Consider the following 55278-nt stretch of genomic DNA (forward strand, 5'->3'; position numbering starts at 1 on the left):
CTACGAGACCATTTCCGCGCCTTGCGATCGCACGCACCAGGCGCCGCCGGGCCCGCCCTTCGGGCGGACGACGCTACTTTCGAAACACGCCCTAGCCCCGTCGCCCGGAGGAGGGCGGCAGGACAACGGGCATCTCCTCGACCTGCCTGCGCCGCGCGAGCCGCTGCTCCTCCGCGGCCTCCTCGGGGTGCCGGGCCCGCCAGTACGGGTTGTCGTGCGAGAGCCCGCCGCTGACCCGCCCGTACATCCCGAACATCATCAGCAGCAGGCCGGTGACAAAGCTGAACAGGACGTTCTGGATCTGGAAGGCGAGGAAGTTCATCCCGGTGTCGAGCAGCGCGAGATTCACGAACCCGCTGAGGATGAACACGATGCCGATGACCATGTTGAGGGTCGACGCGAAGTTGCCGCCGATCACCATCCCGACAAACAGCAGCAGCCCGACACAGATCGACAGCACGCTGAGCGCGCCGTTGGTGCTCAGGCCGGCGACGGTGTCACCACCGGTGTCGAAGAAACCGATCTTGTCGATCAGCCCCAGGATGCCGAAGGCGAGCAGCACCAGACCCATCAGCCCCGCCCCCACCTGGTAGACGCGGCTGAGGCGGTGATCGACCGGGAGGTGGTCATCGAATCGAGTGGCCCTGCGGAGAAGGGCGGACCGTCGGGCAGGACGCAGTGCGTGGGGCGCGTGGGTCGCCATGGAGAAGCCTCCTTCGGCCACTACCAGGATCGCTCGGCGACGGGCGCGCCGCACCCCGGAACCCGTCGATCAGCACACGGGCACACGGGCACAGGGCTCAGGTGCCGGCCCCGCGCTCCTCGCGGATCTCGGAGACGACGTGCGCGGCGGTCCGGCGTACGCCCTCCGTGACGGTCAGGAAGTGCCAGTAGTCGGGATGACGTCCCTCAAGACCGCTGACGGCCTGATCGAGCCGGGCCACGGCGTCGTCCAGCGGACGGGCATGACGCGGCTCGGGGGTGTTGCGCCCGGCCATGGCCAGCCGCTGGGCGTCGCGGATCGCGAACCGGGTCCGCTGGATCTCCTGCTGCGGGTCCTTGGCCACCTCGTTCAGCCGGTGCAGCCGGTCACCGGCCGCCGACACCGCCTCGTCGGTGGCGTTGAGCAGGGCCCGTACCGTACTCAGCCGGGACGTGGCATCGGCCCAGCGCTGCTCGCCGCGCGCTTTCGCGGCCTCCTTGAGCTTCTCCTCGGCCTGGCGGACGTTGACCGCGGCCTGCTCCGGAACCGGCTGGAGGTCCTGCCAGCAGGCGGCGGAGAACCGGCGCCGCAACTCACTGAGCACGGGCTCGACGGAAGAGGCCCGGGTCGTCAGGGCCTCGGCACGCGTACGCAGCGTCACCAGCCGGCGATCGATCTCGGCGGCCCGCTCGGGCAGCTGAGCCGCCTCGGCCCGTACCGCCTCGGCATCGCGCAGGACCTGATCGGCCCGCTGGAGGGTGTCGGCCACACCGTGCCGGCCGGCGCCCTGGTTGAGCTTGGTCAGCTCGGGGGCGAGGGCGGCGAGCCGTGCGGCCAGCTCGTCCGCCCGCAGCCCGGACTCCCGCACCGCGTCGAGAGCATTGCTCGCGGACAGGAGCGCTTGCCGGGCCCGCTCCACGGCCGGCGCGAGCCGCGCGAGCTGGGTCTCGGCGCTGCCGAGCAACGGCCCGAGACCGGCCGCGAACCGGTCGAGGTCGCCCTTGACCCGTACGAGGTCGTTCTTGGCGGAGGACAGCTGGGCCTTGGCCTGTGTGGCGACCGACGGTTCGAGATCATCGCGGTCGAGGTCGTGCGCGTCGACGGCGGTGATGTAGGCGCTGCTGGCCGCGTCGATGCTCCGCCCGAGCGCCGCGAAGTCGTCCACGGCCTTGCGCGCGGCCGGGGAGCTGTCCACCGCGGTGATCGTCTCGATCGAGATCTGCAGATCGCGCTGGGCGGTGTCCAGCTCGACGAAGGCCTCGGCGGCGGCATCCTTCGCGGCCTGCGCCTCGGCCCGCTGCCCCTCCCCGCGGCCGCCGAACCAGCGCCGCGTGCCGCCACCGGCGAAGGCGCCCGACAGGGCGCCCGCGACCAGGGGCACCGGCAGCAGCATCAGTACGAGGACATCGCGGACCCCACTCGTCCGACGGACATCTCCGACGGCGGAACTCGCACCCGCTCTCGCCCGCGGCTTCGCGTGTGTCGCCGTCACATCCCTCTCCCGTGCCGATTCGCCCTGCCCGGTACATTCTCCCACCAGGTAAGGACGAACACACGGGCCGGTTAGTTCGCGGTTCGCACCGTGACTTCGCCGTTGTTGCTCCGGGCCTTCACCACATGGGAGCTGCTGCCACTGCGCGGCACCTCCACCGAAGTGTTCCCGTTGGGCGCGCTGGCGCTCACCGCGTACGAGGTACTGCCGCCCGGCAGCTCGATGACGACCCTGCCGTTGTCACTGCTGGTGTCCACCAACGCCGGCACAGCGGAGAACCCGAGCCGCACCGCACCATTGTCCGAGTCCGCCTTGACCGACGAGCCGGAGATCCCCTCGGCGACGATGCCGCCGTTGTCACTGTTCAGCTTCAGCGGCCCGCTGGCGTCGCGCACGGTCACCTCGCCGTTGTCGGAGCGCAGGTCGAGCGCGGTGTCGAAGCCCGACGCCGTCACCTTCCCGTTGTCCCCGCGCACGGTGACCGCCACCCCGCGCGGCACCTTCACCTGCTGCTTGGCCGCACAGTTGCTGATCAAGGCATCGCACTTCACCTTCAGCGTCAACGTGCCGCCACGCATCTCCCAGCGCGCGTCGGGCCCGGTCCCGAGCACCACCCACCCGTCGACCTGCCGGGTCACCTCGACCTTCTTCACGTCCGCCGGTACGAGCTCCAGCGTGGTGTTGGCCGTGTCGATGGTCAGCGTCTTCCCGCTGAACGCGAACGACTTGTGCTCGACCGGCGCGTCATCGGTGTCCGCGCTGCCGCATCCGGAGAGCACGAGCGCGGCGAGCACCGCAGCGCCGGACGCGATGAGTGTGCGGGTGTGGTGTGCCACGGTGTTCGTCCCCCAGGTCGTGCGCCGGCCGATTCGCCTTACCGCGTTCCGCCTCACGGTATGTGTGCACCGGCAGCCCGGGGAATCAGGACGGCCACCGTATGGGGGGTGGGGCTATCCCCCCTCTCCCTCTCTCGCCCCCTCGACGGCCCTGCACGACTGCCTCGGCCGCCGGGCTCCTGCCGCCGGCAACCGTTTGTGACCAGGGGCCGTAGTCCATGTACGCTGTTCCCTCATCCACGGGTGCGTAGCTCAGGGGTAGAGCGCTGCTCTTACAAAGCAGATGTCGGCAGTTCGAAACTGCCCGCGCCCACCAGCAGGACACATGGAAAAGGCCCAGGTCACCGGCAGTACGCCGGGAGCCTGGGCCTTGTTCGTTCCTCCGTGATTCCGGAGGGGAGCGGTGTCCCACCAGTCGCGTGCGGATGTGCCGATCGGGGGGTGCCGGTCCCGGCGTCGAGGGCGGACCGGGGACGGGGAGGGGAGCTGGGGTGAGTGGTGGGTTGGCGAATTAGTCGCGTGCTGCCGCGTTGAGTCGTGCACCATACGGCTATGCGGCTTGGCTCCAAGATAATTCCGGACTTTCCCGCAGGGGGATGGGGATGAAGGACTTTACGGATTTGATACGGGCGCTCACCGGGCTGACCTGGCCCATAATCGCCGGGCTCCTGGTCTGGAGGCTCTTTCCGACGCTCAAGGACATCATCCGCTCGCGCGGCTTCACGGTGAAGGTCGGACAGACTGAGCTGACCGTCCAGGAGATGTCGGAACAGGTCCTCAGAACCACAGCAGAAATCCAGAGCAGCCTGGCCGACGTCGCAGCCGGGCGGGCGCCGGAAGCAACACCCGAGCCCCGGACCCTCCGGGCGATCCTCTGGGTGGACGATCATCCGGAGAACAACACGTACGAAGCCGAGCAGCTGCGCAGCCTCGGCGTCACTGTGAAGACAGCGAAATCCACCGCAGAGGCAGAACACGCCATTAATGCGACTTTCGACCCATTTGATGCCGTCATCTCTGATATGGGGAGGGATGAGAGTGGATCGAATAATGCAAATGCCGGCCTTGATTTGATTCGCAAAATCCGAAATCAAGGGCATGGTGTGCCCATATTCATCTACGCCTCCACTCGGCAGGCGGATCGAGTCTCAGAGATTACTGCCGCCGGTGGCAATGGTGCCACCAATTCGGTTTCGCAACTGTTCAGGCTCCTGCGAGGGGTGGGCGAGTTCCCGCGTGACGCTGCCTGATTCGCCGTGCGAGTAGGGGACGGTGGGCCGAACCCGGCGGCTGACGAAAGCCGAGGGCAGAGGCGAGGCGGTGGCCGCGGCTGGCGTCGGTGCACGTCTCCGGACCGAACCCTCCCGCCTCGCGTCAGTCCGACCCCCGTCCCGCGTCGCGCAGGCGGTGCCAGGTGCGTATGACGGAGGTCAGTCCGGGGCGCTTGGTGGCGGGGGTGTTGGCGTCCCAGTCGCGGGCCGTGGCGGTGAACGTCTCCGCGCGGGATACCTCGGCGGGGTGGGGTGTCTGCGCCGCCCGTGCGGTGCGGCGCAGGTCGTCCGGGGTGATCGTGGCGAGCTTCGCGCGGGCGTGGTTGAGCAGGGTGGCGCAGGCGTCCTGGATCGCGGCTTCTCCCAGTGGGCGGGCGGGGACGTCCAGGTCCTCGGTCAGGTGGTGCTGGAGGGCTGCCGCCAGGTCCGGCAGGGAGATGTCGCGGATCGTCAGCGACAGGTGGGCCGAGAGTCCGGCTTCGCCCACCGCGCGGTGGGCGAAGCCGCGGGGGATGTAGAGCACGTTGCCGGGTTCGAGGACTCCGCGCAGGAGTTGGGGCGAGGTCTCGTCGTCCGGGAGTTCGCCCAGCGACCAGTCCGCCGTCTTCGGCGCGCCGTGGACGTACCAGGTCTTGCGCCCGGCCACCTGGAGGGCGAACACGTCGGCGTCGTCGCGGTGGATCGCGAGGCCCTGGCCGTCGGCGGGGGTGACGAAGAAGAACGCCTCTACGCGCCGGTCCAGTTCGCCGGACAGCCGGGCCACCAGGTCCGCTGTGGGGCGGTGCCACTGGTCGACGTGGCGCAGGAGCAGGGTTGCCCCGGAGCGCAGGAGGCCGGCGACCTTGGCGCGGTCGGCGAAGCCGTGGTGCGTCGTACCGTTGACCACGCGCGACGTGGTGTACGCGTCGGCCGGGACGGTGACCTTGTTGGAGCGGACCATCTCCAGGTAGGGGGTCCGCAGCAGCCCCGAGTCGAAGGCTGCGTCCAACTCTGTCAGATCGAAAGGCGAGTTCAGATTCTCAGGGGTGAAGAACTCGGGCTTTCGCTGCCACTGGTGGCTGCTGAAACCCTCGATGTCACCGACCCAGTTGGCCAGCGTGGGCGATTCCATGGCGTTCCCGTGGTGTCAGGGCGGTCGGGGGAGGCGGAATGCGGTGACGTCATGCTCCGGATTCCGCGTTGAACCGCACCGAGAGCAGGGAGCGCAGGGGGACGTTGGTCTCCTGCTTCGGGGTGCGAATGGCGAGCCGGTTTTCGAGAGCGACGGTCAGCAGGCGTCCGGCCAGGGGTACGACGAGGTGCTTGGCCCAGCAGCGCGCACCGTCGAACCCGAACGGCATGTACGCGGGCGTCTTCTCGGGATCCGGCACCCCGGCCCACCGCTCGGGCCGGAACCTCATCGGCTCCGGCCAGTAGTCAGGGTGACGGTGCATCAGAAGTGGGAACAGTGCGACGTTGTCCTCGCGGCGGATCTCGGGGTGCAGGCCGGTGTACGCGTCCCCGCCCGTCCGGTACAGCATCCACGCGGGCGGCAGCAGCCGCAGCGTCTCCCACAGAACCGCGTTGAGGTCCGGCCGGGCAGTGCCCTGTTGCCGCCCGGCCGGACCCATGAGCCACAGCGCGTTGCCGGTCAGCGCGGCCACCCCGTCGCAGAGGGTGGCGGTCGCGCGACGGTACATGGCGATGGCCTGCCCGCGCTCCTGGGCGTCGGAGGCGTCGCGGATCTGCTCGGCCAGCGCGGTACGCCCGCGTCCGGCACCGCCGGCGTCCGGCCATACGGTGACGGCGCGGTCGGCGATCCGGGAGAGCGCGGGGGAGCGCGTGATGCCGCGCTTCGACAGCAGGGAGACCGGCAGCGGGTCGGACGCGAAGAGCCACTGGCGCAGGTAGGAGGTGGCGGCGTAGGGCCAGGGGCCGTTCAGCCCGCGTGCCGGAGGAGGTGGGGTGCGGATACCGGCCGTGACGTCCTGCCCCAGAGCGCGGATCGTCCGCGTCGCACTGTCGTGGGGGATCTCGCCTCCGGCCGCCGGCTTGTAGACCGAGCGCTCCGTCGGCAGGACGGGGCGCGCCGCGACGACATCGCTGATCAGTTCGCGGTGGGAGACGCCGACCGTGGTCGCGTCGATCCGGAAGACCTTCTCTTCCCTCGCCAGCAGGTCCTGAATTCGTGGGGCGTACACGATGGAATGGCCGCGATCCGCTGCCGCTGCCGTTTCCTCCACGAGAATCACACCTCCATGAAGATGGCAATCAAATGGATTCGCCGTAGTCGGCGGGGGATGTGATGTGGCCGCTTCCCCCGCCGACAAAGGTGTACTGAAGGTGTACTGGGCGTACTAGATGACGTGCAGGACCCACGCGTGGTTGGCGAGGTCCTCGTCCTTCTTGAACTTCCGTACAAGCGCCTTGATCTTCTTCATGACTACTCCATTTCCTGGATTGCGGACGCTCTCGAAAGCGCGCCCGTGCCATAATCGAAAGGGGCTGCCTTCCCCCCAACGGGGGAGTGTCACCGTTTCAGTTGGCGCTCACGTTCTCCTAACGTTTCACTAACTTCGAAGGTCAGTGGTGGCCCGCCGACGGAGCCCGAGCCCGGCGATCGGCCGCCCCGAGGTGTTGGCGGCGAAGCAGGTCAGCCACCGTCCCCGCTGAGCGAGCCCAGGCGACGAAGTCGTGGGTGCTGCCCGGGGAGGCGCAAGAACCCAGGTGCCACACGGCTGAGCGGCATGGTGCGCGCTCCGCCGCTCCGGGTCTCCACCTCGCAGGCACATCTTCCTCACTGACATGACCATGCATTTTTCGCTAACCGGGCAACGGCGCGGCGGACTTGACAGAGTCTCATGATCTTCCGGTGATAGGCTCGCGTGCACATGCCACGTGAGCTTTCGCCTTGGCATGGCTACAGCCAGGGGGGCTCTCCGGGCGGTGACGTCTGCCCACAGCCGAGGGTCCGCTTGGACAGATTTCGAGAGCTGGACTCCAGCCGCTCAATAGAGAGTCACATGACGAATTTTTGGCAGGATCCGACAGTCTGGGCGCTTGCCGTCGGCGTCGCTGTCGCCGCCACGGTAATCACTCGCCAGCGAAAAAAGATCAAGGCGCTACGTCGTCAGAAGCAGGGCGTTCAAGGTGAACTGACCGCATCGCAGGGCAGGGCGGTCGACCTTGAGTCCACCGTCATCGAGCTGCGCAGCGGCTACGACGAGGTGGTCCGCCAGGCCAAGGAGGAGGCGGAAGACGCCACAAACACCGTACTGAAGTCGGCCATGCGGACCCTTCAAGGGCTCGCCGCGGAGCAGCAGCGGGCCATCTCAGGGCTGCAGAAGAAGTACGGCGACTCGGCCGTGCTGCGGGACATGCTGGAAATCGACCACATGAACTCGCAATTCAACCGGCGCGCGCAGTCCATCGCTGTGCTGTGCGGTGGATGGCTCGGCCGGCAGCGGGTGGCCGCATCGGTCTATGACGTGATCCGCGGAGCGCAGGGCCGTATCCGGCACTACCAGCGCATCGAAATCGCCTCACGGGTCGATTTCGCGGTGACCAGCCGTGCCGTCGAACCGATCGCGCTGACGGTGGCCGAGCTGCTCGACAACGCGACCAGCTATTCCGAGCCGTCCACCATGGTCGAGGTCGAGGTGCGGACGGTGCCCCGGGGCATCTGCATCGTGATCGACGACGCCGGTGTCGGCATGAGCGAGGAAGAACGGACGAACGCCACCGCTCTGCTTTCCAGCGGGACCGCGGTGAGCGTTTCGGAGCTCGGCAACCCTCCCGCGTTCGGTTTCGCGGTGATCGGTGCCCTGTGTGCGCGGTTCGGATTCACGGTCGCCATCGACAGCACCTCTCCCTACGGCGGTGTCCGCGCGGTGGTGATGGTGCCGAAGGAGTTGTTGACCGAGATGCCCGAGCCCCAGACGCCCAGTTCCACCCAAGAAGTCAATGTCGCTGCCGCGAGCCGCGGTTCGGCTCCTGCGGGGGCAGAGGGCGGGCTGCCCCGTCGACGGAACAAGCGCGGCATGGCGCTCGTGCCGGACGGCGGCCGCAGGTCTGATGAAGCGCCGCCGGCCCGGTCAGCAGAGGCACGGGTGGCGGCCATGGGCGCGTTTCAGCGTGGCACTCTCAGCGGCCGAGGTGCGGGGGTACCGGCCGCCGAAGGTGATACGTCTGCCGATTCACACGAAGGATTCGATGCCCCGTGAGCGATGACCTGTCCTGGATGCTTGAGGACGCGCTGCAGATTCCGCATGCTCTCCACGCGGTTCTGATATCTGCCGACGGCCTCCAGATGTCCCGTACCGCGGAGATTGACAGGGGTGATGCCGACAAGGTGGCCGCCGCCGTCTCCGGCCTGCAGTCGCTCAGCCGGGCCGTCAGCTTCTTCTGCGGAGAGCGCGGAGCGAACTGGCGCCAGACCCTCATCGAGTTCGACGGGGGCTGGGTGTTCCTGAACGCTGCGGGCGGCGGCAGCTACCTTGCCGTGGCGGCGTCGGCCGAGGTCGACATGCAGGACATCACGTACCGGATGCAGCAGCTGGTCAGCCGACTGGGCAAGGCGATGTCGACCGGCCTCCGCGGCGACACGGTCACCTCATGACAGAACCCGGCCTTCCCGAGCCCGAGTTCGTGTCCGAGGCCGGAGAACTGGTCCGGCCCTACGTCATCACCCGTGGCCGTGAACTGCCCGATGAGGACGAGTTCGCCCTCATCACTCTCGTCACGACGGCCACCGATGAGGAGCAGCGCCCTCAGCGGCTCTCGCCCGAGGAGCAGCAGATCCTGGAGATGTGCTCCAGTGGCTACCTCTCGGTCGCTGAGATCGCCGCGCACTCCCAGCTGCCGCTCGGGGTGGTCAAGGTGCTGCTCAGTTCCCTCGCCGAGGGGGGCTATCTCGTGACCCGGGCGCCGGTGCCCTCGGCCCGTCCCACCAACAAGGCCTTGCTTAAGGAGGTGCTCGATGGCCTCAAGGCTCTCACTGTCTGAGGATGCCTACGTGTCCAGCGGCGCACAGCAGACTGCGGTGAAAATCCTGGTCGTCGGGCATTTCGCCGTCGGCAAGACCACCCTGATCGGATCGCTTTCCGAGATCACGCCGTTGTCCACAGAGGAGCGGATGACGACGCTCTCGGAGCGCGTCGACGACCTCAAGGGGGTCCAGGGGAAGACCACCACCACCGTCGCCCTGGACTTCGGCCGGCTGACGCTGAGCGAGCGCATCGTTCTGTATCTGTTCGGCTCCCCCGGACAGCAGCGCTTCGTGAGTCTGTGGGACGACACGGCCCGCGGAGCGCTGGGCGCCCTGGTCCTGGTGGACCCCGAGCGCCTGGCCGACTCCTTCGACGTCATGGACCTGGTCGAGAGCTACGGCCTCGATTTCGCCGTGGCCATCAATCACTTCGAGGGCAGCACGGTCCACACCCCGGAGGCAGTCCGGGAGGCACTCGACCTGCTGCCCGACACCCCCGTCGTCACCATCGACGCACGCGACGAGAAGTCGTCCGTCGACGCCCTGATCACCTTGGTCCGCTATCTGCACGAGCGCGCCGACCTGGAGCACGCATGACAACCCCCTCTGTACCTCCGCCCGGCTGCCCCGCACACGGCAGCGGGCAGCGAATACCCCTGGACAGCCCGGAGTTCGCTGCCAATCCGCACGCGTACTACCGCTACATGCGCGAGCTCGGCCCCACCGCTCCGGTCACCATCGCCCCCGGCGTGGAGGCGACGCTGGTGACCGATTACAACGCGGCTCTGGAACTGCTGCAGGATTCGACGACCTTTCGCAAGGACTCACGCCGCTGGCGTGCACTGGCTGAGGGTTTCATCCGCCCCGACAGCCCGGTCCTGCCGCTGCTGGCCTACCGGCCGAACGCGATGTTCACCGACGGCGCCGAGCACGTGCGGCTGCGGCAGGCCATCACCGACTCCTTCGCCCGCGTCAGCAACAAGCGGCTGAACCGGATCGTCAGCCAGGCGGCCCAGTTCCTGATCAACCAGTTCAGCGCCCGCGGCAGCGCCGACCTGCTCCGCGACTACGCCCAGCAGCTCCCGCTGTACGTGTTCAACGACCTGTTCGGCTGCCCGGCAGAGATCGGTGACCGGGTGCTGTTCGGCATCGCCGGCATGTTCGACGGAGTCAACGCCGAGGCGGCCAGCCAGGTCCTGCTCGGAGCGGTCAGCGAGCTGGTGACGCTCAAGCGCGCCCAGCCCGGGGAGGACATCACCTCCTACCTGATGCAGCATCCGGCGCAGCTGAACGACGAGGAGCTGGCGCACACGCTGGTGTTGCTCCTGGGTGCGGGCGGCGAGCCGGAGGGCAACCTGATCGGCAACGCCTTCTACACGATGCTGACCAACGAGGAGTTCGCGCGCCTGGGGCAGTTCGACAAGGCTGTGGACGACACCCTGTGGCGCAATGCGCCGATGTCCAACTACGCGCCCCATTACCCGGTGGTCGACACGGACGTGGCCGGCGACAAGGTACGCGCCGGTGACCTGGTGCTGGTGTCCTTCGGCGCCGCCAACACGGCGCTCGCGGACCGCGGGGCCGACACCCGCGGTCACCTCGCCTGGAGCGCGGGCCCGCACGCCTGCCCGTCGAAGGAGCCGGCCAGGCTGATCGCCCTGACGGGCCTGGAGACGCTGTTCAACGCCCTGCCCGACGTTGAACTCGCCGTCCCCGCGGACAGCCTCGCCTGGCGGCCCGGCCCCTTCAACCGGGCCCTGGCCTCCCTGCCCGTCCGGTTCAGCGCGGTCACCCCGCGCGCCGCGGCCGCACCGGAGCCGACGGACGGGCCCCGCTACCCGGCACCCCCCGCCGCGGCAGCACCCGGGCCGGCGGCGCCGCAGCCCGCCGGCAAGGCGGGGCGCTGGAGCAGCTTCAAGAAGTGGCTGACGGGCCAGTAGCCCACACCCCCTGTGATGCATGTGACACAGGCAGTTGATGTGGTCTGCATGAATGATCAACTTCCTGGGTAGGACGGCGCGGAGTGTCTGGAGTGACACAAGATGAAGGAGAGGCAATGGATCGCGCAAGCATCTCCGCGCCCCCATCCGCAAGCGCCCGACCGGGCCCACAGCGCACCACCCCCAGCAGACGGAGCCCGTACGGGGGCGGCGACCCCGACCAGCCGCAGGACCGAATACCCGCCGTTCCCGGCAGCGGATCGGTCCTCGTCTCCTGCCTTGCCGGCGGAGCGCGTCCCCGTACTCCCGCACCGTCCAGGCGCGGTACGCGCCACGACGTGCGAGGCGCACGATGACCTCCCGCCCGGACCCCGGCATACCGGCAACCGGCCCCGGTGAGACGACGCTCGGCGACCACGTACTCGGTCAACTGCGTCGCCTGGGCGCCGGGGTGGGCCTGAGCGAGGCGGACACCGAGCTGTACGGACAGGTCCTGATCGAGTCCCTCGCGGACACCGCCCACCGGCCGCTGTCCCTGCCGCCGGCCTCGCAGACCTTCCTCTCCGACGACCACAGCCCCGTCGAGTTCTCCCTCGCCAGCGCCCCGGACGCCACCCCGGCCCTGCGCGTGCTCGTGGACCCCGGGTGGGCCCACAGCGACATGGCCGACAGCGGCCGTGCCGGGCTTGCGGTCATCCGCGCGATGGGCGCCCGCTGGGGCTTCGCCACCGACCGACTCGACGCCCTCGCCGACCTGTTCTTCCCCGCCGCGGCCCAGGGCCCCCTGGCCCTGTGGTACGCGCTCGACCTGCGCGCCGGAGGGGTCCCAGGGGTCAAGGTCTACCTGAACCCCTCGGCGTCCGGCCCGGAGAACGCGGCCCGCACTGTGCGAGAGGCACTGCGGCGGCTCGGCTACGGACAGGCCTTCGAGCAGCTGCCCCCGGCGGCCGGCTATCCGTTCCTCGCTCTGGACCTGGGTGCCTGGACGTCCCCCCGCGTCAAGGTCTACGTGAGAGACGCGGGCATGTCGGCCGATGACGCCTGTGCGCTCAGCCGTACCTCCGGAGCCGCAGCGGCCGACATCCGCTACTTCTTCCATGCGGCCGCGGGCTCCCTCGCGCCGTCCGAGCGCGGCGGAAGCGACAGCCTGCGACTGGTGCGGCGGCCGGCGATCACCTGCCACTCCTTCACCGAAGGCGACAGCAAGCGGAGTGGCTTCACGCTCCACATTCCCGTTCGTGACTACGTGCGCGATGACGAAGAGGCCCTCGACCGCGCCACAGCCCTGCTGACCCGGGCCGGCATGGACCCCACCGTTCTGAACCGGAGTTTGGCAGCGCTCACGCAGCGAAGCCTCGCCGACGGCGTGGGGCTGATCGCCTACCTGGCGCTGGTGTACGAGCGCGACCGGCCGCCCCGGCTCACCGTCTACCTGAGTTCCGAGGCCTACCGCGTCCGGCCGCCGCAGGAGCAGTACCCGCGGGGCAGCTGGATGCCCGCGCAGCACACCCGGAGCGTCCTGGACCTCGGGCCCCAGGCCATCGGCCACGTCAGCCCGCACACCGCACAGAAGGAAGTCACATGGAGCCCTACCGCATCAAGGTCGTAGAACCTCTTGCTTTCACCACCCGGGAGCAGCGCGAGGCCGCGCTGAAGCGGGTCGCCTACAACCCCTTCGATCTGCGGGCCGACGAAGTCACCATCGACCTGTTGAGCGACTCCGGGACCGGTGCCATCTCCGCGGACCAGCTCGCCGCAGGAATGCAGGGCGACGAGTCCTACGCCGGCAGCCGCTCCTTCTACCGGTGGCACGAGGTCGTCTCCGAACTCACCGGCTACCCCCACATCCTGCCGGCACACCAGGGCCGCGCGGCCGAGCGCGTCCTCTTCTCCTCGCTGCTGCGGCCCGGCACGAGTGTGCTGTCCAACACGCACTTCGACACCACCCGCGCCAACGTCGAACTGACTGGCTGCACGGCGTACGACCTGCCCTGCGCCGAGGCGAAGGACCTCGACAGCGACTTTCCGTTCAAGGGCAACATCGACCTGATCGCCCTCGAACAGGCCCTGGAGAACGCGGACCGGACGCCCGTCGGGGCCGTGCTGATGACCATCACCAACAACGGTGGCGGTGGCCAGCCGGTCAGCATGGAAAATCTGCACCGCACCGCCGAACTGTGCCGCCGCCACAACGTGCCGATGATCCTCGACGCGGCCCGGTTCGCGGAGAACGCCTGGCTGGTGACCCAGCGCGAACCCGGCTACGCCGACCGCACCCCGCGCCAGGTCGCCGAGGAAGCCTTCCGCCTGGCCGACGGCTGCGTCATGAGCGCGAAGAAGGACGGGATCGTCCACATCGGCGGCTTCATCGGCCTGAAGGACGCCGAACTCGCCGAGCGGTGCGGGGGCCTGCTCATCGCCACCGAAGGGTTCACCACCTACGGCGGTCTGTCCGGACGTGACCTCGACATGATGGCCCGCGGCCTCCTCGAAGTGACCGAGCCGGCCTACCTCGCTGAGCGTGCCGACATAGCCGCCCATCTCGCCGCACGCATCCGTGAAGCCGGCGTCGACATCGTGGAACCCGCCGGTCTGCACGCCCTCTACGTCAACGCCGGGCGCCTGCTGCCTCACATCCCGCCGCACCAGTACCCCGGCACGGCCCTCGTCTGCGAGCTCTACCTGCGCGGCGGCATCCGCTCGGCGGAGCTGGGGTCGCTGTACCTCGGTGAGGAGGACGAGCACGGCAACCCTGTCAAGACGGCGCCCTACGAACTCGTACGGCTGGCTCTCCCCCGACGGGTCTACACCCGCAGCCACTACGACCACGTCGCCGCCACCCTGGCGGACATCGCGAAGAATCCTGAATCGGTCCGCGGCTACCGGGTTACGGGCCAGTCCCCGATCCTCCGACACTTCAGCATCAAGCTGGAGCCCGTGAAGTCCGGCGACTGATCAGCACGCTCCGGTCGTCACGACGCGAGCCCAGGAAAGGCCCCGCCCCGGTGAGGGGAGGGGCCTTCTTCCACAGCTCCCCCCGGTACGCGGCAGCCGGGGACAGATCGCGCAACGGGCGGCTGTTAGCGTCGGGATCATGAACGACAGCGTGTACGTGGGCAACGCGGGCGAGGACGCGGCACTGGACCGGGGGTGGCTGCTCGGCCACTTCAAGGACGCCGGGGATCCTCGTCACAGCGAGGCCCTGGAGATCAAATGGGGTGTCCACCCGCGTGGTGACGAGCGGGCGCAGTGGGTGCGGGGTGAGGAGCGGACCGCTCTGCTGGTGCTCATCAGCGGTCGCTTCCATGTCCGCCTTCCTGGACGCGACGTGGTCCTGGAGCAGCAGGGTGACTACGTCGTCTGGGGCCGGGGCGTGGACCACTCCTGGTTCGCGGAGGAGGAGTCGGTGGTGCTGACGGTGCGGTGGCCGTCCGTCCCCGGCTATGCCGTGACCCCGGATTAGAGCAGAGCGGGCCCGGGTAGCCTGGCCGCCTGTTCGCGGTGCCGAAGGGCTGGACCAGGCGTTGGGCGAGGGACTGGAAGTGGACGGCGAAGGGCGGCCTGCCGCGTGCCTCGCCGCCGCCGGTCAGGAGTACCGGCCGGACGCCGCCTCGCCCCTGCGGATACCGGCCTTCCGCCGCTTCCTGCTGGCCCACCTCGTCTCCGCGACGGGGTCGGCCATGGCGCCCGTGGCGCTCGCGTTCGCCGTGATCGGTCATGGTGGCGGCGCACAGTCGCTCGGGATCGTGCTCACCGCGAACACCGTACCGACCCTGGTCCTGCTCCTCCTGGGCGGCGTGCTCGCGGACCGGATGTCCCGCAGCCGCATCCTCTTCCTCGGGAACCTCGGGGCCGGGCTGGCGCAGGCGGCGGTCTGCGTGCTGGTGGCGACCGGTACGGCGACGACGCTCGCGATCAGTGTCTGCGCCTGCCTCTCCGGGGCGTCGGCCGCGTTCATCGCGCCCGCCGCCCAGGGAATCGCGACCCGGCTCGTGGCGAAGGAGCAGCTCCAGCAGGCCAACGCGCTGGTCCGGGTGCCCGGGAACGCGGTCAGGATCGTCGGTCCGGTCGTCGGTGGATTCGTCGTGGCGCTGGCGGGCCCCGCCTGGGCGCTCGGGTGGGACGCGAGCACGTTCGCCGTCGCGGCCCTTCTCCTGCTCGGGCTCCGGCTCAAGGGGGCGGTCCCTTCCGGGGGCGGTGTGGTGAGCGATCTGCGGGCCGGCTGGGCCGGGTTCCGCTCGCGGAGCTGGCTGTGGAGCTACACCGTGGCCGGAACAGCGGTCGTGGCGGCCTGGCTGGCCGGATTCCAGCTCCTCGGGCCACTGGTGGCGGCCGACAGCTACGCGGGCGCCCGTTCATGGGGGCTGGTGCAGGGCGCCTTCGCCGCCGGGCTCCTCGCGGGCACGTTCCTCTGCCTGGCCTGGAAGCCGCGACGGCTGATGCTGGTCTGTGTGCTGACGAGCGCGGGCATCATGCTGCCCCTGGCCGCTCTGGGGCTGGAACTGCCCCTCTTCTGCGTGCTCTTGGCCGCCGTCGTCGCCGGAATCGGGCTGGACGTCGCGATCGTCTCCTGGTCCACGGTCATGCAACAGCAGGTGAGCGAACATGAGTTGGGGCGACTCGGCGCGTTCAACGCGGTGGGTGAACGCGCCGCCATCCCGATCGCGTACCTGCTGGTGGCAGTTGCCTCGAAGCACTGGACCGATCAGCACATCCTGCTGGTGTGCGCGGGAGTCGTCCTCGCCGCGACCCTGGCCAACGCGTGTGTGCGCGATGTGTACCGGATCAACCGCGTGTGAACCCGGGCGTCCGGCGGGAACGGGTTACGGCGGAGAGCCGGACGAGTGCGCCCGCCCGGCTCGCCGCCACCGTGGTCAGCGCCGCCAGAACAGCAGGTGGGTGACTCCGCTGGGGCTCGGCACCGTATCGAGGTGGTACCGGTCGAGCAGCTCGGTGTGGCTCTCCCAGAGCCGTTCGCCACGTCCCAGTTCGATGGGCGCCACGGCGATGTGCATCGTGTCGACGAGGTCGGCATCGAGGAATTCGCGGATGGTGGCGACCCCGCCGCCGAGGCGTACGTCCTGGCCGTCGGCGGCCTCCTTCGCGCGGGCCAGCGCCTCCTCCGGTGTCGCGTCGAGGAAGTGGAAGGTGGTGTCGGCCAGGGTGAAGGAGGGGCGCTCGTAATGGGTGAGCACGAAGACCGGTGTGTGGAAGGGCGGGGTGTCGCCCCACCAGCCCTTCCACTCGTGGTCCTCCCACGGGCCGCGCTGCGGGCCGAACTTATTGCGCCCCATGATCTCCGCGCCCACGTTGCGGGTCTGCTCGCGGGTGAAGTAGTCGTCCAGGCCGCGTGTGCCGCCGGGCTCCGTGCGGTTCACCCAGCTGGCGGTGGGGCCCACCCAGGACATCAGGGTGGCGGGGTCCGCGTGGCCGAAGGGCCGTTCCAGGCTCTGGCCCTCGCCGGCACCGTATCCGTCCCGCGACACGGTGATGCAGTGCATCCTCAACAGCTGTTGTGACATGAGTTCTCCTCCGGGCGTCGGCGAGCCGGGCATCGAGAGCCGGGCGCCGACAAGCAACAGACGGTGCGTCGCCGACTGGCGGCAAACTGCAACCGGATGTGATGAGCAACCGGTTGCACAGTACTACGCTGTCAGCATGCCGCAACCAGTTGAGACGGGCCTGCTGCCCGTGCCGCCGGGGAAATCGGGCTGCCCGATCAACCTGACCGTCGAGCTGCTGGGCGACCGGTGGAGCCTGGTCGTGCTGCGGGATGTCATGTTCGGCGGCCACCGGCACTTCCGGGAGCTCCTCGCCCACTCGGTCGAGGGCATCGCGTCGAACATCCTCTCCGCCCGGCTGTCGAAGCTGGTGGGTGCCGGCCTGCTCACCCGGCACGACGATCCGAGCCACCGGCAGAAGATCGAGTACCGGCTCACCGAGGCGTCGATCCAGCTCGTTCCGCTCATCACACAACTGGGCGACTGGGGCTCCCGCTGGCTGCCGACCGTGCCCGAGCTGTCGATCCGTGCCCAGCTCCTCGCTCGCGGCGGCCCCGAAATGGGCGAGAGGTTCATGGACGAGCTCCGCGCCACCCACCTCGAAGGCCGTCCGCGGCGCACCGACGGCGTACTGGCCGAGCTCACCCTGGCCTACGAACGCGCCGTCGCCGAGCGTGCTGCCCCTGGCGGTGCCGTCTCCGAAGGCTGAGAGAGCCGGGGAGAGAGCCCGGGGGCGCAGGTGTCAGCGGCCGTCGGCGGGGCGGTCCAGCGCGTAGACCGTGACGGGGTTGCCGTTCAGCTCCTCCTGCCTGCGCGGCGTGAAGCCGAGGCGCTCTGCCACCTTTACCGATGGCGCGTTGCCCGGCCGGATGAGGGCGGTGAAGTAGTCGGCGTCCAGCGTGGCGAAACCCCAGTCCAGGCACGCCCGAGCCGCCTCGGTCGCGTATCCGCGCCCCCAGTGCTCCGCCCGGAAGGTCCAGCCCAGCTCGACCTCGTCGAACTGCTGCCAGTACTGCAGACCGCTCCGGCCGATGAACTCGCCGCTGGACCGCAGCTGCACCGCGCACAGGCCGTGCCCCCGCTCGGCCCACTGCCGTTCGATCCCGGCGAGCCGTTCCAGCGCCTGCCGGTGGGAGTAGGCCCCGACGAACCGGTTGACCTCGGGATCGGCGTGGAGCTCGACGAAGGCGTCGGCGTCCGACGTCGTCAGGGGGCGCAGGGTGAGTCGCTCCGTCTCGATCATGCCCGCGAGCGTAGTTCCCTCACCCGTTCGGGTGCGCCCGGGTGGCCGCCCCCTCAGGTGCCGACCAGGGTCGGTCTGACGTGTAGTTCCACCGGCCAAGGAGTTCCCATGGCACAGTCAGCGCCCACACCGGGTACGTCCCGTTCGCATGCCACAGAGCCGGGGGGCGGCAGCCCCTGGGCGGCCGGCGGGACCATGTTCGCCGGTGTTCTGCTCATCGTCGACGGTGTGCTGGAGGCGATCAAGGGCATCGCCGGAATCGCGACCGACGACGTCTACACGCGGGTCAACAACTACGTCTTCAAGTTCAACGTGACGAGCTGGGGATGGATCCACCTGGCTCTCGGCATCCTCCTCTTCCTGGTCGGCTGGGGCATCCTCCGGGGCTTCGGCTGGGCGCGCGGCATCGGTGTGGGGCTCGCGGCGCTCAACATGATCGCCAACTTCATGTGGCTGCCCTATCAGCCGATCTGGGCAGTGGTCTCCCTCGCCATCGACACCTTCGTGATCTGGGCCCTGTGCACGGACCGCTCGAAGCCGGTCATCTGACAGTCGCCGGGCGCGGTTGGTAGCCTCCACCGATGACATTGATCTTGGAAGAAGCCGTCCGCGCCCGGCTGCGAGCCGCCAACATCTGGTACGTCGGCACCGTCTTCGCCGACGGAGCGCCGCAGGTCAGCCCGATGTGGGTGGACCTGGAGGGGGACGGGGAGCTGGCGTTCAACACCTCGGCGGGCCGGGTGAAGGAGGAGAACCTGCGCCGCGACCCCCGCGTCTACCTCTCCCACGCGGATCACGACGACCCCTTCGACCGGGTGCAGATCAGCGGTGAGGTGGTCCGCTTCGTGGAGGGCCAGGAGGCGCACGACCGGATGGACCGGCTCGCCCGCAAGTACCTGGGCAGCGAGCGCTTCGAGTGGACCATGCCGGGGGAGCGGCGGATCGCGGTGATCGTCCGCCCGGTCAAGGTGCGGCACATCGTGGGGGTGGAGCGGTTCAGGCCGGGCGGCCCGGTACCCGCTCCCTGACCGGGCCCGGGGGCCGGCACGTGGCTCTGTGGGCACGTGGGGCCGTGGATCCGTGTGCACCTGGATCCATGGGTCCGTGGATCCGTGTGCACGTGGATCCGTGGATCCGTAGGCGTTGTCAGTGGGGCGGTCCACACTTGATGTATGTGCCGCAGTATCAAGACCCTTCGCCCGCCGTCCCTCCCCGAAGAGGCCACGGAGGAGGACATCCGCGCCGCCGCCCTGCAGTTCGTGCGCAAGGTCTCCGGCTTCCGTGCCCCGGCCGCGCACAACAGGGAAGTCTTCGACCGTGCCGTCGACGAGATCGCCGCGTCGACCGCCAGACTGCTGGACGGTCTGGAAGTGCGGGGAGGTGTCAGGACGCCGTAGGGACCGAGGCCGGGGCGGCAGCAGCGGCCGCGGCGGCCGCCGCCGCGGGGCGCCGCATCAGCAGCGCGGCGAACGCGCCCGCGACGAAGAGCGCGAGGACCGAGATCGCCGTGCCCAGCCAGCTCGCGCCGAGCCACTGCGCGCCGAAGTAGCCGAGCCCCACGCTGTAGCCGGCCCAGGCCACGCCCGCGACCGCGGACCACGGCAGGAATTCCTTCGCCTTGCGGTGCGAGGCGCCCGCGCCCAGGGAGACGACCGAGCGTCCGGCCGGGGCGAAGCGCGCGATGACGACGAGGACGCCGCCGCCCCGGTTGAGCGCCGCGCCCAGGCGTTCCTGCGCGGAGGTGAGACGGCGGGAACGGGCGATGGCTGCCTCCAGCCGTGCACCGCCGCGCCAGGCGAGCCGGTAGGCGGCGAGGTCACCCAGCACGGAGGCGCTGGCCGCGCAGAGGATGAGGACCAGGAGCGAGGGGACCTCGGTCACGTGACGGGCAGCGCCCGCGGCGTCGGCGGCCACCGTGCTGGTACCCGCGGCGGCGGCCGTGGCGGCGGTGATCACGAGGACACCGCTGGGCAGCACGGGAAGGAAGACGTCCAGAAGCACCGAGAGGGCGACCACAACGTAGATCCATGGGCTGCCGGTCAGCGCGCCCACACTCTCCAGCACTTCTACTCCCCGATTCGTGACAACGCCGCGACGTCGCAGGGGAGCGGCAGGAGCGGCAGGGCCAGCTGTACAGCGTACGCCTGCCGTTCACCTGGAGATCCAGATATATGCGTGATGTTGGGCACCTCATGTGTATGTCACATGAGCGTCGACCCTCACTCGTGGATGCCTCGACGTTCGGTCCATGCGGTGCCTGAGCTGCGGCAGGCGCGTGCGGGCCCGGTGGCCCGCACGCGCCCCGTCCGGGTCAGACGGCGACCGGGGCGGCCGGTTCGGGGGTGCGCTCCTCGACGGGCAGGGGAGCGGAGCGGGCGGTGAACAGCCGGTCCAGGGCCAGGGCGCCGGGACCCGTGAAGACGAGCAGCAGGAACACCCAGCTGTAGACGGCGGACGGCTCGCCGCCGTTCTGCAGCGGGAAGAGCGCCCCGGACTGGTGGACGCTGAAGTACGCGTACGCCATGGAGCCGGACGAGATCAGGGCCGCGATACGGGTGCCGAGGCCCAGCGCCACGAGCCCGCCGCCGACGAGCTGGATGACCGCCGCGTACCACCCTGGCCAGGTGCCGGCGGGTATGGATCCACCACCCATGGCGCCGCCCAGGACGCCGAAGATCGAGGCGGCACCGTGGCAGGCGAAGAGCAGGCCTACGACGATTCGGAAGAGCGCGAGAGCGTAGGGCTGGGCCTGATTCAGGCGTGAGTACATGGGGGGAGGCTCCTTCGGTCTAGTGGGGACGTGAACCGACTGAGCACCACAGGTTAGGTAGGCCTCATCAGTACTTGCAAGTTCAACGTTTAGTTGACTGGCTGAAAGTCGATGACCCGTCATTGGTCAGCCGGCGATCAAATACCGTCTGGAGCTGGGCCCCTGTCCTCTTCGACTTGGCCTGAACCAATGACAGCGCAGCTTTCCGGCCATGCAACGTAAGTGTCATCAGCTGATTGCCGAACCATGGCCCGTCCGTCTTGTGCCACTGAACCGGAGCTGTACCAGTGCGCCCGTGCCGGGCCAGCAGCCGTCCGAACCGTCGCCCCGCCCGGCTCCAGCCGAATCGGAAGGCACCCTTGAGTGGGCCGGGGATCGAGTTGTGCACGGGAGAGCAGGTCAGTTGCAGGACGCGGGCTGCCGGTGCGCCGTCGGGGGCTCCGGCGGGCCAGGCGGGTTCCGCGATGTACGCATGGTGCACATCGCCCGAGAGCACACATACCGTCGCCGGGGCGTCGGGTCCGCTGCCCACCTCCCGGATCAGCTCCGTCAACTGCCCGAACGAATCGGGGAAGGCGGCCCAATGCTCCAGGTCGGCGCGTTGTCGCAGGTATTCGCCGACCCGCGCCCAGCGGCCGTCCGGGCCGCCCCGCTCGCCCCGGCACAGCGCCGAGCTCCACTGTTCCGCTTCGTGTACCAATGGAGGCAGCAGCCACGGGAGCGATGTGCCGATCAGAACATGGTCGAAGGAACCGGGCCCGGAGAGCATCTCCTCGCGCAGCCACCGCATCTCCTCGGGATGGATCATCGCCCGCCGCGATTCGTCGAGGACCCGGGCCGCGCGGCTGTCCACCATGAGCAGCCGTACTCGGCCGAAAATGCGTCGGTAGCTCCAGCGGGTAGAGGTGGGGTCCGCGTCGGCCCCGGCCGCGAACCGGCGGACCTCCTCCGTGCCGTCCGGGGTGGCGTGCACCGCCGCGTAGAGCGGGTCCGCCGCCAGCTCGGCGGGGGAGAGGTTGCCGAGGTGCTGATAGACCCAGTACGACATCAGTCCGCTGACGATCCGCTCGTGCCACCAGGGGGTGGAGCGGATCTCGGTGAGCCAGGCGGCGCTGGTGTTCCAGTCGTCGATCACATCGTGGTCGTCGAAGATCATGCAGCTGGGGACCGTGGAGAGCAGCCAGCGCACCTCGGGGTCGCGCCACGACTCGTCGTACAGGCAGGTGTACTCGTCGTAGTCCGCGACCTCCGCTCCCGGCGGCTCGTTCAGATCGCGCCGCGCCGCGAGCCGCTGCCGGGTCTCCCGCGACGTCTCGTCCGCGTACACCTGGTCGCCCAGGAGCAGCAGGACGTCGGGGCGTACGGCGTCGGGCTCTGCGGCGAGCCGGGCGGCGAGGGTGTCCAGGGCGTCCGGCCCGACGGGGTCGGACCGGACCGACGCGTGTCCGCCGGCGGGGGGAGCCGCCCAGCGGCAGGAGCCGAACGCGATCCGGACCGTCGGCTGTCCGGCGCCCTCACTGCCCGAACCGGCCGCGCCCGCCTCGCCGTCCTCACCCGCTCCGTCGCCGCCGGTGGATATCGGCGGGGTGGTGATCGTGCTCGCCGGGAAGGGGTGGTTCTCCGGCGGCCACACCCGGCGGTCGTCGAGCAGTACCTCGTACGCCGTGGTGGAGCCGGGGGTCAGCCCGGTCACCACCACCAACGCGTAGTGGTGACCGGAGACCGCGAAGGTCGGGGACGAGCCGGAGGCCCCGTCCGCGCACCGGATCACGGCCGTGCACGGCCGGTCCGCCTCGACCCAGACGGTGGCGGTGGAGGCGGTCTCCCAGTCGACGTACCGCAGTAGCGGTCCCAGGCGCAGCCCGGCAGTCATGTGGTGCTCCTCGCGTCGTTCCGTACGGACGGATCCGTATGGCCGGTTCCGTACGGGGTGTTCGTACGGCGGGTTCGTACCGTACGGAACGACGGGGGAGTGCGGGGCGGTTCCGGAGTCGCGGGTCAGCGGTCCGGCCGCCGTTCAGTGATCGTTCAGCAGCCGTTGAGCACGGACTGCAGTGCGGCCTTCTCGGCCGAGTCGACGGTCAGGTCGTAGTAGTGCTTCACGTGCACCCAGGCGCGTGCGTACGTGCACTTGTACGCGGCACGCGAAGGGAGCCACTTGGCCGGGTCCTTGTCGCCCTTCGACTGGTTGACGTTGTCGGTGACCGCAATGAGTTGAGGGCGCGTCAGGTCATTCGCGTAGGCCTGACGTTGGGCGGTGGTCCAGCTGGAGGCGCCGGACCGCCAGGCCTCGGCGAGGGGGACCATGTGGTCGATGTCCAGATCGGAGGCGGCGGTCCAGGTGGCCCCGTCGTACTCCGAGTACCAACTGCCGGTGACGGCAGCGCAGCTGGAGTTCTGTGTGACGTTCGTGCCGTCCCGCTTCAGGACCACTTCGCGGGTGTCGCAGGCGCCGGACTGGGTGATCCAGTGCGGGAACTTGTCCCTGCTGTAGCCGTCGGAGGAGCCCTCCGCCTGTACGGTCAGCTGGCTCAGATAGGTGCGGGCGGTGGACGCGGCCACCGGTGTGGGCATGGCGGCCTGGGCGCTGGGAGCGGTGAGCAGCCCGGTGGTTGCGGCGAGGGCGGCGGATGCGGCGAGGACGGCTATGCGACGCGCGTAGACACCTGACATGCGAACTCCCTTGATGTGGGGGGACCTTGACCCGGTCGTGCGGAACGGCCCGGCCATCGTGGCGGCGCCAGGTTTCCGTGGGGTGGGCGCCAGGTAACAGAGTGGCGACATGGGCACGTCACATCAAGGGTTCTGACGAAGAGGGCAGGAGTGCGGGGGCGTACGCAAGTGAGTGCGCGGGCGTACGGAACTGACGGGACGGCAGGTCCGGTCCGGGAGGCGGCGCCTCGGGGCGGCCGGATCGCGCTCGTCGTCGTACAGCGGCTCGTTAGGGTGGCCGCGTGCTGCTACCGGTCAACATCACGCTCGGGGTCGTGCTCGCCCTGTTGCTCGCGGCGGCCGCGGCCATCGCCGGTTTCGCCTCGCTCGGCCGGTCGCGGCAGATCGTCCTGGCCGGACTGCGGGCGGCGGTGCAGCTCGCGGCGGTCTCCTCGCTCATCGGCTGGGTGGTGCACGCCTTCGCGCCGACGTTCGCGTTCATCGCGTTGATGTTCGGCGTCGCGGTGTGGACGGCGGGTCACCGCGTCACCGGAAACCGCAGCTGGAAGTGGGTGGCCGTGCCGATCGGGGCGGGGGTCGTGCCGGTGGTCGCGGCGCTGCTGCTCACCGGGCTCGTGCCGGTCCGTGGCATCGCGCTGATCCCGGTGACCGGAATCCTGATCGGGGGCGCCCTGACCGCGACGGTGCTCGGCGGGCGGCGGGCGCTCGACGAGCTGGCGACCCGGCACGGGGAGGTGGAGGCGGCGATGGCGCTCGGCCTCCCGGACCGCGACGCGCGGCTGGAGATCGCCAGGCCCGCCGCGTCGGACGCGTTGCTGCCGGGGCTCGACCAGACCCGGACGGTCGGGCTCGTCACGCTGCCCGGTGCGTTCGTCGGCATGCTGCTGGGCGGCGCCTCACCCGTACAGGCGGGCGCTGTGCAACTGTTCGTGCTGGTGGCGCTGATGGCCGTACAGGCGGCGGCCGTCGCGACCGTGCTGGAACTGGTGGCGCGGGGACGGCTGCACCGTGCCGGGACGGGGGCGTCGGCCACCGGGCGCTGACGTGCGGCGGGGCCAACCCCGGTAGGGCGCCAACCCCGGCAGGGTTGGCGCCCTGCGGGCTACTGGGCGTCGCTGATGTGCAGCAGGATCGATCCGTCGGCCGCCGCCTCGACCCGGATCCGCGTCAGGTCCTCGACGTGCGCGTCCGGGGAGAGCGCCGCCGCGCGCGGGCCCACGCCCACGACGCGCATGCCCGCCGCCCGGCCGGCCGCGATGCCCGCCTCGGAGTCCTCGAAGACGACGCAGTCCGCCGGGTCGAAGCCCAGCCCGGCGGCGCCCTTGAGGAAGCCCTCCGGGTCCGGCTTGCTGGCGCCCACGCTCTCGGCGGTCACCTTCAGCTCGGGCATCCGCAGACCGGCCGCCGTCATCCGGGCCTGCGCCAGGGCCCGGTCGGCCGAGGTGACCAGGGCGTGCGGGAGCGCGGCGATCGCGTCCATGAAGACGCCGGCGCCGCCGACCGGGACGACGCCGTCGGTGTCGGCGGTCTCCTCCGCGAGCATCACGCGGTTGTCCGCGTAGTTCTGCTCCACCGGGCGGTCCGGGAGGAGTACCGCCATGGTGGCGTACCCCTGCCGGCCGTGGACCACCTTGAGCGCGGCCTCCGGGTCCAGTCCGTGCCGCAGCGCCCAGCGCCGCCAGCAGCGCTCCACGACGGCGTCGGAGTTCACCAGGGTGCCGTCCATGTCGAGCAGCAGGGCGCGGGCGGTGAGAACGGTGGCCGGCATGGGCGGGCTCCAGGGCGGGGTGACGGTGCGGGGACACGTGAGGCCCCGGGAAAAGAACACGGGAAAGAGAACAAGCGGCCCCCGCCCGCCGGTCAGGGAGTGCGTTTGGGGGCCACTTTGTTCCATCACGATACAAAAACCTGCCGGGGAAAGCCAATCCCTGACGGGGTGTGGGCCGGGGTGGGGTAGGGGCGGAAGAGGCTGGGGAGGTGGGTCAGTAGCGGCCGTGGCCCGTCGTGATCGCCTCCAGGGCCCGTCGGGTGTTCGGTCCGTAGACCCCGTCGTCGTCGCCCTGGATGTACATGTACCGCTGGTAGCGGTGCACGGCGTCCTCGACGCGGTCCGTGTAGTCGGCGTCGGGGGTGCTCATGAACAGCCCGATCTCCTGGAGCCGCCGCTGTAGCTCGGCCACCTCCGGGCCGTGGTCGCCGCGCCGCAGCGTGCCGCCCTCCGCCGACAGCGCGGGCGGGTCCGCCGGTGCTGTGCTGCCGGTGTCCGCCGTGCCCGCCGCGCCCCCGGTGGACGCCGGGGAGGACGCGGTGACCGGGGCCGAGGGGCCGGTGGACGCCGACGCGGACGCCGAGGCGCTCGCCGACGGTGACCCGGACCCGGATGCCGAGGCGGACGCGGACGCGCCGGCGGAGGCGGACGCGGATGGCGAGGCCGACCGGGACGGCGGCGCGGAGGCGGACGCCGTCGTCGAGGGTGACGGTGCGGCGCTCTCCTCGGGGAGGCTGGTCACGGTGGAGGGCAGGACCGCGTCCAGATCGGCGTCCCCGTTGCCGTCCCCGTTGAACAGCCCGCCGACGAACGCCGCCGTACCGACCACCGCCGCGACGGCCGCCCCCGCGGCCAGCGCGGCGAACGGGCTGCGGCGGCGCGGCCGCACCGGATCCGGCTCCAGGTCCGTCGTCGGGGCCGAGGTGTCCGGGTGGCCGTCCGGAGTGCGGGGCCCGGCGCTCCCCGGCAGCGGGTCGGACCCCGCCGCGCTGAGGAAAAGGGGCATCGTCGTGGCCGCATCAGCCACATCGCCCACACCAGCCACATTGCCCGCATCGGCCACATCCCCCGCATGGCCCTCCGCCGGGTATCGCGCCGAGCCGCCCCGGCCGACCGCAGCCCCCTCGATTCCCGCAGCCCCCGCGGCCTCCTCACCCCCCAGCGTCACGTACGGCCGGATGCGCAGTGGGTCGAAGTCCTCCGCCGCCGCGAACTCGGCCGAGCGCCCGGCGTGGTGCTCCTGCACGACGCGGTGCTGTTCGGCCGCCCGCTGTTCCTGCGTGACGTAACGCTGTCCGTCGTCCCACGGCTGCCCGGCGCCGCCCCGGGGCGCGCAGCCGCAGCCCGGTCCGGTGCCGGGTCTGCTGCCCGTACCGCACTCCGGGCAGATATGTCCGGTCATTGTGGGTCCCCTCCCCTTGAACTGCCTGCGATTATGCAGCCCGCCGCCAGGAAGCCCAATCGTGCGGCCCCTCGGCAGGCCATAACCGCTCAAAGCGGACAGGATGGGTGTCCAGCGGATCCGAGGAGATGTCACATGGCCCAGCAGTTGAGCCCCCCGGCCCCGGCCCCGGGCGAAAACCGCTCCACCCGGTCGGTGCTGGTGGCGATCGGCGCCCTGCTCCTCGGCATGCTGCTCGCGGCACTCGACCAGACCATCGTCTCCACCGCGCTGCCGACCATCGTCAGCGACCTCGGCGGCCTGGAGCACCTGTCATGGGTGGTCACGGCCTATCTGCTGGCCTCGACCGCCGCGACCCCGCTCTGGGGCAAGCTGGGCGACCAGTACGGGCGCAAACGGCTCTTCCAGATCGCCATCGTCATCTTCCTGATCGGCTCCGCGCTCTGCGGCATCGCCCAGAACATGCCTCAGCTGATCGGCTTCCGCGCACTCCAGGGGCTCGGCGGTGGCGGTCTGATCGTGCTGTCGATGGCGATCGTCGGAGACATCGTCCCGCCGCGCGAACGAGGCAAGTACCAGGGCCTCTTCGGAGCGGTGTTCGGCATGACGAGCGTGCTCGGGCCGCTGCTCGGCGGCTTCTTCACCGAGCAGCTCAGCTGGCGCTGGGTCTTCTACATCAACCTCCCCATCGGCGTCATCGCCCTCGCCGTGATCGCCGCCGTGTTGCACATCCCGGTCCGCCGCACGAAGCACACCATCGACTACCTGGGCACCTTCCTCATCGCCTCGGTCGCCACCTGCCTGGTCCTGGTCGCCTCGCTCGGCGGCACCACCTGGCCCTGGGGCTCGGCGCAGATCATCGGCCTCGCCGTGCTCGCCGTGCTGCTCCTGATCGCCTTCGTGTACGTGGAACGGCGCGCGGCAGAACCCGTACTGCCGCTGAAGCTGTTCCGGATCAGGACCTTCAGCCTCGTCGCCGTGATCAGCTTCGTCATCGGCTTCGCGATGTTCGGCGCGATGACCTACCTGCCGACCTTCCTCCAGGTGGTGCACGACATCTCGCCGACGATGTCCGGTGTCCACATGCTGCCGATGGTGTTCGGCCTGCTCCTCACCTCGACCGGGTCCGGCCAGATCGTCAGCCGTACGGGCCGCTGGAAGGTCTTCCCGATCCTCGGCACCGGCATCACGGCGATCGGCCTGCTGCTCCTCCACCGGCTCACGGAGACCAGCAGCACCCTGGAGATGAGCCTCTACTTCTTCGTCTTCGGTGCGGGACTCGGCCTGGTGATGCAGGTCCTCGTCCTGATCGTGCAGAACGCCGTGAGCTACCAGGACCTCGGCGTCGCCACCTCCGGGGCTACCTTCTTCCGTTCCATCGGCGCCTCGTTCGGTGTCGCCATCTTCGGCACCATCTTCACCAACCGGCTCACCGACAAGCTCGGTGCGGCGCTCAACGGGAGGGCCCTGCCGCCCGGGGTCAGCGCGGACAGCCTGTCGGCCGACCCGCGCGCCATCGGCAAGCTGCCGCCCCCGCTCCGGGGGCCGGTGATCCACGCGTACTCGACATCGATCACCGACGTGTTCCTGTACGCGGCCCCCGTCGTCCTGATCGCCTTCGTCTTCGCCTGGCTGCTCAAGGAGGACAAGCTGCGGGGCTCGGTGACCGCCCCCGACCCCAGCGAGACCCTGGCGTCGAACCCGGTCGAGCGGTCCTCGTACGACGAATGCGCCCGCGCCCTCTCCGTCCTGGCCACCAGGGAGGGGCGCCGCGAGGTCTACGTGAAGATCACCGAGAAGGCCGGGCTCGATCTGCTGCCCGCCGCGAGCTGGATGCTGCTGCGCATCAAACGGCACGGCACCGTGGAGCCCGCCCGGCTCGCCGAGATCGCCCCGGTGCCGCTGCGCGTGATCAGCGAGGCGTGCCGGCAGCTGGAGGAACGCGGGCTGGCCCGCCGGGTGGGCGTGCAGCTGGTACTCACCGAGCCCGGCGCGGAGGCCGTGGTGAAGCTCTCGCACGCCCGCGAGGAGTCCCTTGCAGAGTTGCTGGGTGACTGGTGGGGCCCCGACCGGCCGACCGACCTGGTCGCCCTCGTCTCCGAGCTGACCGCCGAGACGAGCGGATCGAGCAAGGAACGGCCGCACAGCCCGGAACCGAGGCGCGACCACCAGGCCTGAGCGCGCGACCACCAAGGCCTGAGCGCCGGGGGCCCGTCACACGGTGGCGCCTCAACCAGACCTTCGTCAGGCTTCCAGCTCCTTGGCGAACCAGTGCTCCGCGTACTGGTTGCGGTGGTGGAACGCCGGGACCTCCCGGTAGCCGTGCTTCGCGTACAGCCCGCGCGCCTCGACCAGGTCGTTACGGGTGTCGAGCCGGACCAGCCGGACGCCCAGGGCCCGCGCCCGGTCCTCGATCGCCGCGAGCAGCAGCCCGCCGCCGCCCGTGCCGCGCGCCTCCGGGCGTACGAACACCCGGGTGAGCTCCGCGACCCCGTCGCCCGTCGCGATCAGCCCGGCGCAGGCCGCCGCCCGTCCGCCGAAGCGGCCCACGACGAACTCACCGGTCGGCGGGACCAGCAGCTCGGCGCCGTCGTCGGTGAGCCCCTCGTCGATCTCCTCGGCGGTCGCCGGCCGCCCCCAGTAGCGGCTCGCGACCTCGTCGTAGTAGTCCCGCCGCAGCAGCGCGCCATCGGGGGAGTCGAAGGGTTCGGGGGTCACGGTCCACGTCATTGGGTCATTCTGTCTTCCGCACGGATGTGCGGAAAACGATTTGTGTGCAGGGGGCATCGGTGGCACAGGAGACGGGATCGACGATGGAGGCCGGGGCCGTCCAGCGGCTCGGTGAGCGGTGGATACGGGAGCTGGCCGGGCCGGGCGGCGGGAGCTTCGTGTGCTCGCCGGCCGGGCTCTGGCTGGCCCTGGCCGTGGTCGCGGCGGGCGCGCGCGGGGAGACCGCCGAGGAACTGCGCGCGGTGCTGGGGGTGGCGGAGCGGCAGGCCGCCGACGCGGTGACGGCCCGGGTGCGCGAGCTGGCGGCCACCGAGGCGCTGGGGGTGGCGACCCGGGTGTGGACCCGGGTGCCGGTCTACCGGGAGTACCGGGAGGCGCTGGCGGACATCGGGTTCGGGCCGATGGACACCGCCGGGATCGACGCCTGGGTACGGGAGGCCACCGGCGGCCTCATCGAGCGGCTGCCGCTGGACATCAGCGACGACATGCTGCTGGTGCTCGTCAACGTACTGGCGCTGAAGGCGCGGTGGGACGAGCCGTTCGATCCGGAGGAGACCTGCGACCTGCCGTTCACCGACGCGGCCGGGGCGCGGCGCGCGGTGCCGACCATGTACACCACACGTGCGCCGTGGGACGGCTGGACGGTGCGTGGCACCCAGGTCGTCGAGCTGCGCTGCCGTACCGAGCGCCCCGGCGGCGCCCCGGCCAGGGTCCGGCTGGTGCTGGGGGAGCCGGGCGCGGGAGCGGCCGACGTACTGCCCGCAGGCTGGGCGCCGCAGTCGCTGCGCACCCCGCTGGACACGGACGTCCTGAGTATCGCGGTCCCGCGATTCACCCTGCGTACGAACGTTCAGGTGACCGAGCAACTGGCGGCGCTCGGAATCCGGGTCGCGACGACTCCCCGCGCGGATCTCGGGTGGATCTCGCCCGAGCCGCTCATGATCTCCGAGGTGGTGCAGGAAGCCGTGGTGAAGGTCGCGGAGGAAGGTGTGGAGGCCGCGGCGGTGACCGTCATGGCCGCACCGGGGGGCGCGGCGCCCGTGCCGGAGCGCTACCTGCACATCGCCTTCGACCGCCCGTTCGGGATCGTGGTCCTGGACGGCAGCGGCGAGGTCCCGCTGTTCACGGGCTGGCAGGCGGACATCCCGGCCGGGGAGGACTGAGCCCGGCGCCGCCCGAGCTCAGCGCAGCGGCGGCGGCGCCATGACCGGCGGCGGCGGTGTCACCGGTCGCCGCCGCCGGGACCGCGCCACCAGCAGCACCGCCGCGACCACCAGCGCCACGGCACCGAGCAGCGTCAGCACCCAGGCCGGAACGGGCCCCACGGTCAGCAGCTCGTCCCGGTAGTACGTGGTCCGGTACGGGGTGTCGGCGGCCGTCGCCCGCAGCTCGTGGTCGTCATCGATCCGCTCGGGCCGGGGGAACGCCTGGCTGATCGCCGTGAGGAACACCGGCTTCCCGCCCGTCAGCTCGTCCAGCGCCGGGTACGCGCCGCCGTCCCGCCCGGTGTCGACCCGCTCCGCGTAGGTCACCTCCGGTTCCAGCCCGCCGATCCGGCCGCGCGGCTCCATACGGTGCGCCGCCAGCACGTACAGCCCCAGCGACTGCGGTGTCGTGGCGAGCCGGGACAGCCGCATCGGGTAGACCGGCTCGGCACTGGCGAAACGCAGCCGCAGCGGGTCGAGCCGGCCGAGCAGCGGACCGCCCTTCTCCTGCGGGGCGAGGCGGATCGCCACGTACTCCCACTTCCGCTCGACATAGGGCCGCAGTGCCGTCGACAGCCAGTCCGGGAGCTCGAAGCCGTTCTCCGTCAGCCAGCCCTCCAGGGCCGTCGGATCGGTCGCGGTCAGCCGGGCCACGTCGAACGGCCCGAGCCGTTCCCGGCCCACCACCCCGACCGGTGCGGCGGCCGAGGGGGCGGCGGCGGAGTCCCCCGACGCGTTGCCAGAACCGCCGAAGGGCCAGTCGTCGGCGTGTGGCCAGAAGTAATGCCTGGTCTCGCGGACCGGCGCGGTGAGGGTTTCGAGCTCGGAGAAGAGCGAGGCGTCACCCAGCTCGACCGTGGCACGGTGCGGCACCGGCATGATCCACGCCGCCTCCGGCGCGTTCCCCCTGACGGTGAGCTGCATCACTATCTGCTCGGCGCCGCCCGACCAGCTGACCACGGAGGTCTCCCGGTCCACCGAGACCTGGCTGTTCGGGTCCACCACCATCGCCCCGCAGCCACAGGCGTACGCCGGTGCGATCAACGAGCCGATCTGCAACGACACCAGCATCATGACGAGTGACAGCGCGCGGACCGCCCAGGCCCGCGCTCCGGCCTCCACCCCTTGCCCCGTCCCCGCCCACCGCATCCCGGCTCCTCCCCCTTACCCGCCCCAGGCCCTGGTCACGGGCTCAGACGTGGGCGGCGGTCCTGTCGGTTCCGGCCGTCCGGCCACGGGTCGGCCGGACCGCCGGACATTCTTTCGGACAAAAGCCGGATGACAGTCAGGCGAAGAGGGGGTTGATTGTGTCTACCTCATAGCGCAATGCGAAGGTTTCACAGCATGCCCGAATCGAGGGTCGGCACAAGACGGCAGGAGGGTCGGCGCAGCGTGGCGAATGCGGAGCACAGTGTGCGCGGAGAGGCGACGGCAGGGACGAGGACCGGGGCGGCCCGAGCTGTTCTCTGGCTGGTTGTGGCCGCGTTGGCCGTACGGCAGATGGCGGTGGTGCTGCGGCAGCCGCCTGGCGAACGGCTCACCGATCTTGAGACCTGGACGGGTGAGAACGGTGTGCTTCATGTGACGGGCTCGCTGTACGACACCGACCGGTTCACCGGCACCCCCTTCGCCGGGCTGGTGCTGAAACCGCTCACCCGGACCGCGGAACAGAGCCTCGGGGTCGCCTGGACCTTCGGTTCGCTGCTGCTCGTCGCCGCCCTCGGCGTCATCGCGGCGCGCGCCCTGCCCGGACCGGTCAAGAGACGCACCGCGCTGTTCGCCGCACCCGTCGCGATCACCCTGCTGATGCTCTCGCTGCCGGTCCGAAACGCCCTCTACCTGGGCCAGACCAGCATCCTGCCGGTCCTCCTGGTGCTCGTCGGCTGCTTCGTCGTCAGAGGCGAGCGCGCCTCCGGTGTCCTGATCGGCATCGCGGCCGCCCTCCAGCCCACCGTCCTGCTGTTCGCCGTGCTGCTCTGGCTGACCGGGAGGCGCCGGGCGGCGCTGACCGGCGGCGCCGCGTTCGCCGCCTGCACCGCACTGGCCTGGGCGGCGATGCCGCACGACTCGTGGACGTACTGGGTGCACCACGTCGCCGGGGCCGGCCTCGGCGACCAGGCCGACAGCCTCGCCAACCAGTCCCTGCACGGCGCGCTGCTCCGGTTCGGCCTGGCGGGCCCGCTGGAGATCGCGCTCTTCCTGGTGCTCGCGGCGGCGGTCTGCTTCCTCGGTCTGCGCCGCGCCGCACGGTACGCCCGCGACGGCCAGCTGCTGCTCGCGGTGGCCGTCACCGGCTGTGTCGTCGTCGCCGTCTCACCGACCGCCTGGCAGCACCAGCTGCTGTGGGTGCTGCTCGCGGTGGTCGGCCGGGTCGGCACCCGGGCCTCCGACCGGATGGTGTGGCCGGCCGTCGTGGTCCTGGTGATCACACTGCCCGGCAAGATGCTGCTGCCGAACATCGAGTCGATGTTCCCGGTACGCGACAACGTGCTGCTGATCGCCGCGCTCGGGGCCGCGTGCGTCGCCCCGTTCCTGCCGCGCACCTCGCCCTACTGGCAGCAGCCGGTCCCCACCGACTACGCGGCCCCCGTCCCGGCCCGCTGGAGCCGGGTGCCGCTGCTGCCGTTCTGGCGGCGGGTGCTCAGCCGGCCCAACCTGCTGCTGGAACTCCTGCTGATCAGGGTCGTCTACTCCGCCTACCAGCACGTCAGGCTGGCCGCGACGGCCGGCCGTGCCACCGCGGAGCACCACGGCCGGCAGATCCACGCGGTCGAGCAGTGGCTGCACATCGACATGGAGCACTGGGCCAACCACGCGGTGGTCAAGGTCGGCTGGCTGCGGGACTTCTTCGACTACTACTACTCGACGTTCCACTTCATCGTGCCGTTGGCGATCCTCGCGGTGCTGTACGTGCGCCGCCCGGCCGACTACCGCTGGGTCCGCAGCTCCATCGGCTTCGCCACGGTCCTGGCCCTGGTCGGGTTCTGGCTCTACCCGCTGGCCCCGCCGAGGCTGATGCCAGGGCTCGGCTTCATCGACACCGTCCACGGCGTCCAGGACTTCGCCAAGCCCGACTACGGCACGCTGACGGGCGTGACCAACCAGTACGCGGCGATGCCCTCGCTGCACTTCGGCTGGTCGCTGTGGTGCGGTGTGGTGATCGTGATGCTCGCCCCGAAGGTCTGGATGAAGCTCCTCGGGGTGCTGCACCCGCTGTTCACGGTCTCCGCGATCATCGCGACGGGCAACCACTGGGTGCTCGACGCGGTGGGCGGGGCGGCGGTGGTCGCGCTCGGCTTCGGGCTGACCTACGCGCTGTCCGGACCGCGCCGGCTCCAGCGGCCTGCGGCCAAGGACGGGGGCGGGGCCGGGGCCGGGAACCCCCTGGAGGCGACGGTGGCCGGAAAGCCGTAGCCGCGCAGGCGGCGAGGAGAGTACGCCTACGCGGCTCAGGTGTTCGCGGTGCTCAGGGCTTCCGTGCTGCTCAGCGCTTCCGTGTTGCTCGGCGGTCGTGCTGCTCTCAGGCGTTCGTGGTGCTCACCTGGAGCTGCTTGATGCCGTTGAGCCAGGCGGAGCGCAGCCGGCGCGGGTCGCTCACCAGCCGCAGGTCGGGCAGGACGTCCGCGATGGCGTTGAAGATCAGGTTGATCTCCATGACGGCGAGGGACTTGCCCAGGCAGAAGTGCGGACCGCCGCCGCCGAAGCCGAGGTGCGGATTGGGGTCGCGGGTGATGTCGAACTTCTCCGGGCTCTCGAATACCTCGGGGTCGTTGTTGGCCGAGGAGTAGAACAGCCCGACCCGGTCGCCCTTCTTGATCTGCTGCCCGCCCAGTTCGAGGTCCTGGGTGGCGGTCCGCTGGAAGGAGACCACGGGGGTCGCCCAGCGGACGATCTCCTCCGCGGTCGTCTCGGGCCGCTCGCGCTTGTACAGCTCCCACTGCTCGGGGTGGGTGAGGAAGGCGTGCATGCCGTGGCTGATCGCGTTGCGGGTGGTCTCGTTTCCGGCCACGGCGAGCAGGATGACGAAGAAGCCGAACTCGTCGGACAGCAGGTTGCCCTCGCCCTCCGCGGCGACCAGCTGGGAGACGATGTCCTTGGCCGGGCACTCCTTGCGCGCCGCCGCGAGGTTCATCGAGTACGAGACCAGCTCCATGGCCGCCTCGGCGCCGATCTCCTCGGTGATCGCGTACTCGGGATCGTCGTACGAAGCCATCTTGTTCGACCAGTCGAAGATCCGGCTCCGGTCCTCCTGCGGTACGCCGATCAGCTCGGCGATGGCCTGGAGGGGCAGTTCGACGGCGATGTTGTTGACGAAGTCGAACGAACCGTCCTCGTCCGCGCCGGCCTGCGCCGTCTCGACGATCGAGCGCGCCCGGCTGCGCAGCGCCTGTTCGAGCGAGCGGACAGCGCGCGGGGTGAAACCGCGCTGGACGATCTGGCGGACCCGGGTGTGCTCGGGCGGGTCCATGTTCAGCATGATCAGCTTCTGGACATCGATCTGGTCGCGGCTGATCGTCTCGTTGAAGCGGATCACCGCGGTGTTGGTGTTCGAGGAGAACAGTTCGGGGCGGGTCGATACGTACTTGACGTCCGCGTGCCGGGTGACGACCCAGTAACCCTCGTCGTCGAAGCCGGAGATGCCGGCGGGCTGGGTGCACCACCAGACCGGCGCGGTCTCCCGCATCAGGGCGAACTCCGGGTGCGGAACCCGCGATTGGAGCAGGTCGGGATCGGTGAAGTCGAACCCTTCGGGCAGATGGGGGCAGGGCATCGGCAGCTCCAGGTCAAGAACGCCAGGTCGGTCCGAGAGTCGTCCGGGCTTTGTCTGACGACCCATCAGAAGTTGCCCGAAAGGTAGTAACGAGTTCTACAACTGACAAGAGGCGTGGCCCGATCTGTTGCGTGAAGCATCCGTGAAACAGGCCGGTTTGTGGTGGGTGCCGACGGTGAAGCATGGGCAAGGTCCGTGCAAGCCTCTTGCGTACCGAGGGTAATCCTCATAAGACTGCATGAAGAACTAGAACGCGTACTAGTTCCTTCCGTGGGCGCCGGGACGCCTCTGCGGAAGTGCGAGGAGAGGACGAGCTCATGGCCGCGGAACCCGTCATCGTCGAAGCCGTACGCACTCCCATCGGCAGGCGCGGAGGCGCGCTCGCCAATCTGCACCCGGCCTATCTGCTGGGTGAGACCTACCGTGAACTTCTCGGCCGCACCGGCATCCACGCCGACTGCGTCGAACAGATCGTCGGCGGCACCGTCACCCACGCCGGTGAGCAGTCCATGAACCCCGCGCGCAACGCCTGGCTCACCGTGGGGCTGCCGTACGAGACCGCGGCGACGACCGTGGACTGCCAGTGCGGCTCCTCGCAGCAGGCCTCCCACATGGTCGCCAACATGATCGCGGCCGGGGTGATCGACGTCGGGATCAGCTGCGGGGTCGAGGCGATGTCACGGGTGCCGCTCGGCAGCGGCTCCAAGCACGGACCGGGCAAGCCCTGGCCCGACGAGTGGAACGTCGACCTGCCCAACCAGTTCGAGGCCGCGGAGCGCATCGCCCGCAGGCGCGGCCTCACCCGCGACAACGTGGACTCGCTCGGCCTCCTCTCCCAGGAGCGGGCGGCCGCCGCCTGGGCGGAGGAGCGCTTCAAACGCGAGACCTACGCGGTCCAGGTGCCCACCACGGAGGCGGAACAGGCCGCCGGACAGGGCATGTGGCGGCTGGTCGACCGTGACGAGGGGCTGCGCGACACCTCGATGGAGGGGCTCGGCGGGCTCAAGCCCGTGATGCCCACCGCCATCCACACCGCGGGCAACTCCTCGCAGATATCCGACGGCGCCTGCGCGATCATGTGGGCGTCCAAGCGCATGGCGCGGGCCCTCAAGCTCAAGCCGAGGGCCCGGATCGTGGCCCAGGCGCTCGTCGGATCCGACCCGCACTTCCACCTCGACGGCCCCGTGGACGCCACCCGCGCGGTGCTCGGCAAGGCCGGGATGTCGCTCAAGGACATCGACATCGTGGAGATCAACGAGGCCTTCGCCTCGGTCGTGCTGAGCTGGGCCCAGGTCTTCGAACGGGACCTCGACGGGCTCGCGAAGGTCAACGTGAACGGCGGCGCGATCGCGCTCGGCCACCCGGTCGGCGCCACCGGCGCCAGGCTGATCACCACCGCCCTGCACGAACTTGAGCGCAGGGACAAGGAGTTCGCGCTGATCACCATGTGCGCGGGCGGCGCGCTGGCCACCGGAACGATCATCCAACGCCTGTAACGTCCCGGCGGGGGATGCCCCCAGCCCGATGGTGCGGTCAGATACACCCTCGGGCGGGGGCGTACGCGGATGTCCGCCCCCGCGACGGCTGCCTAGCGTCAGGGGCATGGAAAACAACGCGAGCAACTCCGCCCGGAAGAACGCCACTCGACGCGTCCTGGCCGCCGCCACCGTCGTGGTCCTCGCCGCCCTCGGCACGGTTCCCGCCGCGGCGGCCGGGCACCAGGCGCCCGGCCGGACCGGGTCCGCACCCGTCACCCAGCGGCACGACACCCGCGGCGAACTCGTCGCGCTCACCCCCGTCGCCCGCCACGACCGGGACGGGGTCGCGGACTTCCTCGCCACGGCGGGCATGGACACCGGCATCGTCAGACACGGCGTTCGCGCCTACCGCCTCACCTACCGCACCGTCACCCCGCAGGGCGCGCCCACCACCGCCACCGGCCTTTTCGCGCTCCCCGAGGGCGGCGCCCACCGGCTGGACCTGGTCTCCGACACCCACGGCACGATGGCCCACCGCGACTACGCGCCCTCCGCCGCCGAGGACTCCGGCCGTTACGCCGCCTACCTGCACGCCTCGGCCGGCCGGGCGGTCGCCGCCCCCGACTACCTGGGCCTCGGGAAGGGTCCGGGGCGCCACCCGTACATGGACACCCACTCCGCCGTCACCGCGTCGCTCGACATGCTCCGCGCCTCGCACACCGCCGCCCTGCGGCTGGGCCGCCCGCTCACCGGCGACGTGTACGCGAGCGGCTTCTCGCAGGGCGGCCAGGTCGCCATGGCGCTCGGCAAGGCCCTGGAGGGCGGCGCGGACCGGCGGTTCACCCTGCGGGCCCTGGCCCCCGTCTCGGGACCCTACGACCTGGAGCACGCGGAGACGCCCGCCATCTTCGACGGCAGGGTCAACAGCACCAGCGCCCTCTTCTACATGACGTACTTCCTCACCGCGCAGAACCGGCTCCACCCGCTCTGGAAGGACCCCTCTGAGGCGTTCCGGGAGCCGTACGCGGACATCGTCGACGGCCTCTTCGACACCAACCACTTCGAGGAGGAGATCATCCCGGCCCTCCCCGCGACGCTGAAGGAACTGCTCACCGACGACTACTACCAGCGGCTCCAGCACCCGTCCGGTGCCCTGCTCGCGGTCATCCGCGCGCAGGACGGCACCTGCGCCTGGAAGCCGGACGTACCGGTACGGCTCTACTCCTCCTCGGGCGACACCGACGTGCCCATCGCCAACGCCCGCAGCTGCGCGGCCGATCTGGCGCGGCGGGGAGTGAGGGCGCCGGTGATCGACCAGGGACCGGCCACCCACAACGAGACCTATCTGAAGTCGGGTCCGCAGATCGTGCGCTGGTTCGACGCCGAACGGGCCCGGCGCTGATCCCGGGCCCGCACGCCGAAAGCCCCGGCCGCATCGCGGTCGGGGCTTTCGGTCATACGCGGACGGAGTCCGGGCCGACTCAGTACCAGCTGTTGGCCTGCCAGAACGACCAGGCGCCGCACGGGCTGCCGTAGCGGGAGTTCATGTAGTCCATGCCCCACTTGATCTGGGTGGAGGCGTTGGTCTGCCAGTCGGAGCCGGCGGACGCCATCTTCGAACCGGGCAGGGCCTGGACCAGGCCGTAGGCGCCGGAGGAGGCGTTGGTCGCGCTCGGGTTCCAGCCGCTCTCGTGGCTGACGATGTTGCTGAAGCACTGGAACTGCGCCTCGTCACCGATCATCTGCCTGGCCGTGTCCTGGGCACTGCCGCCGGCGGACGTCGGCGCGGCGGACGGAGCCGCCATGGCCGAGGTGGCGCCCACGGCCACACCGCCGACGCTCAGGAGGACGGCCGCACCGGCCATGACGGTCTTGCGACGGGCGTTGCGGGGCTTGGCGAGAAGGGTGCTGGCGAACGACACAGGGAACCTAACGTCGGGAACGGTTGAGTCGCCCGCCGGTCCGAATCCTGCCTGGCCCGGTGCTCGTTGACCGCTGTCCGTATCCGGTGGACGCTGCGGTGCTCGGCGACGTCAACCAGTGTTAGCGGCGCCGTTCAACGACCGCAATGACCCCTGTTACGACCCCGCATCGCACCCAGGACCGAAGGTCCCGAACCATCCCATAACGCTCCATAGCAGCTCGGAGGGGTCGGAACGGGGGGTTACGTACGATCCCGGCGGCTCCTATTCCGCTTCGTACAGGACCAAGGTCCTGTGGGTGCCCTCACTCCGCCGGGGCGTCGAATGTGACCTGGGCCTCGAAGGCGGCACGCCGGGTGGCCCTGCGCAGCGCCTTCAGCAGCGCCGCCCCGACGGTCAGCGTCAGTACGACGGTGAGCGCGGCCCGGCCCAGGTCCCAGCCGACCGAGGTGGCCGTGCAGTAGGCGAGGAAGCGCACCAGGTTGTCGCCGAGCGGGTCACCGGGATGGAAGGAGATCCCCGAGCCGAGGCCCGGCACGATGGTCCAGCCGTACAGATTCATGATCGTCCCGTACGCGAACGCCGCCACCGCCCCGTACGCCGCCAGCATCAGCAGCTCGGCGCGGCCGCGCAGCCGGTCCGGTGCGGGCAGCAGGCCCGCGCCCATCGTGAACCAGCCCATCGACAGCATCTGGAACGGCATCCACGGGCCGACCCCGCCGGTCAGCAGTGCGGACGCGAACATCGTCACCGAGCCCAGCACGAATCCGAACCCCGGCCCCAGCACCCGCCCGCTCAGCACCATCAGGAAGAACATCGGCTCAAGCCCCGCCGTGCCCGCCCCCAGCGGCCGCAGTGCCGCGCCGACGGCGGCCAGCACCCCCAGCATCGCCACCGCCTTCGCGTCCAGCCCGGCGTCCGCGATCATCGCGACCACCACCCCGACCAGCAGCGGCAGCAGCGCGGCGAACAGCCACGGCGCGTCCTGCGCGTGCGCGAGACCGGAATCGGCCCCCGCCAGCAGCGGCCAGCCGAAGGCCACCACCCCGATCGCGCTGATCAGCACCAGCGCGGCGACGGCCCGGGGCCCGAGCCGTACCGGGCGCGCGCCCCGGCCCTCCGTGCCGCTCATGCGCCGCCCCCCAGCGCGGCACGCACCTGGGTCACGGTGAGCCACTCCTGCGGGGCCAGGATCTTCGCGATCTGCGGGGCGAACGCGGGGGACGACACCACGACCTCCGGGGTCGGTCCGTCCGCCACCACCTCCCCGTCGGCGAGGATCACCACCCGGTGCGCCAGCTCGGCGGCCAGCTCCACGTCATGCGTGGCCAGCACGATCGCGTGACCCTCGGCCGCCAGCGCGCGCAGCACCCCGACGAGCCGGGCCTTCGCCGCGTAGTCCAGGCCCCGGGTCGGCTCGTCCAGGAGCAGCAGCGGGGGCCGGGCGGTGAGTACCAGGGCGAGGGCCAGGGCGAGGCGCTGGCCCTCGGAGAGATCGCGGGGGTGGGTGGTGTCGGGTACGTCGGGCAGCAGCTCGGAGACCAGGGCCCGGCAGCTGCCCGGTGCGGCGCCCGCGTCGGCGTCCGCCGCCGCGCACTCGGCGGCGACGGTGTCCGCGTACAGCAGATCGCGCGGTTCCTGCGGTACGAGCCCGGCCCGGCGCACCATCTCGCGCGGCGGGGTGCGGTGCGGGGTCCGGCCGCAGACCAGGACGCTGCCGGAGGTGGGCTCGACCATGCCCACGAGCGCGGCGAGCAGGGTGGACTTGCCCGCGCCGTTACGTCCCATGAGCGCGACGGTCTCGCCGGGCGCGACGGTGAGCGTGACCCGGCGCAGCGCCTCGATCCGGCCGCGCCGCACCCCGAGGCGCTCGATCCGGGTGGTGGCATCAGTGACCGGCTCGGGCACGGCGCTCTCCCGGGGGCCCCGGCCGAAGAGCCTGCCCAGCCCGGACCGCTGCACGGCGGGGCGGGGCGCGGCGGCCGTCACCCCGGCCGGCGGCACCGGCCCGGCCGCACCGCCGACCGGGCCGGGCTCCAGGCCCGCCAGCCGCTCCCGCATCCCGGGGGCCCGCCGCCGGGCGTCCCGCACCGAGAGCGGCAGCGGGTCCCAGCCCGCCAGCCGCCCGAGCGCCACGACCGGAGGATGCACCGGGGAGAGGGCCATCACATCGGCGGGGGCGCCCATCACCGGGGCGGCGCCCGGCGCGGGCAGCAGGACGACCTGGTCGGCGTACTGCACGACGCGCTCCAGCCGGTGCTCGGCCATCAGGACCGTCGTGCCCAGATCGTGGACGAGCCGCTGGAGGACCGCGAGGACCTCCTCCGCCGCCGCCGGGTCCAGCGCGGACGTCGGCTCGTCCAGCACCAGGACCCGGGGGTGCGGGGTGAGGACGGAGCCGATCGCGACCCGCTGCTGCTGGCCGCCGGAGAGCGTGGCGATCGGCCGGTCCCGCAGCCCGGCCAGGCCCAGCAGGTCGAGGGTCTCCTCGACCCGCCGCCGCATCACGTCCGGGGCCAGGCCCAGCGACTCCATGCCGTACGCCAGCTCGTCCTCGACCGTGTCGGTCACGAAGTGGGAGAGCGGGTCCTGGCCCACCGTGCCGACCAGGTCCGCCAGCTCGCGCGGCTTGTGCGTGCGGGTGTCGCGCCCGCCGACGGTGACCCGCCCGGTCAGCCGCCCCCCGGTGAAGTGCGGCACCAGACCCGACACGGCACCCAGCAAAGTCGACTTACCGACCCCCGAAGGGCCGATGAGCAGCACCAGCTCACCCTCGGGAACGGTCAGATCGACCCCCGACAGGGCAGGCCGCCCGGCCCCCTCGTACCGCACAGAGACATCGTCGAACCGGATCACAGCTGCTCCTCGAAGCCTGTGGGGGAGGGCGGGACGGGCGCGACCAGCGCGGGCAGCAGACCGATCAGCACCGCGGCGGCGGGCCACAGCGGCAGCACCGGCGCGGTCAGCGGTACGACTCCGGGGTGCAGCGCCGCCGGATCCGCGCCGCCCGCCCAGATCATCGCCACCGCGACCGCCGCACCGGAGCCCGCGACCAGCCAGGCCCGTACGCCCCACCGGTCGGGCCGGTAGCGGGTCCGCACCGAACGCGTCCCGCCCAGGCGCAGCCCGGCCATCGCCGCGACCAGCCCGGCGATCAGCAGCGGCAGCCCGTACACCGCGCCCTGCGCGGCCAGCAGCCCGTACGTACCGGCGCAGACCCCGAGCAGCCCGCCCAGGGTGAGGACGTTCGTGGTGTGCCGGACGGCGGCCGGGACCTCGGCGGTGCGCCCGTAGCCGCGCGCGTCCATCGAGGCCGCCACCGCGACCGACCGCTCCAGCGCGCCCTCCAGGACCGGCAGCCCGATCTGGAGCACCGCCCCGACGCCCCCGGTCGGCCGGCCGCGCAGCCGCCGGGCGGTGCGCAGCCGCACCACGTCGGCGACCAGGTTCGGTGCGAACGTCATCGCGACGACGACGGCCACCCCGGCCTCGTACAGCGCACCGGGCAGCGACTTCAGCAGCCGGGCCGGGTTGGCGAGCGAGTTCGCCGCGCCGACGCAGATCAGCAGGGTGGCCAGCTTCGCCCCGTCGTACAGGGCGAACAGCAGCTGCTCGGCGGTGACCCGGCCGCCGATCCGGACGCCCTTCGCCCAGTCGGGCAGCGGCACCTCGGGCAGCGTGAACAACAGGTGCGTGCCGGGGATCGGGGAGCCGAGGAAGACGGAGAAGAGCAGCCGCACCCCGATGACGAACAGCCCGATCTTGATGAACGCCCCGTACGAGCGGGCCCACGGCGCGTCCGTCCGGCGCGCGGCCACCACATATCCCGCCACGCCCACCAGCAGGCCGAGCAGCAGCGGGTTGGTGGTCCGGGAGGCGGCGGTGGCGAGCCCGAGCGCCCACAGCCACCACGCCCCGGCGGGCAGCGCGTTGCTCCGGGTCGCGGCGGGGGCGCGCCAGACCGGGGCCGGGGCGACGGCCGCCGGGGCGTTCCCGGTGCCGTCCGTCGAGCCGTTCATCCGCGGCGGCGGCGGGCCTGCGCGACTGCGGCGATGCCGAGCAGAAGGACGGCGCCGACCCCGAAGAGCACCCCGGCGGACGGACCGCCGCCGGAGCCACCGCCGCCGGGGGCGGACGCGGAGGCGGAGGTGGGCGCGGACGCCGTGGCCCGGCCGCTCTCCGTACCGGTCGTCCCCGAGACCTGCTCACCGCACCCCGCGACCGGGTAACCGGAGATCGCGCAGAGCAGCGCGTCACTCCCGTACCGCAGCGGCTTGGCCACCGCCGCGAGCGCCTCCGCGCTGCTCGCGTCCTTCGGGACCCGCGCGCACGCGGTACGCGGCGGGGGCGGGGTCTCGCCCTGCGGCGCGTCGGCGGCGGTGCCGGGGTCGATGACGAGCGCGACCCGCTTGGTGCCGCCCTTGGCGGGGGTGTCCGCGCAGATCTTCGCGAAGTCGGGGGAGCGGCGCGGTTTCGCCGCGTCCTGGGAGTCGGCGCTCACGGCGAACCGGAAGCCCTGCACGGAGCCGTCGTCCGGCCGGACCAGGGACGGCCCCTGGGTGGCGTACGCCCATCCGCTGCCGGAGCCCTCCCAGAAGGACCAGTAGCGGTAACCCGCCGCCTGGGCCGTTCCGGTGCCGAGGAACACGGACAGGACGGCGCCCAGGACCACCAGCAGCGTGGTGGCCCGTCCCCGGCCGCTCACAGCTGCTGGTTCTTCCGGCGGCCGCTGATCAGGAATCCGGCGCCGGCACCGACGGCGAGCCCGATCCCGACGAACCACCAGAGACCGCCGATCCCGTCCCCGTCGCCGCTGTCCTTCTTCTCCTCCTCGGTGGCCGTCGGCTTCGGCTTCGAGATGGAGTAGGGCGCGGGACCGGTCGCGTTCAGCTGGGCGACGAGGTCGGCGCCGCCGAAGTCGTGCACGTCGGCGCCGGTCGAGTGGGCGGCCATGACCAGCTGGGCGTAGGCGGCGGGGCCGCTCCGCGCGGCCCAGTCGGCGGAGTTCTTCGCCAGCCAGTTCACGGCGCCCGCTGCCTTGTCCTTGTGCCCGGAGGCGGAGAGGGCGACGACCGCGTCGGCGGTGTTCCCGAAGTCGGGCTGCGGGGCGCTGTCCTCGGCCCCCGGCATCGGCGGCTGGTCGAGGTGCCCGGTCTTCGCGAGGGCACCGGCCAGGTAGTGGGCGCCGTTCTGGGCGGCCCGCTCCGGCCTGAGCGGCTCCGTCGTCTTACAAGTGGGGGCCGTGGCCGCTGCGGTGTCGCCGACGACGAGCCCCTTGCCGAGCGAGCCGAGCACACCTGCGGCGGTCGCGTCGCCGTTGGCGGCGAGCTTGCCCGCCTTGTCGGGCTGGTAGGCGAAGGCGCCGCCGTCCTTGCCGCCGCAGGGGATGGCGAAGGTGAGCAGGGCGTCGTACGGGGTCTTGCCGCCGTGCGTCGTGATGTCCCCGAGCCGCTCCCCGGCGCGGGCCAGGGCGCCGATCACGATCGAGGTGGAGTTCGCGTCGCTCGGGCTGCCGGCGGTGTAACCCCAGCCGCCGTCCTCGTTCTGGACGGACTTCAGCCAGTCGAGCCCGTTGGCGACGAACTCCTGGTGCTTGCCGACCTCGTGCAGCGCCTGTACGGCGGCCGCCGTCGCGTTGGTGTCGATCATGGTCTTGGCGTCGCACGGCACGGAGGGGTCCGGGCGGTACGCGGCGAACGCCCCGCTGTCGCACTGCTGCCCGACCAGCCAGTCCACGGCCTTCGCGGCGGGCATGACGCCCACGGCCCGCTGCGAGACGAAGGCCAGCGACTGCCGCCAGACCCCGTCGTACGTCGGGTCCGTCGTGCCGTACAGCCCCGAGGGCAGCGCGGTGGACGGGGACGGAGAGGGGGACGGCGCGGCGACCGCGGCCGGGGCTGCGGCTGCGGCCGCGCAGAGCACGGCAGCGGTGGCGGCGAGCGCGGCTGCGCTGCGGCGTACGGTCATGGCGGGCGGGGCCTCTCCTGCGGGAACCGGTCCCAGGCGCACACAGGCACCGGGCTCCGGCTCCGTATACCTCGACGGTGCCGGCCACCGGGGTCCCGATGGCAGGAGCCGGTCACGACACGGACAGGGCATTCCGACTTCCGCCGACGGGGCGGTCACGGCTGCGTGGTCAGTGCCGGATTTCCACCGGCTTCCCCCTGAACGGGCATGATGACGACTCGCACACTCTACCGGGCGGGTACTGCGGGAGCCCTGACCGGGCGGGGGCCGTCCCCGGTCCTCAGTGGCCGGACGGCGGCTCGAAGCACCCCGTCTCCGGGTAGGGGCCATTGACCGAGACCTGGTAGTTCGTCTTCTGTGTGAACGCGGTGACGCAGGCGTCGCGACGGACGAACAGGGCCACCCGGGCGCCCTCGGGCGTGACCTCCCGGTCGGTCTCGAAACGCGCCCTCATCGGCTCGACCCGCAGGGCCCTGCGGGACGTGGTCCCCTCGTCACCCGGGCCCTCCACCTGATAACCGATCCTGATCATCGCGGCCCGGACCGAGGCCGGGTCCCAGACCCCTTGCTTCCAGAGCCGCTTGAGTACCGGCTCGATGCGGTCGGCCTCCCGCCGGGCCGCCCTGGCACTGGCGTCCGACATGTCACCGGCGATCCGGGAGCCGTTGTTCTCGCGGTAGTGCGGGGCGCCGTCACCGGCCCCCGGTTCGACGTAGGGGGAACTCAGCGGCGGACTGGGGGCGGCGCTACCGGTGCTCCCGGGCCCACCGGACCGGCCCGCCGCTCCTGCCGTCGTCGCGTGCTCCGTGCCGCAGCCGGCGAGCGACACGGCGGCGAGGACGACGAGAGCGCCCGCCGCCAGGCCCCTCCCGCGCCCGGACCTGCTCGTCCTCATCAGCCTCAACCCGTTCCGCACCGCGAACCCCTCCCACCGTCGTGTCCCCCGTCCGAGGTGCGGCTCACGATAGCCAGGGCGCGAGGGGAGCGACCCGCGTTCACACCGCGACGAACGTCACCGGGCCGCTTCCCGTGACCGCCTCGGCCCGCCCCAGCTTCACCAGCCGGCGCACATGCGCCTCTGCCTCCGAGACGGCGATGTTCCGTGATCCGTACGGGATCTGCTCCCAGGGTCGGTTCCACTCCATCCGTTCCGCCAGCTGCCACGGTGTGAGCGGTTCCGCCAAGAGTCCGAGGAGGCCGGTGAGGCGTTCCTCGTGGTGGTCGAGGAGTTCGCGGACGCGGCCCGCCGCGTCGGCGAAGGCGTGCTGGTGGGCGGGCAGCACCTCGGCGACCCCGAGGCGGCCGATCCGTTCCAGGGAGGCGAGGTAGTCCCCGAGCGGGTCGGTCTCCGTCGCGTCGTCCGGGTTCTCGTAGAGGCCGACGTGCGGGCTGATGCCGGGGAGCAGGTGGTCACCGGAGAAGAGGCGTCCCCGGCCGGGCAGTTCGGCCGGGTGGTCCTCCTCCAGGTGCAGGCAGACATGGCCCGGCGTGTGGCCCGGGGTCCAGATCGCGCGCAACTCGCGGCCCGCCAGGTCGAGGAGCTCGCCGGGCACGATCTCGCGGTCCGGGAGCGCGGCCCGCAGACCGGGCAGGGTGCGCATCCGGCCGCCCTGCTCGCGGGCTGCCAGCAGCGGGGCGATGTGGTCCTCCGGGGCGCCGACCGTGGCCAGCTTCTCCGCGAGGTACGACAGCCAGGTGCCCGGCTCCGACTCCCGGGTGCGGCGGACGATCGCCGTGTCGGCGGCGTGCATCGCGATCCAGGCCCCGGACGCCTCGCGCACCTGGCCGGACAGGCCGTGGTGGTCGGGGTGGTGGTGGGTGATGACCACGCCGTGGATCTCGCCGATGTCCACGCCCACCGCCGTGAGCCCGGCCGTCAGGGTGGACCAGGCCTCGGGGTCGTCCCAGCCGGTGTCGATCAGGACCGGGCCCCGGTCCGTGTCCAGGACGTGGACCAGGGTGTGGCCCAACGGGTTGTCGGGGATGGGGACTTTGATGCTGTGGACGCCACCACCGTGGTTCATCACCTGCGTCATGGACTCCCCATCTCCTCGCGGTCTCGGTGGCGTGCTGGTCCCGGCCACGGCGCACCGCGTCCACTGTAACGAGAACTTGTTCCAGTGGTAGCCCCGGTCGACCATCGGATCGGGTCGTCCGGTCGTGTCCGGGCCGTGGACTCCTGGAACTGGAACTGGTATCAGTTCTGACACAGAGTCAGATGCAGGACCGTCCAGCAAGTCAACGAGTCGGGTCACATGCCGCGTCGCGGGAGGCAGCAGCCATGAGCGAGCTTGTCGAACACGGAAAACTGTTCATCGGCGGGGAGTTGGTCGATCCGCTCGGGCGGGAAGTCATCGAGGTCATCTCCCCGCACACCGAGCAGGTCATCGGCCGGGTGCCGCATGCCGCACAGGGGGACGTGGACCGGGCCGTCGCCGCCGCCCGCCGGGCGTTCGACGAAGGGCCCTGGCCCCGGATGACACTGGACGAGCGGATCGCCGTCGTCACCCGGATCAAGGACGCGTTCGCCGCGCGGTACGAGGAGATCGCCCGGGTCATCAGCTCGGAGAACGGCACCCCGTACAGCTCCAGCGTCATGGTGCAGGCCCTCGCAGCGATGATGGTGTGGGACGCGGCGATCACCGTCGCCCGCACCTTCCCGTACGAGGAGCGCCGGGACGGGGCGCTCGGGCCGCTGCTGGTGCGCCGTGAGCCGGTCGGGGTGGTCGCGGCCGTCGTGCCGTGGAACGTGCCGCAGTTCACCGCCGCCGCCAAACTCGCGCCCGCGCTGCTCGCCGGGTGCTCGGCCGTCCTGAAGGTGTCGCCCGAATCGCCGCTGGACGCCTACATCCTGGCGGAGATCGTCGCGGAGGCCGGGCTGCCCGAGGGCGTGCTGTCGATCCTGCCCGCCGACCGCGAGGTCAGCGAGTACCTGGTCGGGCACCCCGGCGTCGACAAGGTCTCCTTCACCGGGTCCGTCGCCGCCGGGCGGCGCGTCATGGAGGTCGCATCCCGCAACCTCACCCGCGTCACCCTGGAACTGGGCGGGAAGTCCGCCGCCGTGATCCTCCCCGACGCCGATCTGGAGACCGCCGTCGCGGGCATCGTGCCCTTCGCCTGGATGATCAACGGGCAGGCCTGCGTGGCCCAGACCCGGATCCTGGTCCCGCGTTCCCGGTACGAGGAGACGGCAGAGGCGTTCGCCGCCGCCGCGGGCGCGCTCAAGGTCGGAGACCCGCTCGACCCGGCCACCGAACTCGGCCCGCTCGTCGCGCGCCGCCAGCAGCAGCGCTCCCTCGACTACATCCGGATCGGCCAGGAGGAAGGCGCCAAGATCCTAACCGGCGGCGGGCGCCCGGCCTCGCAGGAGCGCGGCTGGTACGTCGAGCCGACGCTCTTCGGGGACGTCGACAACTCCATGCGCGTCGCCCGCGAGGAGATCTTCGGCCCGGTCATCTGCCTGCTGCCGTACGGCGACGAGGACGAGGCGGTGAAGATCGCCAACGACTCCGAGTACGGGCTCAGCGGCAGCGTCTGGACCGCCGACACCGAGCGCGGCATCGACATCGCCCGCCGGGTCAGGACCGGCACGTACAGCGTGAACACCTTCAGTCTCGACATGCTCGGACCGTTCGGCGGCTACAAGAACTCCGGCGTGGGACGGGAGTTCGGGCCCGAGGGATACGGGGAGTACTTCGAGCACAAGATGATCCATCTGCCCGCCGGGTACGGGGGAGCGGCCTGATGGGGGACCGCTGGAGCGTCGAGGTCGACCGGAGCGTGTGCATCGGCTCCGGGATGTGCGTCAACCACGCACCGGACGGCTTCCGGCTGGACTCCGCCCGGCAGTCGCACCCCGTGGACCCGGAGACCGACGCCAACGAGCGGGTGCTCGCCGCGGCCGAGGGATGCCCGGTCGAGGCGATCACCGTCGCCCTGGCCGACTCGGGGGAAGTGGTGTTCCCCCCGGAGGACTGACCGGCGGGCCGCCCGGGGTGTGGCTTGCCACACCCCGGGCGGGTGGCGGACCGCAGTGACCGGCCGGGGGGTGCCGCGACAGAGTCACCAGCATGTCCACAACGACACCGACCACCAACCCGCCCGGTCCGCCCCGCACCGCCGGTCTCCCCGTCCGCGCGGCCACCGCGCTCACCGCTCTCGCGGCGGTTCTCGTCCCCGCCTTCGTCCTCGCCCCCGGACCGGTGGCCGCGCGCCTCTCGGGCGGCGGCTACGGCCGGCGCGAGCTCGAAGACCGCCTCTCCGACTCGTTCGTCGACTACTGGGTAGCCGGTGAGCGGAGCTTTCCCCCCGGCCTGCGGGGCGTCGTCGACTACTGGTCCCGCTACCACCTGGTCAAGGCCGTGATCGCCGCGCTCCTGCTGGCCGTGCTCGTCGCGCTCGGCGTGCTGCTCCGGAAGGCCTACCTGGAGGCCGGCGGGCTCACCACGGGGAGACGGGCCGCTCTCGCGTCCGCCGGGGCGGCCGTCACAGCGCTCGGGCTGTTCGCGCTGGCGATGGTGATGGCGAACGTCCAGGGGGCGGTGGCGCCCTTCTCCTCGCTGATGTCGATGCTGCCGGTCCACAGGTCCCACGGAGAGCTCGCCGAGACGCTCGGTCAGATCAGGCAGGGGCTGGCCGCCTACCCCGACGGCGGCCAGGGCCCGCCGCCGCTCAAGGTGATGGTCGACGACTTCGGGCGCTACCACGCCGTGCTCGCGGTGGCCGCGGCGGCGGTGGCGCTCTCCGCCGCCGCGATCAGCGCGGTGTCGTGGCGGAGGTTCGCCGCGGCGGCGGCGTCCGACCGGCGGACCAGGCGCCTGTACCGGTCGTCCGGGCTGTGCTGGGCCCTGCTGGCGGCGGCCGTCGCCGTGATCGCCGCGGCGAACACGGCCACCACCGCGGACCCCGCCCCGGCGCTCCTGGCCTTCTTCGAGGGCGGCTGGTGAAACGACTCCCCCAGGCGCCGAGCAGCCCTCAGGCGTTGAGATGGGCCAGGACGGCGAGGACCCGGCGGTGCCGGGTGTCGTCGGGCGGCAGGCCGAGCTTCGCGAAGACATTGCCGATGTGCTTCTCCACCGCGCTGCCGGAGAGCACCAGGCGCCGGGCGATGGCCGTATTGGAATGGCCCTCGGCCATCAGCGCCAGCAACTGCCGTTCCCGCGCGGTCAGTCTCTCCAGCGGGTCGTCCCGTCGCTGCCGGGCCAGCAGCTGGGCGACGACCTGCGGGTCCAGCACCGTCGCGCCCCCGGCGACCCGGACCAGGGCGTCCAGGAACTCCTCGACCCTGGCGACCCGGTCCTTCAGCAGATAGCCGACCGCGCCCGCCCCGTCCGCGAGCAGATCGGCGGCGTAGGACACCTCCACGTACTGGCTGAGCACCAGCACGGGGGCGCCGGGCAGCCGGCTGCGGGCGGTGGCCGCCGCCCGCAGCCCCTCGTCCGTATGTGTCGGCGGCATCCGCACATCGACGACCGACACGTCCGGGCGGTACGTGAGCACCGCCTCGACCAGGGCGGGGCCGTCGCCGACCGCCGCCACCACCTCGTGTCCGTCCTCCGAGAGCAGCCGCACCAGCCCCTCGCGCAGGAGCACCGCGTCATCGGCGACGACGATCCGCAGCGGCTCGCGCGGCGCGGGGACCACCGGTGCTTCCGGCGCCGCGCCGTCCCCGTTCAGTGACACGGGAGCTCCGCCGTGACCGTCGTCGGGCCGCCCTCGGGACTGTCCACCGTCAGCCGGCCGCCGACCGCCCGCGCCCGGTCGGCCAGCCCCGCCAGCCCGTGCCCCTCGGCAGGCGCGGCACCGCCCACCCCGTCGTCCGTCACCCGGACCCGCAGGACGCCCCCGGTGCGGCGCAGCCCGACCGTGCACCGGCCGGCCCGGCTGTGCTTGGCCACGTTCGTCAGGGCCTCGGCGACCACGAAGTACGCGGCCGTCTCGATACCGGGCTCCAGCCGGCCGATCGGCGCGGGGGCGTCGAGCTCGGCGGGCACGACGCTGCGCGCGGCCAGGGCGCGCAGCGCCTCCCTGAGCCCCCGGTCGGTCAGGACCGGCGGTGCGATGCCCCGTGACAGCGCCCGCAGTTCGTCCAGGGCCTCCTGGGTCCGCAGGACCGCGTCCGCCAGTGCTGCCCTGACCAGTTCCGGTCTGCGGTCGAAGTGGTGTTGGGCGCGGCCCAGTTCCATCGCCAGCCGGACCAGCTGCTGCTGGGGCCCGTCGTGGATGTCCCGCTCCAGCCGCCGCAGCGCGGCGGTCTCCGCCGTCACCGCCGCGACGGCCTGAGCGCGGGCGGTGTCGCGCTCCTGCTCCAGTCCGCTGATCCTGCGGTGCAGCGCCGACATGTTCGACAGGAGCGCCTGTCCGAGCCCGGCCTGTACGGCGACGCACATCCGGGTCACCAGCGGCAGGGACGACAGGACCAGCACGCCGACCGAGAGGGCGAACGCGATCCGCCCGGACGGTGACGTCAGGCCCAGGCTCAGCGCGACATGCGACCGGTCGCTGCCCGCGTACAGGGTCATGGGCCGCAGCGAGCCGGGCGCGACCTCGTTGCGCAGGGGGTAGGTGACCATGGCGATCCCCACGAACCACCACAGCGCCGTCACCACGGAGGTGACCAGGACGACCGGGAGCACCAGCACCGCGTGCGCCACGTCGAGCCACAGCTCAGGGTCTGCCGCGCCGTCCGTCCCCTCCGACCTCGGCCGCCGGCCCGCGCCGCCGGAGCCGCCGGTCCGGGCGCGCACCGCGCCGATCCGCCGCCACTCCAGATCGCCGGGCCACCGGACCAGGGCCAGTGCGCGGGCCGCGACGGGCGACCCGCTCGGCACCAGCGAACCGGCCGTTCCGGCACACAGGCCGCCGACCACCAGGAGCAGACCGGCGGCCGCGCTCAGCGGCGCGGTGAGGAGGTACAGGGATTCCACGAGCGTGCGACGTCCGGCGCGGACAGCGGGACCGACACCGGGCCGCCACCGGCCGACGGCCACGGAGGGCAGCGACTCAGCCATGCCCTCAGCTTAATCTCAGCTCTTGGCGGTGCCCCGGCCCGACAGCAGGTGCAGGCGCAGCGCCAGCTGGAGCTCCAGCGCGCGGTCCGGCTCGTTCCAGTCCCGGCCGAGCAGCACCTGGATCCGGTCCAGCCGCTGCACCACCGTATTGACGTGTACGTGCAGCTCGTCCTTGGCCCGGATCAGGCTGCCGCCCGCGCCGAAGTACGCGCCGAGCGTCCGCACCAGGTGGGTGCCGCGCTGGGCGTCGTACTCCAGCAGCGGGCCCAACGCGGAGGAGACGAAGCCACCCACGTCCTGCCCGTTGCCCAGCACCACGCCCAGGAAGCCCAGCTCGTCCACGCACGCGCCCTCACCCGTACGCCCCAGCACCCGCATCGCCCGCAGACAGCGCGCCGCCTCCGCGTACGCGGCGGCCAGCTCCCGCGCGCCCCTGGCCGGGCCCGTGGCGGCGACGGTGACCGGGGTCTGGGCCAGCTGGCCGAGCTGGGCCGCCGCCGAGCGGGCCACCGCCCCGGCCGCCGGGCCCGAGCCGTCCGCCTCGATCAACAGCACCACCGCGCCCGCGTGCTCCGCGCTCACGCCGTGGATCTCCCCGCCGAACAGATAGCGCATCGCGGCCGGGGCCAGCCGTTCCCGGGCGTCGGTCTCCGCGACCAGCAGCAGATGCGGGCGGTCCAGGTCGATGCCGAGGCGGCGGCCGCGCTCCGCGAGGCCCGCCGGATCACGGCCGGTGTCGGTGAGCAGGTCGGCGATCAGTTCGCCCCGGATGCGGTTCTCGGTCTCCGCCACCGTGCGCCGCAGCAGCAGGAGCAGGCCGGTCACCACGGAGGAGCGCTCGAACAGCCGCCGGTCGGAGTCGTCCAGCGGCCGGCTCCGGTGCAGTACCAGACCGGCGAGGAGCTCCTGTCCGGCGAGCACCGCGCAGACCACCCGTCCGGCGCGGTGTACGGCGCGCGCCCCGGTTCGGGACTCCTCCGCCGCCTCCGCCAGCCAGCCCGCGTCCATGCTGTCGGCGGCGAAGCCCGTACCGTCCGGGCGGACGGCGGCCAGCGGGCGGCCGCCCGGGTCGTGGATGGTCAGGGGGGAGCCGAGCAGTCCGGCGACGGCGGCAGCCACGTCCGTCACGTCCCGGCCGCGCAGCACCAGGTCGGTCAGCCGGTCGTGCGACTCCTCGGCCCGCCGCATGGCCGCAGAGTGGGCCCGTACCGAGGCGTTGGCCTCGGCCAGCTCCGCGTTCGCCTCCGCCAGTTCGGCGAGGGCGGAGGTGGTGTCGGCCAGGGCGCGGGCGGTGTCGATGGCGATGGCGGCGTGCGCGGCGAGCGAGCAGAGCAGGGCCACCTCCTCGGGGCTGAACACCCGGGGCGCCCGGTCGGCCGCGAACAGGACGCCGATCACCTTGCCCGTACCGCCCCGGCTGGAGCCCAGCAGCAGCGGCACGCCCAGGATGGCGACCAGGCCCTCGTCCAGCACCCCGGCGTTGATGTTGTGGGTGTGGTGGAAGCGCTCGTCGGTGCGGTAGTCCGGGGTCGCGTACGGGCTCGCCGTCTGCGCGACGAGACCGCCGAGGCCCTCGCCGAGTTCGAGGCGCAGCCGCTGGAAGAGCAGTGACACCGAACCGTCCGTCACCCGCATGTAGGTGTCGCCCGCCTCCTCGTCCGGGAGGGTCAGATACGCGGTGTCCGTGCCCAGCAGCATCCGGGCCCGCCGCACGATCGCCTTCAGTACGTCGTCCAGATCGCGCGAGGCCGCCAGGTCGCCCGCCGTGTCGAAGAGCGCGGTGAGCTGGAGCTCGCGGCGCCGGTGCTGGCGCAGCGCGCCCCTGATCCGCAGCGCGGTGGCGGTGGCTCGCTCCACCTCGGCCAGCTCGCCCACGGGCACCCCGTCGGCCCGCGCCGTCGAGAGGACCGCGCCGAGCGCCTCGGCGGGGGCGTCGTCGGCCAGCAGCTCGAACAGGTGCCGGAGATGGGGTGCGGCGGAGGGGTTGGGCTCGGACATGGCGGCCAGCGTTCGTAGAGAGTGGGCGGGAGAGCTCAGTTGGCGGTCCAGCCGCCGTCCATGGAGAGCGAGGTGCCGGTGATGTGGCCGGTACGCGGACCGCACAGCCACAGCACGGCCTCCGCGACGTCGCCCGGTTCGATCAGCCGCTTGATCGCGCTGCGCTCCAGCATCACCCGCCCCACCACGTCCTCCTCCGAGATGCCGTGCGTACGGGCCTGGTCCGCGATCTGGTTCTCCACCAGCGGGGTGCGTACGTAACCGGGGCTGACGCAGTTGCTCGTCACCCCGTGCTCCGCCGCTTCGAGCGCCACCACCTTGCTCAGCCCCTCCAACGCGTGCTTGGCCGTCACATAGGCCGACTTGTACGGGCTGGCGCGCAGCCCGTGCACCGACGAGATGTTGACCACGCGCCCCCAGCCGCGTTCGTACATGCCCGGCAGGGTCCGGCGCAAGATGCGGAACGGGGTCTCCACCATCACGCGCTGGATCAGCGCGAAGCGGTCCGGCGGGAACGCGTGGACGGGGGCGACGTGCTGGAGCCCCGCGTTGTTGACGACGACGTCCACACCGTCCGGCAGGGTGTCCACCACGGCCGGGTCCGCCAGATCCACCACCCAGGCCGTCCCGCCGATCTCCGCGGCCAGCTCCCCGGCGGCCTCACCGGCCTTGTCCACGACGTGCACATGGGCGCCCGCCGCCGCCAGGGCCTGCGCACAGGCCCGCCCGATCCCGCTCGCCGCACCGGTCACCAGCGCGGTCCGCCCGGCCAGCACCGGCGGTGCGGGTACCTGCGCCGGTCCGCCGCCGGGGGAGGGGGCGGCGGGTTCCTGATCGGGTCTGCGGGAAGTCTCCATGGCCGTCACCGTAGGTACGCGGCGGCGCCTGTCACATGGCGCCGGTGCACACACCCTCCCGCCCCGGCATGGTGGCGGCGTACGTGGTGCGTGGACCGGGCCCGGTCCGCCGGTGCGCGCTCGGTGTCAACCGCCGGGGCGCGGCGCGCAAGGGCGGCGGGGCACACAGACCGGGCCCGGGAGTGTCCGCCGGTCCCATGGGCGCGGGCGGGCGCTGCTCGTAGGTTCCGGCAGCAGTCCGTCCCCCCGCACGTACCGACCAGGGAGGCACCCGTGCGCCCATCGATCCTGAGACGTCTCTTCCGCCGCGTCGCGTCCACGGCCGTCCTCGGCCTGCTCGCCGCGACACTGAGCACCACCACCGCCGACGCCCGCCCGGCCGTCGCCGCGGCCGGGGGCCTCCAGCAGGTCACCGGGTTCGGCTCCAACCCCGGCAACCTCCAGATGTACGAGTACACGCCCGCCGGTCTGCCCGCGAACGCGCCGCTGGTCGTCGCCCTGCACGGCTGCGCGCAGACGGCCGACGCCTACTACACCAACTCCGGCTGGCCGGAACTGGCCGACCGGTGGGGCTTCGACGTCGTGTTCCCGCAGACCACGGCCGCGAACAACGCGCTCTCCTGCTTCGGCTGGTTCGACCCGGCGGAGGACACCCGGGGCAGGGGCGAGGCCGCGTCGATCGTGCAGATGGTGGACCACGCGAAGCAGAGCCGGGGCTCCGACACCGGGCGGGTGTACGTCACCGGCCTCTCCGCGGGCGGCGGCATGACCGCCG

At 71.5% G+C, this 55278-nt stretch carries 52 protein-coding genes, 1 tRNA gene and 1 riboswitch (1 of these 54 only partly in view); of the genes, 25 read left to right on the forward strand and 28 right to left on the reverse strand.

Going from position 1 to position 55278, the window contains the following annotated elements:
• Nucleotides 1-91: 91 nt before the first annotated feature.
• From ACFVQ0_RS20180 to ACFVQ0_RS20190, 3 genes are all read right to left on the reverse strand, one after another.
• On the reverse strand, nt 92-703 hold the full coding sequence (locus ACFVQ0_RS20180; protein WP_390089836.1) for a DUF4383 domain-containing protein: 612 nt from the start codon (nt 701-703) through the stop codon (nt 92-94).
• Nucleotides 704-800: 97 nt separating this feature from the next.
• The gene (locus tag ACFVQ0_RS20185) at nt 801-2195 is read right to left on the reverse strand and encodes a hypothetical protein (RefSeq protein WP_390089838.1); all 1395 of its coding nucleotides are present in this window, start codon (nt 2193-2195) and stop codon (nt 801-803) included.
• Nucleotides 2196-2266: 71 nt separating this feature from the next.
• The gene (locus ACFVQ0_RS20190; RefSeq protein ID WP_390089840.1) at nt 2267-3031 is read right to left on the reverse strand and encodes a DUF4097 family beta strand repeat-containing protein; all 765 of its coding nucleotides are present in this window, start codon (nt 3029-3031) and stop codon (nt 2267-2269) included.
• Between the two features lie 241 nt (nt 3032-3272).
• On the opposite strand from ACFVQ0_RS20190, the gene ACFVQ0_RS20195 reads away from it, so the two are divergent.
• Nucleotides 3273-3347: transfer RNA gene (locus ACFVQ0_RS20195), tRNA-Val, on the forward strand.
• A gap of 286 nt (nt 3348-3633) precedes the next feature.
• Nucleotides 3634-4281 (forward strand): response regulator, encoded by a 648-nt coding sequence (locus ACFVQ0_RS20200; RefSeq protein ID WP_390089842.1) that lies wholly within the window; start codon nt 3634-3636, stop codon nt 4279-4281.
• 124 nt (nt 4282-4405) lie between these two features.
• Here ACFVQ0_RS20200 and ACFVQ0_RS20205 read toward each other — a convergent pair whose 3' ends face one another.
• Together ACFVQ0_RS20205 and ACFVQ0_RS20210 are read right to left on the reverse strand one after the other, a co-directional pair.
• Nucleotides 4406-5413 carry a JmjC domain-containing protein gene (locus tag ACFVQ0_RS20205; RefSeq protein ID WP_390089844.1) on the reverse strand — a complete coding sequence of 336 codons (1008 nt, stop codon included), beginning with the start codon at nt 5411-5413 and terminating at the stop codon, nt 4406-4408.
• A 49-nt stretch (nt 5414-5462) separates the two neighbouring features.
• Entirely contained in the window at nt 5463-6524 is a 1062-nt protein-coding gene (locus tag ACFVQ0_RS20210; protein WP_390089846.1) for a cytochrome P450, read from the reverse strand.
• 780 nt (nt 6525-7304) lie between these two features.
• Here ACFVQ0_RS20210 and ACFVQ0_RS20215 point away from each other — a divergent pair.
• From ACFVQ0_RS20215 to ACFVQ0_RS20255, 9 genes are all read left to right on the forward strand, one after another.
• On the forward strand, nt 7305-8504 hold the full coding sequence (locus ACFVQ0_RS20215; RefSeq protein WP_390089848.1) for an ATP-binding protein: 1200 nt from the start codon (nt 7305-7307) through the stop codon (nt 8502-8504).
• Nucleotides 8501-8899, forward strand: a complete 399-nt coding sequence (locus tag ACFVQ0_RS20220; RefSeq protein ID WP_363031229.1) for a roadblock/LC7 domain-containing protein — start codon at nt 8501-8503, stop codon at nt 8897-8899. Before ACFVQ0_RS20215 ends, ACFVQ0_RS20220 begins: the two co-directional genes overlap by 4 nt.
• A complete protein-coding gene (locus ACFVQ0_RS20225) occupies nt 8896-9285 on the forward strand; it encodes a DUF742 domain-containing protein (RefSeq protein ID WP_390089850.1) in 390 nt (129 codons plus the stop codon). Before ACFVQ0_RS20220 ends, ACFVQ0_RS20225 begins: the two co-directional genes overlap by 4 nt.
• Complete coding sequence (locus tag ACFVQ0_RS20230; RefSeq protein ID WP_311305886.1) at nt 9260-9865, forward strand: ATP/GTP-binding protein; 606 nt, start codon at nt 9260-9262, stop codon at nt 9863-9865. Before ACFVQ0_RS20225 ends, ACFVQ0_RS20230 begins: the two co-directional genes overlap by 26 nt.
• Nucleotides 9862-11208, forward strand: coding sequence for a cytochrome P450 (locus ACFVQ0_RS20235; protein ID WP_390089853.1), 1347 nt, complete (start codon nt 9862-9864; stop codon nt 11206-11208). The genes ACFVQ0_RS20230 and ACFVQ0_RS20235 overlap by 4 nt, the downstream gene beginning before the upstream one ends.
• 352 nt (nt 11209-11560) lie before the next feature.
• Nucleotides 11561-12817, forward strand: coding sequence for a tryptophan dimethylallyltransferase family protein (locus ACFVQ0_RS20240; protein WP_390089855.1), 1257 nt, complete (start codon nt 11561-11563; stop codon nt 12815-12817).
• Nucleotides 12790-14163 (forward strand): tryptophanase, encoded by a 1374-nt coding sequence (locus tag ACFVQ0_RS20245; protein WP_390089857.1) that lies wholly within the window; start codon nt 12790-12792, stop codon nt 14161-14163. Before ACFVQ0_RS20240 ends, ACFVQ0_RS20245 begins: the two co-directional genes overlap by 28 nt.
• A gap of 139 nt (nt 14164-14302) precedes the next feature.
• Entirely contained in the window at nt 14303-14671 is a 369-nt protein-coding gene (locus ACFVQ0_RS20250) for a signal peptidase I (RefSeq protein ID WP_311305890.1), read from the forward strand.
• Nucleotides 14672-14825: 154 nt separating this feature from the next.
• Nucleotides 14826-16007 carry an MFS transporter gene (locus tag ACFVQ0_RS20255; RefSeq protein WP_390090718.1) on the forward strand — a complete coding sequence of 394 codons (1182 nt, stop codon included), beginning with the start codon at nt 14826-14828 and terminating at the stop codon, nt 16005-16007.
• 75 nt (nt 16008-16082) lie between these two features.
• On the opposite strand, the gene ACFVQ0_RS20260 is transcribed toward ACFVQ0_RS20255, so the two are convergent.
• A complete protein-coding gene (locus ACFVQ0_RS20260; RefSeq protein ID WP_390089859.1) occupies nt 16083-16730 on the reverse strand; it encodes a dihydrofolate reductase family protein in 648 nt (215 codons plus the stop codon).
• Nucleotides 16731-16866: 136 nt separating this feature from the next.
• On the opposite strand from ACFVQ0_RS20260, the gene ACFVQ0_RS20265 reads away from it, so the two are divergent.
• Nucleotides 16867-17418, forward strand: a complete 552-nt coding sequence (locus tag ACFVQ0_RS20265; protein WP_390089861.1) for a winged helix-turn-helix transcriptional regulator — start codon at nt 16867-16869, stop codon at nt 17416-17418.
• A gap of 33 nt (nt 17419-17451) precedes the next feature.
• On the opposite strand, the gene ACFVQ0_RS20270 is transcribed toward ACFVQ0_RS20265, so the two are convergent.
• Nucleotides 17452-17952, reverse strand: coding sequence for a GNAT family N-acetyltransferase (locus ACFVQ0_RS20270; RefSeq protein ID WP_390089862.1), 501 nt, complete (start codon nt 17950-17952; stop codon nt 17452-17454).
• Between the two features lie 108 nt (nt 17953-18060).
• On the opposite strand from ACFVQ0_RS20270, the gene ACFVQ0_RS20275 reads away from it, so the two are divergent.
• The 3 genes from ACFVQ0_RS20275 (at nt 18061) to ACFVQ0_RS20285 (ending at nt 19349) form a co-directional block, all read left to right on the forward strand.
• The gene (locus ACFVQ0_RS20275; protein WP_390089864.1) at nt 18061-18501 is read left to right on the forward strand and encodes a hypothetical protein; all 441 of its coding nucleotides are present in this window, start codon (nt 18061-18063) and stop codon (nt 18499-18501) included.
• Between the two features lie 32 nt (nt 18502-18533).
• The gene (locus tag ACFVQ0_RS20280; protein ID WP_390089866.1) at nt 18534-18980 is read left to right on the forward strand and encodes a TIGR03618 family F420-dependent PPOX class oxidoreductase; all 447 of its coding nucleotides are present in this window, start codon (nt 18534-18536) and stop codon (nt 18978-18980) included.
• A gap of 144 nt (nt 18981-19124) precedes the next feature.
• Nucleotides 19125-19349: a DUF2277 domain-containing protein gene (locus ACFVQ0_RS20285; RefSeq protein WP_073735839.1), complete on the forward strand. Its 225-nt coding sequence runs from the start codon at nt 19125-19127 to the stop codon at nt 19347-19349.
• On the opposite strand, the gene ACFVQ0_RS20290 is transcribed toward ACFVQ0_RS20285, so the two are convergent.
• The 4 genes from ACFVQ0_RS20290 to ACFVQ0_RS20305 all read right to left on the reverse strand — a co-directional run bounded on the left by ACFVQ0_RS20290 (nt 19336) and on the right by ACFVQ0_RS20305 (nt 23395).
• Nucleotides 19336-20016 carry a DedA family protein gene (locus tag ACFVQ0_RS20290; protein ID WP_390089868.1) on the reverse strand — a complete coding sequence of 227 codons (681 nt, stop codon included), beginning with the start codon at nt 20014-20016 and terminating at the stop codon, nt 19336-19338. The genes ACFVQ0_RS20285 and ACFVQ0_RS20290 overlap by 14 nt on opposite strands.
• A gap of 247 nt (nt 20017-20263) precedes the next feature.
• Entirely contained in the window at nt 20264-20722 is a 459-nt protein-coding gene (locus ACFVQ0_RS20295; RefSeq protein WP_390089870.1) for a DoxX family protein, read from the reverse strand.
• 82 nt (nt 20723-20804) lie between these two features.
• Nucleotides 20805-22595, reverse strand: coding sequence for an alkaline phosphatase D family protein (locus tag ACFVQ0_RS20300; protein ID WP_390089872.1), 1791 nt, complete (start codon nt 22593-22595; stop codon nt 20805-20807).
• Between the two features lie 155 nt (nt 22596-22750).
• On the reverse strand, nt 22751-23395 hold the full coding sequence (locus ACFVQ0_RS20305; RefSeq protein WP_390089873.1) for an HNH endonuclease family protein: 645 nt from the start codon (nt 23393-23395) through the stop codon (nt 22751-22753).
• Nucleotides 23396-23676: 281 nt separating this feature from the next.
• Between ACFVQ0_RS20305 and ACFVQ0_RS20310 the strand changes: the two genes are divergently transcribed.
• Nucleotides 23677-24438 carry an ABC transporter permease gene (locus ACFVQ0_RS20310; RefSeq protein WP_390089875.1) on the forward strand — a complete coding sequence of 254 codons (762 nt, stop codon included), beginning with the start codon at nt 23677-23679 and terminating at the stop codon, nt 24436-24438.
• 59 nt (nt 24439-24497) lie between these two features.
• Here the strand turns inward: ACFVQ0_RS20310 and ACFVQ0_RS20315 are convergent, their stop codons facing one another.
• Together ACFVQ0_RS20315 and ACFVQ0_RS20320 are read right to left on the reverse strand one after the other, a co-directional pair.
• Nucleotides 24498-25163 carry an HAD-IA family hydrolase gene (locus ACFVQ0_RS20315; RefSeq protein WP_390089877.1) on the reverse strand — a complete coding sequence of 222 codons (666 nt, stop codon included), beginning with the start codon at nt 25161-25163 and terminating at the stop codon, nt 24498-24500.
• A 214-nt stretch (nt 25164-25377) separates the two neighbouring features.
• The gene (locus ACFVQ0_RS20320; protein ID WP_390089879.1) at nt 25378-26565 is read right to left on the reverse strand and encodes a peptidoglycan-binding protein; all 1188 of its coding nucleotides are present in this window, start codon (nt 26563-26565) and stop codon (nt 25378-25380) included.
• A 135-nt stretch (nt 26566-26700) separates the two neighbouring features.
• Here ACFVQ0_RS20320 and ACFVQ0_RS20325 point away from each other — a divergent pair, with 135 nt between their 5' ends.
• On the forward strand, nt 26701-28743 hold the full coding sequence (locus ACFVQ0_RS20325; RefSeq protein ID WP_390089881.1) for a DHA2 family efflux MFS transporter permease subunit: 2043 nt from the start codon (nt 26701-26703) through the stop codon (nt 28741-28743).
• A 66-nt stretch (nt 28744-28809) separates the two neighbouring features.
• Here ACFVQ0_RS20325 and ACFVQ0_RS20330 read toward each other — a convergent pair whose 3' ends face one another.
• Nucleotides 28810-29295, reverse strand: a complete 486-nt coding sequence (locus tag ACFVQ0_RS20330; RefSeq protein WP_390089883.1) for a GNAT family N-acetyltransferase — start codon at nt 29293-29295, stop codon at nt 28810-28812.
• 83 nt (nt 29296-29378) lie between these two features.
• Here ACFVQ0_RS20330 and ACFVQ0_RS20335 point away from each other — a divergent pair, with 83 nt between their 5' ends.
• Nucleotides 29379-30458, forward strand: coding sequence for a serpin family protein (locus tag ACFVQ0_RS20335; protein WP_390090720.1), 1080 nt, complete (start codon nt 29379-29381; stop codon nt 30456-30458).
• Between the two features lie 18 nt (nt 30459-30476).
• On the opposite strand, the gene ACFVQ0_RS20340 is transcribed toward ACFVQ0_RS20335, so the two are convergent.
• Nucleotides 30477-31571 (reverse strand): DUF2330 domain-containing protein, encoded by a 1095-nt coding sequence (locus ACFVQ0_RS20340; protein ID WP_390090722.1) that lies wholly within the window; start codon nt 31569-31571, stop codon nt 30477-30479.
• 273 nt (nt 31572-31844) lie between these two features.
• Here ACFVQ0_RS20340 and ACFVQ0_RS20345 point away from each other — a divergent pair, with 273 nt between their 5' ends.
• Nucleotides 31845-33914: a bifunctional glycosyltransferase 87/phosphatase PAP2 family protein gene (locus ACFVQ0_RS20345; protein WP_390089885.1), complete on the forward strand. Its 2070-nt coding sequence runs from the start codon at nt 31845-31847 to the stop codon at nt 33912-33914.
• A gap of 106 nt (nt 33915-34020) precedes the next feature.
• On the opposite strand, the gene ACFVQ0_RS20350 is transcribed toward ACFVQ0_RS20345, so the two are convergent.
• The gene (locus ACFVQ0_RS20350) at nt 34021-35271 is read right to left on the reverse strand and encodes a cytochrome P450 (RefSeq protein WP_390089887.1); all 1251 of its coding nucleotides are present in this window, start codon (nt 35269-35271) and stop codon (nt 34021-34023) included.
• A gap of 317 nt (nt 35272-35588) precedes the next feature.
• On the opposite strand from ACFVQ0_RS20350, the gene ACFVQ0_RS20355 reads away from it, so the two are divergent.
• Both ACFVQ0_RS20355 and ACFVQ0_RS20360 read left to right on the forward strand, forming a co-directional pair.
• Nucleotides 35589-36767 (forward strand): steroid 3-ketoacyl-CoA thiolase, encoded by a 1179-nt coding sequence (locus tag ACFVQ0_RS20355; protein ID WP_390089889.1) that lies wholly within the window; start codon nt 35589-35591, stop codon nt 36765-36767.
• 106 nt (nt 36768-36873) lie between these two features.
• Nucleotides 36874-38151, forward strand: a complete 1278-nt coding sequence (locus tag ACFVQ0_RS20360) for an alpha/beta hydrolase (RefSeq protein WP_390089891.1) — start codon at nt 36874-36876, stop codon at nt 38149-38151.
• Nucleotides 38152-38230: 79 nt separating this feature from the next.
• Here ACFVQ0_RS20360 and ACFVQ0_RS20365 read toward each other — a convergent pair whose 3' ends face one another.
• The 8 genes from ACFVQ0_RS20365 to ACFVQ0_RS20400 all read right to left on the reverse strand — a co-directional run bounded on the left by ACFVQ0_RS20365 (nt 38231) and on the right by ACFVQ0_RS20400 (nt 46674).
• Nucleotides 38231-38671, reverse strand: coding sequence for a transglycosylase SLT domain-containing protein (locus ACFVQ0_RS20365; RefSeq protein WP_311305910.1), 441 nt, complete (start codon nt 38669-38671; stop codon nt 38231-38233).
• Nucleotides 38672-38975: 304 nt separating this feature from the next.
• Nucleotides 38976-39803 carry an ECF transporter S component gene (locus ACFVQ0_RS20370; protein WP_390089894.1) on the reverse strand — a complete coding sequence of 276 codons (828 nt, stop codon included), beginning with the start codon at nt 39801-39803 and terminating at the stop codon, nt 38976-38978.
• Nucleotides 39800-41527: an ABC transporter ATP-binding protein gene (locus tag ACFVQ0_RS20375; protein WP_390089896.1), complete on the reverse strand. Its 1728-nt coding sequence runs from the start codon at nt 41525-41527 to the stop codon at nt 39800-39802. The genes ACFVQ0_RS20370 and ACFVQ0_RS20375 overlap by 4 nt, the downstream gene beginning before the upstream one ends.
• Nucleotides 41524-42690 (reverse strand): energy-coupling factor transporter transmembrane component T, encoded by a 1167-nt coding sequence (locus tag ACFVQ0_RS20380; RefSeq protein WP_390089898.1) that lies wholly within the window; start codon nt 42688-42690, stop codon nt 41524-41526. Before ACFVQ0_RS20380 ends, ACFVQ0_RS20375 begins: the two co-directional genes overlap by 4 nt.
• Nucleotides 42687-43376 carry an SCO2322 family protein gene (locus tag ACFVQ0_RS20385; RefSeq protein ID WP_390089900.1) on the reverse strand — a complete coding sequence of 230 codons (690 nt, stop codon included), beginning with the start codon at nt 43374-43376 and terminating at the stop codon, nt 42687-42689. Before ACFVQ0_RS20385 ends, ACFVQ0_RS20380 begins: the two co-directional genes overlap by 4 nt.
• Nucleotides 43373-44638 carry a prenyltransferase/squalene oxidase repeat-containing protein gene (locus ACFVQ0_RS20390; protein WP_390089902.1) on the reverse strand — a complete coding sequence of 422 codons (1266 nt, stop codon included), beginning with the start codon at nt 44636-44638 and terminating at the stop codon, nt 43373-43375. The genes ACFVQ0_RS20385 and ACFVQ0_RS20390 overlap by 4 nt, the downstream gene beginning before the upstream one ends.
• 126 nt (nt 44639-44764) lie before the next feature.
• A riboswitch (cobalamin riboswitch) is annotated at nt 44765-44837 on the reverse strand.
• 81 nt (nt 44838-44918) lie between these two features.
• Nucleotides 44919-45533, reverse strand: a complete 615-nt coding sequence (locus ACFVQ0_RS20395; protein WP_390089904.1) for a hypothetical protein — start codon at nt 45531-45533, stop codon at nt 44919-44921.
• Nucleotides 45534-45633: 100 nt separating this feature from the next.
• A complete protein-coding gene (locus ACFVQ0_RS20400) occupies nt 45634-46674 on the reverse strand; it encodes an MBL fold metallo-hydrolase (RefSeq protein WP_390089906.1) in 1041 nt (346 codons plus the stop codon).
• A 245-nt stretch (nt 46675-46919) separates the two neighbouring features.
• Between ACFVQ0_RS20400 and ACFVQ0_RS20405 the strand changes: the two genes are divergently transcribed.
• The 3 genes from ACFVQ0_RS20405 to ACFVQ0_RS20415 all read left to right on the forward strand — a co-directional run bounded on the left by ACFVQ0_RS20405 (nt 46920) and on the right by ACFVQ0_RS20415 (nt 49584).
• On the forward strand, nt 46920-48383 hold the full coding sequence (locus tag ACFVQ0_RS20405; RefSeq protein WP_390089908.1) for an aldehyde dehydrogenase: 1464 nt from the start codon (nt 46920-46922) through the stop codon (nt 48381-48383).
• On the forward strand, nt 48383-48616 hold the full coding sequence (locus ACFVQ0_RS20410) for a ferredoxin (RefSeq protein WP_371773389.1): 234 nt from the start codon (nt 48383-48385) through the stop codon (nt 48614-48616). Before ACFVQ0_RS20405 ends, ACFVQ0_RS20410 begins: the two co-directional genes overlap by 1 nt.
• A 92-nt stretch (nt 48617-48708) precedes the next feature.
• Nucleotides 48709-49584, forward strand: a complete 876-nt coding sequence (locus ACFVQ0_RS20415; RefSeq protein ID WP_390089911.1) for a hypothetical protein — start codon at nt 48709-48711, stop codon at nt 49582-49584.
• 28 nt (nt 49585-49612) lie between these two features.
• Here the strand turns inward: ACFVQ0_RS20415 and ACFVQ0_RS20420 are convergent, their stop codons facing one another.
• Genes ACFVQ0_RS20420 through ACFVQ0_RS20435 form a run of 4 tightly spaced genes read right to left on the reverse strand, consistent with a single transcriptional unit; the run spans nt 49613 to nt 54503 of the window.
• Nucleotides 49613-50257 (reverse strand): response regulator, encoded by a 645-nt coding sequence (locus ACFVQ0_RS20420; RefSeq protein ID WP_390090724.1) that lies wholly within the window; start codon nt 50255-50257, stop codon nt 49613-49615.
• Nucleotides 50258-50310: 53 nt separating this feature from the next.
• The gene (locus ACFVQ0_RS20425; RefSeq protein WP_390089913.1) at nt 50311-51648 is read right to left on the reverse strand and encodes a sensor domain-containing protein; all 1338 of its coding nucleotides are present in this window, start codon (nt 51646-51648) and stop codon (nt 50311-50313) included.
• Nucleotides 51649-51663: 15 nt separating this feature from the next.
• Entirely contained in the window at nt 51664-53646 is a 1983-nt protein-coding gene (locus ACFVQ0_RS20430; protein ID WP_390089915.1) for a helix-turn-helix domain-containing protein, read from the reverse strand.
• Between the two features lie 35 nt (nt 53647-53681).
• Nucleotides 53682-54503 (reverse strand): 3-hydroxybutyrate dehydrogenase, encoded by an 822-nt coding sequence (locus ACFVQ0_RS20435; protein WP_390089917.1) that lies wholly within the window; start codon nt 54501-54503, stop codon nt 53682-53684.
• A gap of 273 nt (nt 54504-54776) precedes the next feature.
• Here ACFVQ0_RS20435 and ACFVQ0_RS20440 point away from each other — a divergent pair, with 273 nt between their 5' ends.
• A protein-coding gene (locus tag ACFVQ0_RS20440; protein WP_390089919.1) for a PHB depolymerase family esterase crosses the window boundary here: on the forward strand, nt 54777-55278 show its 5' end (the start). 986 nt of this gene lie beyond the right edge of the window; 502 of the gene's 1488 nt are visible here — the first part of the coding sequence; the start codon lies at nt 54777-54779; its stop codon lies beyond the right edge, outside the window.

Origin of the sequence: Streptomyces sp. NPDC057900, from assembly GCF_042887885.1 — a bacterium.
Lineage (GTDB): Bacteria > Actinomycetota > Actinomycetes > Streptomycetales > Streptomycetaceae > Streptomyces.

Coding starts and splice junctions, on each gene's coding strand:
- ACFVQ0_RS20180 (WP_390089836.1), bottom strand. CDS start 703: ATGGCGACCCACGCGCCCCACGCACTGCGTCCTGCCCGACGGTCCGCC.
- ACFVQ0_RS20200 (WP_390089842.1), top strand. CDS start 3,634: ATGAAGGACTTTACGGATTTGATACGGGCGCTCACCGGGCTGACCTGG.
- ACFVQ0_RS20205 (WP_390089844.1), bottom strand. CDS start 5,413: ATGGAATCGCCCACGCTGGCCAACTGGGTCGGTGACATCGAGGGTTTC.
- ACFVQ0_RS20215 (WP_390089848.1), top strand. CDS start 7,305: ATGACGAATTTTTGGCAGGATCCGACAGTCTGGGCGCTTGCCGTCGGC.
- ACFVQ0_RS20225 (WP_390089850.1), top strand. CDS start 8,896: ATGACAGAACCCGGCCTTCCCGAGCCCGAGTTCGTGTCCGAGGCCGGA.
- ACFVQ0_RS20230 (WP_311305886.1), top strand. CDS start 9,260: ATGGCCTCAAGGCTCTCACTGTCTGAGGATGCCTACGTGTCCAGCGGC.
- ACFVQ0_RS20235 (WP_390089853.1), top strand. CDS start 9,862: ATGACAACCCCCTCTGTACCTCCGCCCGGCTGCCCCGCACACGGCAGC.
- ACFVQ0_RS20240 (WP_390089855.1), top strand. CDS start 11,561: ATGACCTCCCGCCCGGACCCCGGCATACCGGCAACCGGCCCCGGTGAG.
- ACFVQ0_RS20245 (WP_390089857.1), top strand. CDS start 12,790: ATGGAGCCCTACCGCATCAAGGTCGTAGAACCTCTTGCTTTCACCACC.
- ACFVQ0_RS20250 (WP_311305890.1), top strand. CDS start 14,303: ATGAACGACAGCGTGTACGTGGGCAACGCGGGCGAGGACGCGGCACTG.
- ACFVQ0_RS20260 (WP_390089859.1), bottom strand. CDS start 16,730: ATGTCACAACAGCTGTTGAGGATGCACTGCATCACCGTGTCGCGGGAC.
- ACFVQ0_RS20265 (WP_390089861.1), top strand. CDS start 16,867: ATGCCGCAACCAGTTGAGACGGGCCTGCTGCCCGTGCCGCCGGGGAAA.
- ACFVQ0_RS20270 (WP_390089862.1), bottom strand. CDS start 17,952: ATGATCGAGACGGAGCGACTCACCCTGCGCCCCCTGACGACGTCGGAC.
- ACFVQ0_RS20275 (WP_390089864.1), top strand. CDS start 18,061: ATGGCACAGTCAGCGCCCACACCGGGTACGTCCCGTTCGCATGCCACA.
- ACFVQ0_RS20280 (WP_390089866.1), top strand. CDS start 18,534: ATGACATTGATCTTGGAAGAAGCCGTCCGCGCCCGGCTGCGAGCCGCC.
- ACFVQ0_RS20285 (WP_073735839.1), top strand. CDS start 19,125: ATGTGCCGCAGTATCAAGACCCTTCGCCCGCCGTCCCTCCCCGAAGAG.
- ACFVQ0_RS20295 (WP_390089870.1), bottom strand. CDS start 20,722: ATGTACTCACGCCTGAATCAGGCCCAGCCCTACGCTCTCGCGCTCTTC.
- ACFVQ0_RS20300 (WP_390089872.1), bottom strand. CDS start 22,595: ATGACTGCCGGGCTGCGCCTGGGACCGCTACTGCGGTACGTCGACTGG.
- ACFVQ0_RS20305 (WP_390089873.1), bottom strand. CDS start 23,395: ATGTCAGGTGTCTACGCGCGTCGCATAGCCGTCCTCGCCGCATCCGCC.
- ACFVQ0_RS20315 (WP_390089877.1), bottom strand. CDS start 25,163: ATGCCGGCCACCGTTCTCACCGCCCGCGCCCTGCTGCTCGACATGGAC.
- ACFVQ0_RS20320 (WP_390089879.1), bottom strand. CDS start 26,565: ATGACCGGACATATCTGCCCGGAGTGCGGTACGGGCAGCAGACCCGGC.
- ACFVQ0_RS20325 (WP_390089881.1), top strand. CDS start 26,701: ATGGCCCAGCAGTTGAGCCCCCCGGCCCCGGCCCCGGGCGAAAACCGC.
- ACFVQ0_RS20330 (WP_390089883.1), bottom strand. CDS start 29,295: ATGACGTGGACCGTGACCCCCGAACCCTTCGACTCCCCCGATGGCGCG.
- ACFVQ0_RS20335 (WP_390090720.1), top strand. CDS start 29,379: ATGGAGGCCGGGGCCGTCCAGCGGCTCGGTGAGCGGTGGATACGGGAG.
- ACFVQ0_RS20340 (WP_390090722.1), bottom strand. CDS start 31,571: ATGCTGGTGTCGTTGCAGATCGGCTCGTTGATCGCACCGGCGTACGCC.
- ACFVQ0_RS20345 (WP_390089885.1), top strand. CDS start 31,845: ATGCCCGAATCGAGGGTCGGCACAAGACGGCAGGAGGGTCGGCGCAGC.
- ACFVQ0_RS20350 (WP_390089887.1), bottom strand. CDS start 35,271: ATGCCCTGCCCCCATCTGCCCGAAGGGTTCGACTTCACCGATCCCGAC.
- ACFVQ0_RS20355 (WP_390089889.1), top strand. CDS start 35,589: ATGGCCGCGGAACCCGTCATCGTCGAAGCCGTACGCACTCCCATCGGC.
- ACFVQ0_RS20360 (WP_390089891.1), top strand. CDS start 36,874: ATGGAAAACAACGCGAGCAACTCCGCCCGGAAGAACGCCACTCGACGC.
- ACFVQ0_RS20370 (WP_390089894.1), bottom strand. CDS start 39,803: ATGAGCGGCACGGAGGGCCGGGGCGCGCGCCCGGTACGGCTCGGGCCC.
- ACFVQ0_RS20380 (WP_390089898.1), bottom strand. CDS start 42,690: ATGAACGGCTCGACGGACGGCACCGGGAACGCCCCGGCGGCCGTCGCC.
- ACFVQ0_RS20390 (WP_390089902.1), bottom strand. CDS start 44,638: ATGACCGTACGCCGCAGCGCAGCCGCGCTCGCCGCCACCGCTGCCGTG.
- ACFVQ0_RS20395 (WP_390089904.1), bottom strand. CDS start 45,533: ATGAGGACGAGCAGGTCCGGGCGCGGGAGGGGCCTGGCGGCGGGCGCT.
- ACFVQ0_RS20400 (WP_390089906.1), bottom strand. CDS start 46,674: ATGACGCAGGTGATGAACCACGGTGGTGGCGTCCACAGCATCAAAGTC.
- ACFVQ0_RS20405 (WP_390089908.1), top strand. CDS start 46,920: ATGAGCGAGCTTGTCGAACACGGAAAACTGTTCATCGGCGGGGAGTTG.
- ACFVQ0_RS20410 (WP_371773389.1), top strand. CDS start 48,383: ATGGGGGACCGCTGGAGCGTCGAGGTCGACCGGAGCGTGTGCATCGGC.
- ACFVQ0_RS20415 (WP_390089911.1), top strand. CDS start 48,709: ATGTCCACAACGACACCGACCACCAACCCGCCCGGTCCGCCCCGCACC.
- ACFVQ0_RS20425 (WP_390089913.1), bottom strand. CDS start 51,648: ATGGCTGAGTCGCTGCCCTCCGTGGCCGTCGGCCGGTGGCGGCCCGGT.
- ACFVQ0_RS20430 (WP_390089915.1), bottom strand. CDS start 53,646: ATGTCCGAGCCCAACCCCTCCGCCGCACCCCATCTCCGGCACCTGTTC.
- ACFVQ0_RS20435 (WP_390089917.1), bottom strand. CDS start 54,503: ATGGAGACTTCCCGCAGACCCGATCAGGAACCCGCCGCCCCCTCCCCC.